The sequence below is a fragment of the Stenotrophomonas sp. 22385 genome (genome assembly GCF_052045085.1).
GTDB lineage: Bacteria > Pseudomonadota > Gammaproteobacteria > Xanthomonadales > Xanthomonadaceae > Stenotrophomonas.
In genome coordinates this window covers 115,344-173,014 of record NZ_JBQEOG010000004.1, presented here as the reverse complement: position 1 = coordinate 173,014, position 57,671 = coordinate 115,344, and the positions used below count along the sequence as shown (strand labels likewise).

Below are 57,671 nucleotides of genomic sequence, written 5' to 3'. Positions count from 1 at the left end.
GGTGTCGTGGCGCAGGCGCTCGGCCAGTGCGTCCAGCCGCCCCTTGTCGCGCGCGACCAGTACCAGATCGTGGCCGCGGCGAGCAAAACGTTCGGCATAAACGGTGCCGATGCCGCTGGAGGCGCCGGTGATGAGGACAGTAGGCAGGCTCATGGTGTGTCTCTTGAAATGTGATGGGCGAACGGGGACGCAGCGCGGCGCTGGCCGCACGGTTACTGCGGGAGCGTTTCGGTGAGGGCGGGGTAGTCGGTGTAGCCTTCCGCGCCACCGCCATACAGCGTGGCCGGGTTCAAGGCGTTCAAGGGCGCGCCGGTCTTCAAGCGTTCGACCAGATCCGGATTGCTGATGAAGGCACGGCCAAACGCGAACAGGTCGGCCTTGCCAGCGGCGAGATGCGCGTCGGCCAGTTCCAGGTCATAGCCGTTGTTGGCCAGGTAGGTGCCGCTGAAACGGCGGCGCAGGCCGTCGAAATCGAACGGGGCGACGTCGCGCGGGCCGCCCGTCGCGCCTTCGACCACATGCAGGTAGACGATGCCGAGCGCGCTGAGCTGATCGACGATGTAATCGTACTGGGGCTGCGGGTCGCTGAGGGTTGCGATGGCGTTGGCCGGAGAGACCGGCGAGATGCGCACGCCGGTGCGATCGGCGCCGATCTCAGCAGCCACCGATGCAGCCACCTCCAGCAGCAGGCGCGCACGGTTTTCGATCGAACCGCCGTAGGCGTCGGCGCGCTGGTTGGCGCCGTCCTTGATGAACTGTTCGAGCAGGTAGCCGTTTGCACCGTGGATTTCGACACCGTCGAACCCGGCGGCAATCGCATTGGCGGCAGCCTGGCGGAAATCGTGGACGATGGCGGGTAGCTCGTCGATCTCCAGGGCGCGCGGATCGGACACATCAACGAAGCCGTTGTGGACGAAGGTCTTGGTCTGCGCGCGGATCGCCGATGCGGACACGGGCGCGGCGTTGCCCGGCTGCAGGTCCACATGCGAGATGCGGCCCACGTGCCACAGCTGCACGAAGATGCGTCCGGCGCGTGCGTGCACGGCTTCGGTGACCGTGCGCCAGCCATCAATCTGATCCTGCGTGTAAAGCCCTGGGGTGTCCTGGTAGCTCTGGGCCTGCGCCGAGATCTGGGTCGCCTCGGTGATGATCAGGCCGGCAGAGGCGCGCTGTGCGTAGTAGGTGGCGGCCAGCGGGCTGGGCACCAGACCGGCACCGGCGCGGTTGCGCGTCAGTGGCGCCATCACGATACGGTTGGACAAGGTAAGCGGGCCAAGGGGATAAGGCTGGAAGAGCGGCGAAGTCGTCATGGGGGGGGGCAGGGTCGTGATCGTTGTGGGGTGACAAAGGCGGGCCAGCAGTGTCGCCGGCTGCAGGGTTTAATGATGATGACCGTAATCTTAGATGTCAATGGATTGATGATGACAATAATCTATCCGTGATAAACTCCGGATCCAGCAAGGCAGAGCATCAAGAGACAACCCGTATGAAGGTCACCAAGGCGCAGGCCCAGGCCAACCGGGCGCACATCGTCGACACCGCATCCACCCTGTTCAGGGAACGGGGCTACGACGGTATAGGCGTGGCAGACCTGATGGCGGCCGCGGGCTTTACCCATGGCGGCTTCTACAAGCACTTCGGGTCCAAGGGCGACCTGATGGCTGAGGCGGCGAGCTGCGGCTTTGCGAAATCGGCCCTTGCCGCCGCCGACATGGATGCGGCGAGCTTCATGAGCTACTACCTGTCCCGCCAGCACCGTGACACGCCAGGCCAGGGCTGCACCATGTCAGCTCTCGCTACGGACGCGGCGCGGCAATCGGATCAGGTCAAGGCAGCTTTTGCAGCCGGTATCGAGGCGCAGCTGGCCGTATCTCGATATCCAGAAGGCCAAGGAGACAGCCTCACACCCGGGCAGTTGCGTGCGCGGCGTATCGCCTTGATGGCCCAAGCGGTCGGTGCGCTGGTGTTGTCCAGGGCCTGCCCGGACGACTCACCGCTGGCGGACGAGATCCTGGATGTGTGCCGGGCAGACGTGCTGGCGCGGCTGTCGGGTGTACCCAACGGCTGACGCGTGCCGCTGTCTGCCTATCTCCCCAGCGCAATCGACCAGGTCAGAAATGCGGCCCAGGCCGGGAGGAAAAACAGCGTCCATCCCGCAAGCTGACGGAACCCGCGGCGGCCGAACACAGCGACCAGGAGCGCGAATGCCGGGCCCAGCACGCCGATCTCGATCAACAGGTTCCGCCAGAGATAGTAGTTGTCGAACGCCAGCGATCCAGCACTCGGAAGGACGCCGGTCGGAATGCTGACTCCGCCATCGAGAGGCCAGAACAGCGGAACAGGGCCCGCCCGCGTGGGCGGCTGATGGTGGCCGTGTGTGGTGGAGGTGAAGCCTCAGCCGAAGCGGGCAGGGGATCACGGCGCTCCATGGGCAGGACCAGCTGTAACAGCACCGGCACCTGAATCAGTCTCGCGGCATGTAAGCTCTACGGCCCGGAAGATATCTGCATCCTGCACGATGCGCTCGAACTGGGGATGGCCAAACCAGAAGCCCTGCATCAGGCTGATCCCAAGATCAGAAAGGCAGTGCGCCTCATCGCTGGTTTCTATCCCTTCGGCAATGACATCGATACCCAGCTGCCCGCACATGGCCATCACACCCGCCACGATCGCCCGCCGCGAGGGGCTCTGGTCGATTCCCCGAACCAAGGCCATGTCCAGCTTGACGATGTCGGGCTGGAAATCGGCGAGCAGGTTCAGGCCGGCAAAACCCGCGCCGAAATCATCGATGGCCGTCTTGAATCCAATACGCTTGTACTCGTTCAGGATCTCAGCCAGCCACTTTCCGTCGCTGATCCGCTCACCCTCCACGGTTTCGAAGATGATGCGCTCCACCGGAAATTTATGCCGAGCCGCCGCCTGGAGTGTGGAGCGTATGCAGACCTCGGGCCGGTAGATCGCGTTTGGCAGAAAATTGATCGAAAGCGCGGACTGCATCTGCAGCTGCGACGCGATCCGGATGGCCTTCTCACGGCAGGCCTGGTCGAACGAGTATCGATTCTCCGGCGTGATACGGGGCAATACTGAACCTGCGGGTTCGCCGGCCGGGCCGCGTACCAGCGCTTCGTGGGCGAATACCCTGCGGGCACGCACATCTACGATAGGCTGGAACGCGTAACTGAATTCGAACGGCAAGGGATCTGCGTTGCGGCAACGTCCACAGCCGGCGCGCAGATCGGTGGGTGTCATGCGGTTGATTCCGTGTCCGTGTTGGGGCCACGAGCATAAGGCAATGCCCATCAGGGCAATGTGGACGCCTCGCCTGGCGTGTCGGCCACGTGAACGCAGGCCTCGGCGCCATTGCCCATGCCGCAGGCCAGCTGCAGCGCCTCACGCGCCGCAGGCAACCGCCCGGCGGTGCGCAGTGCAGACGCCACCGCAGTGCAGAAGGCGGCGCTGGGCTGCTCGCGGCACAACAGGGCCACTTCGTCCAGCTGCTCATCGGGCAGGGTGGGTTCGCTGGGCATGTCCTTGGCCAGCTCGAACGCCTTGCCGACCCCCTGTATGCGCTCCGCATTGTCAGCCTGGCGGCAGGCCCCGGCATCGAACGCAGCATCGTCTTGCTGGCACACGTTCGGGCTGCTGGACGGGATGCTGTCGTCGGCCATGACCGTTGCGATTGCCCACTCGCTGCGTGCCATGAAATTGTAGTTCTCGATCAGACGCGTGCAGGCGGCCGGGATGCCCTCTCGGCACCATTGCCGGTAGCTGTCCACGCCGGCCCAGGACATTTGGCGCATGCAGCTGGCCACATCGGCACGGCAACTGTCCGGCGCGAACGTCGGCTCTGCCTGGCAGGCGGCCTCGCTGTCGAGCGTGTAGTGGTCCGTGTCGTCCTCGAGGTTGCGGCCATCGGCGCTGATCGACAGGGTCGCCATGCTGCGATCAACCAGGTTGGCTGTGAGCAACTGGTCGCCGTCGCGTTGGAGGTGATACGGCTCGGCGGCTTGGCCGGGCAGTTGGCGTTGCCCTTGCGCCGCGCTTTCCACCCGCAGTACCGCGCCACTATCCGCGTTCTTGTAGGTGCCACAGCGCAGCGACTGTGCGGCGGCGGGAAGGGACAGTGCAGCCGATGCAGCCAGCACGGCGAACAGGGCAATGCGCCTGCGGCGCAGGCGGTGTGAGGCAACAGCAGGGGGCACGGCATCATCCTTGAACGGAAATCAGAGCGCGTCGCGGGTTCGTGTCGGCACCGCACTCGCGTACGGCGCCGCAGTTACCCTTATCGGCTGCCGGCAGGATAGGGCGTCCGCGCAAAGATGCCAAGGATCAGTGAGATTCCGTGATCGGCGCCATCAGCCAGGCACTGTAGCCTCAGCCATCTTGGTGATCGCATCGTCAATGGTGAACGTGTTTGGCTTCTGGATCGGCGGGAATTCCTTGAACGTCTCCGCAAACGCGGCCGCAGCGTCCTGCGCGAGGAAGAAGAAGTAGCCGGTATGCATGTACCAGTCCCAGTAGCTGTTGGACGTGATGTCGGCGAACTCGAACGGGTCCGTGCGGAGGTTGAACAGCTTGGGCACGCGCAGCCGCGTGAACGGCTCTGCCCAAACTTCAAGCGTGCCCTTTGAGCGCTGTTCAAGGAACACGAACTTCCAGTTGTCGTAGCGCAGCGCCAGGATGTCCCCGTCATCGCTGATGTAGAAGAACAGCTTGCGCGGACCGTCAGGGTCCTTGCCGGTGATGTGCTCCAGAAGACTGCTGCCGTCGATGTGATTGCGATAGGTGCGGCCGATTGCCTGATAGCCCGCCTTGAGCTTGTCCACGATGTCAGGAGCCCCGGCCATCGCCAGGAAGGTCGGCAGCCAGTCATGGTGCTGGACGATGGCATTGGATACCGAACCGGGCTCGACCTGGCCGGGCCATCGCACCAAGAGCGGAATCCGAAAAGCGCCCTCCCAGTTGGTGTTCTTCTCGCTGCGGAACGGTGTGGTGCCGCCGTCGGGCCAGGTGTTGCGGTGCGGTCCATTGTCGGTTGAATACATCACCAGGGTGTCTTCGGCCAGACCGAGTTCATCGAGGTAATCGAGCACTTCACCCACCAGCTTGTCGTGGTCAACCATCGTGTCGTGGTAGTCCGACTGCCAGCGGCCTGCCTGGTCTTTGCTCTCCGGCTTGGGGTGGGTGATGAAGTGCATGTGGGTGGTGTTCAACCATACGAAGAAGGGCGTGTCGCTCTCATCCGCGCGCCGCATGAAATCCTTTGCCGCCTCGGCAAAATGGTCATCGATGGTTTCCATGCGCTTGCGGGTCAGCGGCCCGGTATCCTCGATCTTCTGGCGCCCCACGCGGCCCCACCGTGGCTCCTCGGTGGCGTCATCCTCAGCGGTCGCCCAGCTGTGGATCACCCCGCGCGGCAGGAAGCGGTCGCGGAAGCGTTTGTCCGTGGGGTAGTTATGGTCCTCGGGGTCTTCCTCGGCGTTGAGGTGGTAAAGATTGCCGAAGAACTCATCGAACCCATGGTTGGTGGGCAGCATGTGGTTGAGGTCGCCCAGGTGGTTCTTGCCGAACTGGCCGGTGGCGTAGCCCTGCTCCTTCAGCAGGGCGGCAATGGTGACGGCCTTGTCGGTCATGCCCACCGGTGCCCCGGGCATGCCAACCTTGGAAAGCCCCGTCCTCAGCACGCTCTGGCCGGTGATGAAGGAGGAGCGCCCCGCCGTGCAGCTCTGCTCGCCGTAGCTGTCGGTGAACAGCATGCCTTCGCGTGCGAGCCGATCAATGTTTGGGGTCTGGTATCCCATCAATCCCCGCGAGTAGCAGCTGAGGTTGGTGATCCCGATGTCGTCACCCCAGATGACGAGGATGTTGGGCTTCTTGGCGGTACTTGACATGGCTGTTCCGGGGCAGGGACTGGTGGCCAGAATGTTCGGGCGGGCCAAGTGTCGACAACCGTGTTTCTACTGGCCTGGGCTCAGTAAGTCTTCGCCCCGCCAGGTCTGAGCGGGTGGACCCAGAACGATCTCGCTAATCGCCATCGAGGGCGTAGGCCGCATGCACCAACGCCAGGTGACTCAAGCCCTGTGGTGTGTTGCCCAGCCCCTGCTCAGCCTGCGGGTCCCACATCTCCGACATCAGGCCCACGTCGTTCTGTACCCGAGCCAACAACGATTCGAACAACCGCGTAGCTTCGTCCGCTTCGCCCAGCAGGCCGTAGGCTTCCACCATCCAGAACGCGCAGCTGATGAACGTGCCCTCGCTCCCTTGCATGCCGCTGTAGCGCCAAAGCAGGTCACCGCTCTGGTCCGACAGCTCGCGACGGATCGCCTCGCGGGTGGAGACAAATCGCGCCCGGCGCACCTCGGCAAGCCCGAAGCGCGACGCCAACATCAGGCTGGCGTCCAGCCGGTCATTGCCGGCGTGCATTACGTAGCTTTGCCGGCCTTCGTCCCAGCAATGCTCGTCGATCCACTCCAGGACGCGTTCCTTCTCGCGCTTCCAGCGTGGAAGCCGGGCAGTGGTGATGTGTCCCTGCTCGGCCAGCTCGCAGGCGCGTCGCAGCGCCATCCAGCACTCCACTTTCGACATGGTGTAGTGCTGCGGGTCTTCCAGCTCCCAGAAGCCGTGGTCCTCCCGCATCCAACTGTCGGCGCACTCGTCGGCCAGCTCGAACAGCAGGCGCGCAGTGGCCGGGTCCAGAACGTGGCCGGCGGCGACCATCCGGCTTGCCATTTCCAGTACGTCGCCATAGGCACAGGTCTGCAACTGGTCAGTAGCGGTGTTGCCGATACGCACCGGTTGGCTGTTCCGATACCCGGGCACATCAATGTAGCGTTCCTCTTCGACGCGATCGCCTCGCAGCGTATAGCAGGGCGAGAGACCCGGTCGATGTCGGCCAATGGTGGTCATCAGCCAGCTGAAGCCGGCCTTGGCGTCGGGCAGGGCGCCCGCGCGAAGGAAGGTCTTGATCACGTAGGCCGCGTCGCGCACCCAGGCATAGCGATAGTCCCAGTTCTTGTCCCCGCCCATGCGTTCGGGCAGCGAGGCGCTTACCGCAGCAGCAATGGCGCCGGTGGGAGCAAACCACAGGAACTTCAACGCCAGTGCTGATCGGATCACCTCTGCATGGCGGCTTGCATGGCAGTGCAGATCGTCCACCCATTCACGCCATTCCCGGTCAGAACGGTCAATACGGGTGTCGATGTCGGCCAAAGGTGGGACGGGGAGTACTTCGTCCTGGGAGACCAGCAGTGCAATGACTTCCCGGCGCCCCGCAGCAAGCCTGAGACTGCCACGTACTTCACGGTCGTCGCAGTTATCGATCTCCACCCTCTCAGAATGGCGCAGCATTGTCATTACGGGGCCGGCATGATGCACGCGTCCATTGGGGGTGTCGCTCATCCAAGGCGTGCAGGTACCGGCACGGGTGCCAGGCTGGTAAAGCAGATCGAAGGTAACTTCCCCCTCGATGCCTTCCACCCGGCGAGCGAGCTCCGACCAAGGCAGCCGACCGGCGGGGCCGCTGTTTAGCGACTCGGTCACGCGAGCCAGGCCGGTCGCGGTGCGGACGACAGTCTCCAATACGTTACTGTTATCACGGTAGCGCCGCTGGACCTGCTGAGTGTCCCGGGCCTGCAGGACAAAGCGACCGCCGGCAGGGGCATCCAGCAGACGGTCGAGCAATGGGGGAGCGTCCATGCAGGGGGCGCACCACCAATCAATGCTGCCATCCGGCGCGATGAGCGCGCTTGAGCGCCCATCGCCGAGCGCGGCATACGCGTGGATGGGCGCATACCCGTCCGGGTCTCGCTCCACGCGCACCTTGTCGATATCTCCAGCCCCAGCGGTCACGGCAGCAGCATGCCGCTGGTGGCGCTCAGTACCCCCTCATCAATACGGGTCATTTGGTCGGCCAGGAGATCAGAGGGTGACGGCGCCGCCGGAGATGGTGAGCAGCGCTCCGGAGGTGTAGCTGGCGCTGTCGGCCGCGAGCATCACGTACGCAGAGGCCAGCTCGGCCGGCTGGCCGGGACGACCAAAGGGCGTCTGGCTGCCGAACTGCTCGACTTCTTCCGCAGCCATCCCGGCTGGAATGAAAGGCGTCCAGATCGGGCCGGGTAACACCGCGTTGACACGAATTCCTTTCTCGGCAAGAAGACCGGCCAGACCGATGGTCAGGTTGGCGAGCGCGCCCTTGGTGGCCGAATAGGGAAGGATGTTGGGCGTGGGCTTCTTGGAGTTGACCGACGCGGTATTGATCACCGAACCTCCATCCTCCAGATGTGGCACGCACAGGCGGGTGAGATTGAACACGGCATGCACGTTCGTCTCGAATGTTCTGCGCCAGTCCTCCAGGGTGATGTCGTCGAATGACTCGTAATAGCGCTGGTACGCAGCGTTGTTCACCAGGATGTCCAAGCCGCCGAGTTCGGCCGTGACCTGCTTGATGAGCGCCGCAGCCTGCGCGTCGTCGCTTATGTCGCAGGGGCACAGGACGGCTTTCTGGCCCGCCGCTTCGATCAGGGCGCCAATGCGGGCGGCATCCTTCTCCTCCCCCTCAAGGAACGCAATCGCTACGTCCGCCCCCTCGCGGGCGTAGGCGATGGCCACTGCGGCACCGATGCCACTGTCGCCGCCGGTGATCAGAGCTTTCTTTCCCCTGAGAAGGCCGTGGCCAACGTAGCTGTCCTCACCATGGTCCGGCCGAGGATCAAGCTTGTCAGTCTTCCCAGGAAAGGACTGCTGCTGGGCTTTGAAGGGCGGTTTTGGATAGTTGGGCACGGGCATGGGCTGAGCCTCCAGGGGGTTGAAGAACGGCCAGTGTGCGGTCGGGATGGTAAACGTCGCGGCCCAGCGGTGTAGATGTGATGTGCAGGCTCAGGGGCATGCTGCAGATGTGGAGCGGTCCTGTTCGCCCATTCTTCACTGGAGCATCGCTTAGCGGCAATGCCTCGATCGCTAGGGTGTCTTTCCTCCAACCGAAAGAGTAGAAACCGATGGCCGAAATCAAAGAAAACCTGATGGACTGGCTGCGTGACGCACACGCGATGGAACAGCAAGCGGAAACCATGCTCAAGGGGCAAGCGTCCCGCATCGAGCACTATCCTGTTCTGAAGGCCCGCATCGAAGAGCACATTCAGGAAACGATCGGCCAGCGCGAGCTGCTGGAAGGCTGCATCAAACGGCTGGGCGGTTCGCCCTCCACCATCAAGGACGTCATGGGCAAGATGGCTGCATTCGGCCAGGCGGTTGGTGGGATGACTGCATCTGACGAGATTGTCAAAGGGGCAATGGCCGGTTACGTGTTCGAACATTTTGAAATCGCGTCTTACACCGCCCTCATCGCTGCAGCAAAGACAGCGGGTGACGCCGAAACCGCGCGGGTTTGCGAGGAGATTCTGGTGCAGGAAGAGGCAATGGCGGAATGGCTGGCCGCTCACCTCCCGGAAATCACAGAAGAGTTCATGGTTCGCGACGCCACGCCAGGTGTCGAGGCCAAGAAGTAAGTCCTGAAATCAACCGTCCCATCGGAGCGTGCTATGCCCTCCGATGGGTCTGACGGTTCTTGTAAGTCCAGCAACGCCAGAACTCGTGGACAGCCGGCACGCCGGTCAGGAACAGGGTCGGCAGAAAGGCGAACAGCCACAGAGCCAGCGGTCTGGGGTGCAGCATGAATGGGGAGCCATAAGCCTCGCTGGGCATCGACCAGTAAATGGCCCCTGCCGCTATCCACGGGGCGATATCCAGAATGCTGTGGACGTGCTGCTCCAGAGGCTGGATGGCGCGCTTGGGATATGCAACGCGCGTATCCCAGTAGCCTGTCACTGCGTGCAGGGTCACCAGCGCAAGGAGCAAGGCGAAAACAGCCGGCGAAGCTTGAAAGCTGAGCCACAGCGTTGCCGCCAACCCGAGGATGGCGATCTGGACCAGATGCAGTCTGGACTCCCGCAGGCCTGAAGTGGATTCGATGCTGCTGGCTCAATGGAGCGAGAAATCCAAGGCTCCGGCGATTAACCAGACCAGATACAGGATATGCCAGATCAACATGTTCCATCATGATCAGGGGCGCCAGGAAACAGCACTTGAATGGGGTCTGACGTTCATGGTCAATCTGATGCCGACCGCAGGTCGATCAACTGGCAGGGTAGGCCACAGCACTGCAAGGTGGTGTGTTCGTCTTAGTGTCGAGATTTGACGGGTCATTGACGCAGTCCTGACGCGGCGTGCCCTCGCCGCGGCGGATAGTCCGCGGACGAAACCCATTCCTGACACGAGAATTCACCATGACCGATGACAAGAAGAACTCCGGTAGCCCGGACCGGGACCGCATCAACGTCAACGAAGATTACGAGCTCCGGTATTGGACCAAGGCCTTGGGCGTCAGCGCCGAAGAGCTCCGAGCGGCGGTCAAAGCCGTTGGCCCAACAGCAGCGGCCGTGCGTGACCACCTTGGCAAGTAGCACGGAGTAGGGCATGTCCCTCACCGAGTACCGCCGCAAGCGGAGCTTCGACAAGACCAAAGAGCCAGAGCCAGGGAAGACGCTGCCATCCGGGCAACGGGCGATCTTCGTGGTGCAGCTTCACCACGCCAGCCGCCGGCATTACGACTTCCGGCTTCAGGTGGGTGACGCGCTCAAGAGCTGGGCCGTTCCCAAGGGACCGAGCTATGACCCGAAGGTCAAGCGCATGGCGGTGGAGGTAGAGGACCATCCCGTGGATTACGCAGGCTTCGAAGGTGAGATTCCGAAGGGGCAATACGGCGGCGGCCATGTCGCCCAGTTTGATCACGGTGTGTGGGCCACCTCGGGTGATCCGGAAGCCCAGCTGGCCAAGGGGCATCTACGGTTCGAGTTGTTCGGCACCAAGCTCAAAGGCGGTTGGCACCTGGTCCGCTCGGGCAAGCCAGCCAGGCGGCCGCAATGGCTCCTGTTCAAAGAGGACGATGCCTTCGCGAGCGATGTGGAGGCGGATGACCTGCTGGGTGACGTCACCGCACCGCCTCCGGAAGATCTGAAGCGGGCAGGGGCCGGCAAGGCCCAAAAGAAAAAGCTCACAGCCGTCGCATTGCCAAAGATGGGCGGTCGCAAGAATTGGGCGAAGAAGGCCGCCGGGCTGACCAAGGCCAGGAAGGCCATGCCGCCAGACGGGCCCTTCGAACCGCAGCTGGCCAAGCTCGGTGAGTCCCCACCCCAAGGTGAGCACTGGGTGCATGAGATCAAGTGGGATGGCTACCGCATACTGACCACCATTGCCGACGGCCAAGTGCGCCTCTGGTCACGCAATGGGTTGGAATGGACCGAAAAGATTCCCGAAATCAGAGATGCCGTTGCAGCCCTTGGGCTGAAGTCGGGGGCGCTGGACGGGGAGCTCATCGCCGGCAACGGCACGAAAGAGGACTTCAACCTCCTCCAGGCCACTTTGTCCGGAGAACGGCAGGGCACGTTGGCGTATGCCTTGTTCGATCTGCTGCACATTGATGGAATAGACGTAGCCGATGCACCCCTTCTGGAGCGTAAGGAACTCCTCCAGGAGCTGTTGGAGGGGAACCCCGGGCACCTGGCTTACAGCTCCCACATCGAGGGCGATGGGGAATCGGCCTTCCAGCTTGCCGGCGAGCGCCACTTTGAAGGCATCATCTCAAAGCGTGCGGACCGGGCCTACCACGGCGGCCGCAGCGAGGATTGGAAGAAGACCAAGCAGCTGGCCAGCGATGAATTTGCAGTGGTGGGTTATACCGCTCCCAAGGGTAGCCGCTCGGGCTTTGGGTCGCTGCTCTTGGCCAAGCCTGACCCGAAGCACGGGTGGCTCTATGTCGGCAGGGTAGGTTCGGGCTTTTCCGACGTACTGCTTAAAGAGATAGGCCAGCTGATAGGCCGAGCCGGAGGAAAGACGCCTACCGCCTATGTTCCGACCAAGGACACCGACCTCCGCTCGGCCACGTGGTTTGAACCGAGATTCGTGGTGGAGGTTTTCTATCGCGGCATTGGCGGGCAGCAACTGCTCCGGCAATCCTCACTCAAGGCGATCCGGCGGGACAAGGACGTGGCCGACCTGGCCGACTCGGACAGGGCGGCCCCGGTCGAAAAGCCCGTCGATGCCATGGAGCCTGCAAGCGCTGGCAGGCGGCTCAAGACGGCCTTACTGCCAGGCAGTGCCCCGGCAGTGGCAGAGGGCCGCACGCCCCCCGCGCTGTCCAGTCCGACCAAGGTCATCTTTCCTGACATCAAGGCCACCAAGCAGGACGTGTGGGATTACTACACCGCCGTGATGGACCGCCTGTTGCCCGAGGTCATTGGTCGCCCCTTGTCGATCATCCGGTGCCCGAGCGGCACCGCCAAGCCGTGTTTCTTCCAGAAGCACCATACGGCAGGCCTGGAGCTGGTGGATTCGGTTCGGTTGAAAGAAGACAGCGGCATCAACGCCCACTATCTGGTGGTCCGGGATGCAGCCAGCCTGCTTGAGCTGGTTCAGTTCAATGCACTGGAGTTCCATCCATGGGGCAGTCACGCAGAAGCGCCGGACAGGGCCGACCGCGTGGTCTTTGACCTGGATCCCGGCCCGGACGTGCCGTTCTCCGACGTCAAGAAGGCGGCCTTGGATATCCGCAAGCTGCTCGAACAGCTGGAACTGGAGTCGTTCCTGCGGGTGTCGGGAGGGAAGGGGTTGCATGTGGTGGTGCCGTTGAACCCGGGTTGCGATTGGGACCTGACCAAGCGGTTCGCCAAGGGGTTTGCCGACGCGTTGGCACAGTCAGAGCCCACCCGGTTCCTGGCCACGTCGACCAAGAGCATGCGGAACAAGCGCATCTTCGTGGACTACCTGCGTAACGGCCGCGGGGCGACCGCAGTCGCGTCCTACTCCCTGCGGGGTCGGCCGGGCGCCCCGGTGGCGATGCCCATCGCCTGGAGTGAGCTGTCGAAGCTGAGCCGAGCCGATGCCTTCACCATGAAGGACGTGCCGGCGAAACTGGCGCGACGCAGGAAAGATCCTTGGGCGGACATCGACACGATCCAGCAGAACCTGGCCCGCTGGGCGCAGGACGATTGATCCTGCCTGCCCTGCAACCTATCTGGAGTGAACCGCCATGCATCGATCCATCCTGTCCGCCGCAGCCGCGCTCGCTCTGACCGCCTGTGGAGGCGGAAACACCGAGTCCAGCGTGCAAGCCCCCGGAGCCGACGAAACGGCGAAGACCAAGGCGCTGGAGACCGGCGCGGCGGTGCTGCAGGACCGGCCGCCCATCGAGGCCATCAACGCCTACCTGGACGGCTTCCATTTCTACAACGGCAAGATGGACGTGCAGATGGAAGCGCACCACTACTGCTCGATCCTCAATGAGGATGTCATCCAATGCACCATCTATGATGGGAATGTCAAAGACGCCAAACTGATGGGCGTGGAATACATCATCAGTGAAACGTTGTTTGCCGGGCTCCCTGAGCAGGAGAAGGCCCTGTGGCACAGCCACGTCCAGGAAGTGAAATCGGGCCAGCTGACGGCGCCCGGGATTCCTGAGGTTGCCGAGCATGAGCTGATGGAAAAGCTTGTCCGTACGTACGGGAAAACCTGGCATACCTGGCACACCGACCTGGACAAGGACCTTCCGCGCGGCATGCCCCAGTTGATGATGGGCTTCACGGCCGATGGCCAGGCCGACCCGGCGATGGTGGCCGCTCGCGACGCGCGGCTTGGTGTCAGCAGCGATGACAAGCGAAAGCGCCGCGCCGACATAGCGACGCCCACGATCGACCCGGGCGCAGACGCTTGGCAGAAGGGCACCGTAATTCAGATCGAAGACGCCAGCGGGGCGCAAGCCCATGACACGGAAAGCAGGGTACGTAGGCCTTCCAGGCCCGATGTGAACGCGAAATCGAATGGCTCAAGCAGCCAGTGACCACCTCACGGTCCATGCATGGCGTTTACACCAAGTTGATGAAGCAGGCCGGGCGGGGCCTCCCTGAAGAGGTCAACGCCACGCTCACGCGGCCCGCACGAGGCTGATCCTATCGTCACTGGCACCCCTTGCACTCAGGGGCCGACGAAGGAAGTGGGCGAGCGGACATGTGGAAAAAGAATGGCCTTTCGATAGTCTTGTTCCTGCTGCTGATTGGGTCTTTGCTCGGGCAGGTGTGGAGCGGGTTTCTCACGCACAACGAAGAACTGCGTGAGGCACATCGACCGCTGCTGGATCTCTGGAGTTATCTGCACAGTGGACACTTCGTCAGCGCGACGTTTGAGAATTGGGAGAGCGAGTTTCTGCAGATGGGGATGTATGTACTTCTGACCGTATCGCTCAGGCAGAAGGGATCTGCCGAGTCTCGCCCGCTGTCTGAGAGCGAGGAGCATGAGCGCGTCGAAGACGGCCCAACCCCGTGGCCTGTCCGCAAGGGCGGCGTGTGGAAAATTCTGTATGGGCATTCCCTGGCCATCGCGTTCACGCTGCTGTTCGTTGTGAGCTTCTGCCTGCACCTGGCGGGAAGCTGGCGAAGTGAGGTTGATGAAAGCGTGTCCAAAGGCCTTCCCGCGCCCACTGCATTGGAACACCTCTTCAGCAGCAGCTTCTGGTTTGAGTCCTTCCAGAACTGGCAAAGCGAGTTCCTGGCCGTACTGGCCCTGGTGGTGCTGACCATCTTCCTTCGCCAGAAAGATTCGCCGCAATCAAAGCCCATGGCAGCCCCGCACAGTCAAACGGGAGATTGAAGGCTGGACTTGTTTATGGAAAGGGAGCGGCACACGGTGCCGCTCCTTGGTTGCAGCTGACGGATCAGGCAGCCTTCACGGCCTTGGCGTTGCCCCCGGCCTTGGCGATCATCGTCAGCTTCTCGTCGGTTGCCTTCTCCTCTTCGAGGGTCTCCAGCAGCAACGGGAGGGCATCCTTGTAGCCAAGCTGCTTGGCAAGCGCGGCGATCGTGCCGTAGGACGCGATCTCGTAGTGCTCCACCTTCTGTGCGCCGCCAATCAGGGCCGCATCGCGCACAGGGCCTTCCTCGATGCTGTCGATGGCCTCCTTGCCTTCCTCGACCAGGCCCTCCATGGCGGCGCACTTGATGCGCTTGAGCCGGATGCCGAGCAATTCCACGACCTTATCGATGCGCTCGATCTGGCCCTGGGTTTCCTCCAAGTGGGTTTCGAACGCCGCCGCCAGGTCCGGATTGGTCGCGGCACGGGCCAGGCGCGGCAATGCCTTGGTGAGCTGCTTTTCGGCGCTGTAGATGTCCGACAGCTCGTGGATGAACAGGTCTTCTGCAGTCTTGATCGCCATTCTGGTTCTCCGGGTAGTGCCAAGTGGAGCACCAAACCTAGGCCCCTTGCCGTGAGTGCCGCGCGCAGGGCCGTGAAGTGTTCTACACAGTGGTCGGCGCGTCACTTTTCAGGCGACGGGCTGTCGCCCCGTTCATGCCACGACGGAAGTTCCAGCGCGTGGCCCTTGAGGATGGCTGTGATGCGCGCGTGCACGTATCTCCTCTCGTGGTCGTCGCACAGATCCAGAATCTCCGCCGCCAGCAGCTCGAACTGTGGCCAGAACTGCGCCGGATGGCGTGTGTGCGACAACCAGTGCGCCAGCATCTCATCCAGCGCGTCCAGCCGTGCCTGTATGTCGGGACGGACGATCATCCCGGCGGTGCCTCAAGGTCAAGCGCCACACGGTAGTGGTGACCATCATCGCGGAGCTGGACGGTCAGGTCCGGCTGCAGCACGTCATCCACATGCAGGGTGGGCTGTCCCCGCGCAGTTCGGGTCACCACGAACTCGTAGCGGCTGCGGCCGAACCGGTAGCTCAGTTCGAACGACGGCCAGTGATCGGGCAGGCACGGTGCGAGCGACAGCCGATCGCCCTGGCGGCGGATGCCCAGCAGGGATTCAACCAGCAGGCGATACATCCACCCGGCCGAACCGGTGTACCAGGTCCAGCCGCCTCGGCCCACGTGCGGTGATACCGCGTAGACATCGGCCGCCAGGACATAGGGCTCCACGCGGTAGGTCTGCACCGCCTCCGCGTCCAGCGCGTGGTTGAGGGGGTTGATCATGCCGGCCAACTCCCAGGCGCGCGTCGCATCGCCCTGGTGTGCAAATGCCATGGCTGCCCATACCGCCGCGTGGGTGTACTGGCCGCCATTCTCGCGCACGCCCGGTACGTAGCCCCGAATGTACCCGGGGTCCTCTGACGTCTTGTCGAAGGGCGGGTCGAGCAGCTGGACCAGCTGGGCATTCTTTCGAACCAGATGCGTGTACAGGGAGTCCAGCGCCTGCTGGGCACGCTCGGGCGCGGCAACGCCGGAAAGCACCGACCAACTCTGCGAGATCGAATCGATGCGGCATTCCTCGCTCTGTTTCGATCCCAACGGGGTGCCGTTGTCGAACCACGCGCGGCGATACCATTCGCCGTCCCAGGCATGCTGCTCCAGGTTTTGGCGCAGGGTGTCGGCCTGCTCCTGGCACCAGTGCGCGCGGTGTTCATCGCCACGCGCATTGGCCAGCGCGATGAAGCGCCGCAGCGTGTCATGCAGGAAGAAGCCCAGCCACACGCTTTCACCGCGCTGCTGGTCGCCGACGCGGTTCATCCCGTCGTTCCAGTCGCCGCTGCCCATCAATGGAATGCCGCGTTCGCCGAGCAACCGGCAACCGCGCTCGAGCGCGAGCACGCAGTGCGCATACAGCGTCCCGCGCAGCGCCGACGGGGTCGGCATGTCGTAGTAGCTTTCCTCCTCCAACGTCACCGCGCGCCCTTCGATGAAGCCGATCATTTCGTCCAGCACGGTGGCGTCGCCGGTGACCTCCAGGTAGCGGCAGGCGCCCTGAGGCAGCCAGAGATAATCGTCCGAGCAGCGGGTGCGCACACCGCGGCCCTGCGGCGGGTGCCACCAGTGCATGACATCTCCCTCGGCGAACTGGTGGGCAGCGCACAGCAGCAGGTGTTCGCGGGCCAGGTCCGGGCGGGCGTGGATGAGCGCGAGCACATCCTGCAGCTGGTCGCGGAAACCAAACGCGCCGCCGGACTGGTAGTAGCCACTGCGCGCCAGGTAACGGCTGCCCAGGGTCTGGTAGACCAGCCAGCCATTGGCCAGCGCATCCAGCGCCGGGTCGGGGGTGCGCACCTGCACGCTGGCCAGCACATGGCGCCAATGAATGCGTACAGCGTCCAGCGCATCGTTGGCTTCGTGGGCGCCCTGGCGGCCACGCACGAGCGCGAGGGTTTCGTCGCGGTCGCGACCCGCGCCAAGGCGGAACGTGGTTTCACTGCGCTCGCCCGGCGCCAGCTCCAGCGGCACCTGCAGCGCCGCGCACGGGTCCAGGCCCGCGCCGGAACGCCCACCCAGGCGTTCGCGACGCAATGCCGCCGGTGCGTGCAGGCCGCCGTTGCGGCCGATGAACTCCAGGCGGTCGCAGGTCCACCCGCTGCCTTCGGCATCGGTATCGAAGAACGCCATGCGGCCGCCGAAATCGGTGTTGTAGGTGTTGCGCGCCAGCAGCGCGCCGGTCTGCGGGTCGCGCTCGGTGACCACGTGCATGCGTGACTTCGCGCGCAGGTCACCCATCACCCATTCCACGTAACCAATGGCCGACAGCCGCCGTGGCCTGCCCGACAGGTTGTGCAGCCGAAGGACCGAGTACTTCAGCGGCGCGGCGACGTCGACGAACACCCACAGCTCGCTGACGATGCCGTCCTCGATGTGTTCGTACACCGTGTAGCCGAATCCGTGACGCGTACGGTACGCCCCGGTACCCCGACGCGGCAGCGGCATCGGCGACCAGACGCGCCCGGTGTCCTCGTCGCGCACGTAGAAGGCTTCGCCGCCGGTGTCGGACACCGGGTCATTGAGCCAGGGCGTCAAGCGGAATTCGTGCGCGTTCTCGAACCACGTGTAGCCGGGCGCACTTTCGCTGACCACCGTGCCCAGGCGGGCATTGGCGATCACGTTGGCCCAAGGCGCCGGTGTCGGGGCACCTTCGCGCAGCACCACCACGTATTCGCGGCCGTCGTCGCTGAAGCTACCGGTCCCGTTATCGAACTGACCGGCGCCACGGTAGGGCAGGAACGGCCACGGGTCGTCCACGTCTTCGTCGTGTGCGGGCGCCGGGGGCAGGCCGGGCTCAACGCTCGGGTCGGCGATGATGGGCAGCCCTGGCGTTTCCTCCATCGAGAGTTCCAGTTCTTCCTGCACCGCCTGCGGTACCAAGGCCGGAATCCGTTTCGCGGGGGAGGCTTGGCGACCCACCTGCGCAACCAGCGTGCCGTCTTCGTCGCTGATCACCGCGCGTGCCACCGCCTGCAGCAGGATGCGGTCCTCGTGGGTCATGTTCTGCACCGGCCGCACGAAGATGCCGCCGGGGCGGTCGAGCAGGCCCGTTTCCGAGCTGGCGGCCACCATCCCCAGGATCTGGTCCTGCAGCTCCTGCCGGTAGCCGGCCTTGCTGTCGTTCCAGATCACCAGGTCGGTGTTGAGGCCCTTCTGGCGCCAATAGGCATGCGCCTGCACCAGCTGCCGGACCAGCTCCACGTTCTCGGCGTCGGTGACCTTGAGCAGCACGATGGGCAGATCCCCCGAGATGGCATGGCCCCACAACCCGGATTGTCCGCGCTGGTTCTGCTGGAGGACGGTGGCGCCCGCCCGCAGCAGCGGGTTGGCATACAGCACGTGGCTGGCCAGACGCTCATAGAGCTGCGCCTCGGCCTGGGTGGCGTTGATCTGCCGGCGCACCACCTGGCTGTGGGTCCAGGCCAGGTCGAACACGCGGTCGGCCAGGCGGCGGTCACGGTATTTGTCCAGCAGCGCCTCGCAACCGGGGCGGTCGGCGCCGATGCCGTAGACCATGTCCAGCTGCACGGTCTGCTCGGGTTCCAGTACCACCCGCACGCGGATGGCCACGATCGGGTCGAGCACCGAGCCGTCGCTGCCGGAGAGGTCGGTATCGGTGGTCAATGCCTGCGGGGTGCGCGGCGTGTTGCCACGTCCCAGGAAGCGCGCCCGGTCGGTTTCGTAGGAAATCGCCGCCACCTCGGCGTCATGCACCGCCACCAGATGGAACATCCACGGTGGCACTTCGTCGTGCGACCGCGGCCGGCGCGTGCACAGCACGGCCTGCTTGGCGGCCACGATCTCGCTCTGCACGAACAGGTTGCTGAAAGCCGGATGCGCATCGTCAGCGGCCGCCGGTGCCAGCACCACTTCGGCATAGGTGGTGATTTCCACAGTACACGCGCGACGGCTGCGGTTGGTCAGGCGCAGGCGCCGGAGTTCGATGTCGTCCTCGGCGGAGATGGCCACCTGCAGGTGGCTCTCGCAGCCATGCAGGGCGCCACGGAACTCGGCCTTGGCGTCGGTGAAGATGGCCTCGTAGTTGTCCATCGGCACGCAGGTGGGCTGGTAGGCGGCCGACCAGAAGTCGCCGCTGTCCACGTCGCGCAGGTAGCAGAAGGTGCCCCAGGCATCGGTGGTGCCGTCCTCGCGCCAGCGCGTGAGCGACAGGTCGCCGTGGCGGCTGTAGCCACCGCCGGCATGGGTGAGCATGCCGTGGTAGCGGCCGTTGGACAGCAGCTGCACTTCCGGGCGCGGGCCACCGGGCTTGCGCAGCACGCGCAGGGAGGTCTCGTCCTGCGCCGTGGCGGCGTGCTCGCCCAGCGATTCGACTTCATGCGGGTGGAACACGCCGACGCGCGGAATGCGCTCCTGCAGCAGCAACAGGGTGGCCTGGAACTCGACATCGGCCACGAAGCGGCGCTGCATCGGCTGGTCGCGCAACAGGTAATCCAGCGACAGCAGGCCCATGCCCTGGTGGTGGGCCATGAACGAACGCAGCAGAACGTGGTCGTGCCCCGGCGGCACGCGGGCGGGGGTGTAGTCGATCGCTTCGTACATACCGAAGCGCCCGGCGAAGCCCAAGCCTTCCAGCGCCTGCAGATTCTGGCAGGCCGCTTCCGGCGCCACCATCAGCGCCATCATGCTGGCGTAGGGCGCGATGACCCGGTCCTGGCCCAGGCCGCGCTTGAGCCCCAACCCCGGCACGCCGAACGCGCGGTACTGGTAGTTCAGGCGCGCATCGACGGCGTTGTAGCCGGACTCGGACACGCCCCACGGCAGGTTCAGGCTGCGGCCGTAGACGATCTGAGCTTCCACCGCATGCCGCGCGGTCTGGTCGAGCAGGGTGTCCGGATAGCTGGGCATCACCAACTGCGGCATGAGGTACTCGAACATCGAGCCACTCCACGACAGCAGCGTCGGGGTGCCGTTGACCTCGGTCAGCAGGCGGCCGAGCGCGAACCAGCTCTCCTGCGTCAGCTCGCCTTGGGCGATGGCCACGAAGGCGCACAACCGCGCTTCGGAGGCGAGCAGGTCGTAGAAGCTGTTGTCGAGGCGGTGGTCGTCCACGTTGTAGCCGATGGAGAGCAGGTTGCGGGAGCGGTAGAACAGGAACCCGTATTCCATCAGCGAGAACTGCCCGGCGCGGTGTGCCAGGTCCTCCAACTGCGCGATGCGCGTGCGTGCGTCGGCACCGGCGGTACCGGGCAGGGCGGCCAGCTGGCGCAGGGTGGGTACCGGCGCATCGGCATCCGCACTGGCATCGACCGGGATATCGGCGAGTGCCGCACATGCAGCGTGACATTCGGCAGCGAAAAGGTCCGGCCAGTGCAGGTCGCCGTCCTCGGGCGAGGGCGGTGCCGGCCACTGCGCCAGTACGGCGTCGGCCAGGCTGGCCAGCTCCTGCAAACGGGCCAGCGCTTCGGCGGCACCGCGCGGCAGGTCCGCCCGCGTTGCCACCAGGCGCTGGCGAAGGTGGTTCAGCGCGTCGGCCAGCGGCGCGTCACCAGGGCGCAGGCGCAGCCGCTCCTCGTCCAGCACGCCGAGGGTATCGGCCAGGCCATCGAAGGTGTGCGGCGCCAGCACCGGCGCGTCCACCAGTGCCAGCAGCCCCTGGCGCAGCGTAAGCAGGTGGCCGGCAAGATTGCCGCTGTCCACGGTGGAGACGTAGCGCGGCGGCAGCGGCGCCAGGGTTTCGGTGTCGTACCAGTTCAGGAAGTGGCCGCGGTGGCGCGGCAGCTGGTCCAGCGTGCCGAACGCGAGCGCGGTGCGTTCCGCGACCGCACCCTGCTGCAGATAGCCGAAATCCCACGCAGACAGATTGGCCAACAGGGACAGGCCGATGTTGGTCGGCGAGGTGCGCCGCGCCACCACCAGCGCCGGATGCTCCTGGATGTTGTCCGGCGGCAGCCAATGATCCTGCTCGCGCACCCAGGCCTGGAAGAACGACCAGGTGCGCCGTGCCAGCCGGCCAAGGAACGCCCGCTGCGTGACCGACAGTTCGGCAACGATCTCGGCCGGCGGCCGGCCCAGCCACGCCATCAACCCAGGCGCGAAGGTCCACGCCAGCAGGAAGGGCAGCGCGAGCGGCAGCGCCTGCGGGCGCAGGGCAGCCACCACCGCCACCAGCGCGAGCGCCAGCAGCGACCCTGGTGCCATCACCCGCCATTCCGCGCCGCGATCGCCGCCCAGGCGGCGCTCGACTTCGCTGGAGGGGTTCCACTGCAGCAGGTGGCGGCGCGTGATGGCCATGCGCCACAACGTGCGCAGCACCGCGCCGCCGGCCAGCAGTGCTTCGTAGGGCAGGCAGGCAATCTGCGTGGCGGCGCGCAGCAACGACTGCAACGTACCGCGTCCAACCTTGATGTAATGCGCTTCCAGCGGGGTGTCGTCCGGCACGCTCAGGGCATCGCGCAGCATGCCGATCAGCGGCGGCGCGAACCACAGCGCCAGTACCCATGCAGTCCATGCAGCCGGGTTGTCGGCGTACAGCCAACCCGCCACCAGCAGGACCAGCGCCGCGATCGGCACAAGACTCCGGCGCAGGTTGTCCAGCAGCTTGCCACGCGACAGCAGGCTGAGCCGGTTGCGTTCCCAGCCTGATCCCGCGCGCGGGGTCCACGGCATCAGCCAGGGCAACAGCTGCCAGTCGCCACGGATCCAGCGCGCACGGCGCTTGGCGTCGGCGGCATAGCGTTCGGGGTAGTCCTCGTACAGGCGCACATCGCTGACCAGGCCCGCGCGGGCATAGCAGCCTTCCAGCAGGTCGTGGCTCAGGATGCGGTTCTCGGGCAGGCGGCCCTCAAGCGCATGTTCGAAGGCTTCCACGTCATAGATGCCCTTGCCCACGAACGAGCCTTCGTCGAACAGGTCCTGGTAGACGTCCGAGACCATGCGCGTGTAAGGATCGATGCCGGGTTCGCTGCCGAACATCCGGGCAAAGCGCGAGGTGCGGCGCCGGCCCAGGCTGGTGCCCACGCTGGGCTGCAGAATGCCGTAGCCCTCAACCACACGCTGCAGCGCGGGATCGAAGCGCGGCCGGTTGAGCGGGTGGGCCAAGGTGGCGACGAACGCACGCGCCGCATCGCGCGGCAGCTGCGTGTCCGAATCCAGAGTGATGACATAGCGCACACCGAGCAGGACCGCCGCGTCGCCGACGATGCGCATGAACGCGCTTCCATCGCCATGGCGGAGCAGGGCATTGAGCGCGGCCAGCTTGCCGCGCTTGCGCTCGTGACCCATCCACACGCCTTCACTGGGGTTCCACTGCCTGGGGCGATGCAGCAGGTAGAAGCGATCGCCGCGCTCGGACGCGTAGCGCTGGTTCAATCCCTCGATGCGCTGCGCGGCGTGCGCAAGCAGGGCGTCGTCGGTCGGCAACTGCGCTTCTGCGGCGTCGAGGAAGTCGGTCAGCAGCACGAAGCGCAGCTGGGGATCGCGGTTGGCCAGGAAGCGGACCTCCAGCGCTTCGACCAGGACATCGATGCCGTCGATACTCGACAGCATCGACGGTACCGCTACCACGGTGGCGCAGGCCTCAGGAATGCCTTCACTGAAATCCAGCTTGGGCAGCGGCTTGGGGGCGACCAGCACGGTCGCAGTCCAGTTGACCAGCACGATGCCCAGCTCACTGAACACCAGCAGCCCGAGCAGGGCAGCCAGCCAGGTGGGAACCTCGCCACTGCCGGTGGCCAGCAGGCCCCAGGTGGCCAGCACCGCCAGCAGGGTGATCGGCAGCAGGTACAGCGCAAGCGGCACGCGATGCGCCAGTCCCCGTGCCTTGCGGTGGCGTGGCGCGGCGTCAGCCACCGCGTCAACGGTGGTATGCAGGCCTTCGCCGACCAGCCAGTAGCCGACATGCGTGCGTGGACCGTCGGGCGGGGTAGCGGCGCGCGCCAGGTCCAGCGCAATGGTGGCAACGCGTTCCTCGGCGATGCGGCTGCCCCGGGCGATCTTCTCTACTACGTGGCGATAGGCGTCTCGGGTACCAAAGTCCATCCGCGGATAGACGGCCATCGGGTCTTCGCGCAACCGCTGCTCGACCACACTCATGTCTTCGACAAAGGTGCGCCAATCCATGGTGGAGAGAAAACGCAGGCTGCCGATGCTGTTGCTGATGGACACCTGGTCGGACGCCTGCTGCTGCCCCTCGGCGGCAACCAGCTCCTCGATGCGCTGCCCGGACGCTGCTGCCCACTGTTCCAGCCAGGCGATGGGCATGGCCCATGCGCCACCACGGCCCTGCAATGAACGGGTCAGTTCGGCGATGAATGCGCCGGTCAATGGCGGCTCGGAGCGGGCCATGTCGGCCACCACGAGCACCACATCGGTAGGCGTATCGGACGCCGCGCGATTGAGTTCATCCGCCCACTGCGAGGCAAGGCGCCGGTCCTCCCCATCGCGCATCACGCGCGCGGCCATCCGCCGCAGGTTTTCGAGCAGCGCCAGGCGCAGCATGATCGGAACCGCCCACAGTTCGCCCAGGCTCAGCGGCGCGAGCGACTGATAGGAGGCGATGAAGCGGCCCAGCGTATCGCCGTCAATACGGCCGTCGCCGTGCGCGATGGCCTGCATCGACAGTTCATATACGCGCGGCAGCCCGGCCGAGGGGCCGGTGGCAAGCGAAGGCAGCTGCCGGCTGTAGCCACGCGGCAGGTGGCGCCGCGCGGTCTGGATCTGTTCTTCGACCAGGTAGTAGTTGTCGAGCAGCCATTCACCCGCCGGGGTGACCGGGCGCTGTTCGCGCACCACGGTGCTGAGCAGGGTGTTGGCGTCCTGCAGGACGCGTTCGTTGGCCTGCAGGCGCTCGAGCAGGCGTTCCGGGCTGGGCCGCATGCGCACGCGGTGCTGGCGCGCAAGCGCGCGGCCGTAGACCTCCATCTGTTCAACGCTGTACAGCGCAGCCCGCAGCGGGCCCTCGGTGGCCTCGATGGCCGGGGCCGAGGCCTGCCGCTCACGCCAGCGCCAACGAACGAGCCGCCGCAGGCGAAGCCAACGGCCGAATAGACGACGAAGGTGGGGCATAGGGTACCGGGGGGGAGGCTGGTTGCGCCTTGCATCCTTGCATTTGGGGGGCCGAGGACGCTGTGAAGGTCAGATATACCTCCTCGAATCCGTCATCTGCCACTCCCGCACTGTCCAATCATTCCCCTGTGTGTAGATTCCCGTGATCTCTCAGGTCCCCTGCGGGCACCAGGGAGGGGCGTAGAGTACCCCCGTGAAGAAGACACGTACTCTCGGACGAGGAAGGTGCTGGATGAAACGCGATTTCCCATCGGCCGAAGCATACGCTTCCGAAAGGGCGCACTTTGACGCACTGGGCGTTGTGGACATCCAGGCGCTGCAACGCGAGGTGACGGCGCCCTACCGCAACCAGGTCCTGCTGGATTTCAATGGAAACTGCATGAGGATGGCCGTTTTCGAGGGTGAGTACCGGTGGCACATGCATCCGTCGAGTGACGAGATCTTTGTGGTGGTGGAAGGTGAGCTGCATATTGAATTCGAGGCTGCGGCTGAGCGCGTGCTGCGTCCTTGGCAGGCCATCACCGTGCCCGCTGGAACCGTACATCGCACGCGTGCGGTGGGGCGGACAGTCAACCTCACATTTGAGCAACAGGGAGCGGAGACCGTATTTGTCGAGCCACCTGCTGGCCTCTGAGCGGAACTACTGCTGTTCCGCGCGAATCCATTGGCAGAACACTTCGACATCAGGACGCTTGCCCGGCCATGGCCGGCAGATCATCCAGAAGGCATGGGAGTTGGGCACTTCTTTCTTGAACGGCTTGAACAAGCGGCCCTGCCGAAGGTCCTCCGCTACGTCAATGGCGCCCGTTTCGGCTGGCGCGAACCGGTCATCGGGCAGCCGGGCGTGCTCACGCCCGAGCAGGCGGTGGCCGCTGCGGTTATCCTCGGCGCTCGGGTGCTGGTGCCGATTCACTACGGCATCAGCGGAATGGATAAGTATGTCGAAGTGGATGATCCGCTGGGCAGGGCTCGCCGGGCCGCACGTGAGCGGGATGTCCCTTTGCAGATCATGGAACCGGGCACGTGGCTGCAGTGGCCGGAAGGGAGCCTATGAAAACGCTGGACTGCATCATCTTGGCCGTATCGTCCCTCGCCCTGCATGCACACGCGGCGGAGCAGGCCAGCCCCAAGCGCCCCTCCGTCGAGCAGCTGCAGAAGGTCATCGTCAGCAGGGCGCCACAGACCCGTGTGGAAGCACCGGACAGCGAGCGCATCACCGCACGCCGCATCGACATCGTCGACGAGAACGGCGTGATCCGCATGACCCTTTCGGGCCAGACACCGGCGCCGATCATCGATGGCATCCAGTACAAGCGCGCCTTCAATGTGGCTGGCATGGTGCTGTACGACGACAAGGGCAGTGAGCGCGGCGGCTTCGGTACCGCGGACGTGGATGGCGGCATGGCCGTGCTCGCACTGGACCACCCTGCCATGGATGCCATCGGCTGGCGCGTCTCGCCGGATGGCGATGTGCGGTTTTCGATCAACCAGGCGCCGCCGTTGATTCGCGAGCCCCGCCTGGACAATCGGTTGATTCCCGGCGTGCAGACGCCCACGCGGATCCAGATGGCGGTGGGTGCCGACGGCACGCCGGCCATCGCACTGAACGACAAGCAGGACCGTGCCAGGCTGCGCTTGACCATCACCCCGGAGGGCTACGGCGCCATCGAGTTCCTGGATGCGCAGGGCAGGGTGATCCACACGCTGGCACCGGAAGCGACGCAGTAGTGATGCCATCCATCTTCATGAAGCATGCGCCACTCGATGCATTTCCGCTGCAGTCCCGGCCGGGTCGACTGGACCGGCGGCATCGCATTCAGCTACCTGTTTCGGACATTCAGCTTCTTCACAATCCATGTACGTAGTTCAGCGCAATTATTGGTCCGGCAGAGGGGGCGCTATTTAACCAAGACCCAAGAAGGAGTGCTGGAATGATCATGAACAAGAAGAGTGTGGTGTTGACGCGTACGCTGGGCGTGGCGCTCGTCGCCGCTTTGGGCCTTGGCGGTTGCGCCACCTATAAGGATGAGTTCGCGACGATCAACTCGCGCCTCGATTCGCTCGATACCAAGGTGAACAGCGCAGCGCAGAGCGCTGAATCGGCCAACCAGTCCGCGCAGCAGGCAAATCAGCGCCTGGATCAGATTGAAAGCCGTGTGCAGCGCCTGGAAACGGTCCCGCCGAAGCGTCAGCCGCGCGGCTGATCGCTCCGCCGCAGATGCAGTATCGAAGTTTGTAATCCAGGAGCCGGTGGCCTTAGATGGCCACCGGTTTCTTTGCTTTGCTCCATCGTAGCTCCAAGGAATCCCCCACCACCATGTATATGCACCCCGCTATCCGAGCCACGTGTGGCGCACTGGCGCTGACGCTGGCGTTCGCCGGCCCCGCTTTGGCTCGTGCACAGGACCCGGCCGAGCAGCAGTCCGCTGGACAGCCGGCAACGTCCAATGATCTGTTGCCGCCGGACCAGCCGGTATCCGACACGGTGCTTCAGCTTGCCGGGTGGGTCAAGGCAAGCAGGGACGCAGAAGGCTATCCGTTTGCGGTGATGGACAAGGCAGCGGCGCAGATCCTCGTGTTCGACGGTAGTGGCAAACTCATCGGCGCAGCGCCGGGCCTGTTTGGCTCTGCGGTGGGTGATCATTCCGCCCCGGGCATCGCGGGTCTCGCGCTCAAGGAAATACCGGGACGCGACCGCACCACGCCGGCTGGCCGCTTCATCGGCGGTTACGGCGAATCGCTCGACGCCGGGCGCGTGCTCTGGGTGGACTACGACACCGCGATTTCCATCCACCCCACCGCAACAGGCGTACCTGCCGAACGGCGCGTCGAGCGCCTGGCGTCGCCGTCACCGGACGACAATCGTGTGACCCACGGCTGCATCAACGTCAACCCGGATTTCTACGCGAAGATCATCAAGCCGACGTTCGAGAAAGGCGGCTTGTTCTACATCCTCCCGGACCAGCAGTCGCTTGCTGAGACGTTCCCTGACTTTGCGCGGAGCCAGGAGGCCACGGCGCAGAACGGCGAGGGTGGTGGCAAGGGCGCCGCCAGATAAGGGTTCAGGGGAAGTGTCAGAACACCCCGGCTGACGCTTGACGCAAACTGGTTTGCACTGCAAACTCACTCCAAGGCCACCGCTTGGAGTGCGTCATGCAATTCCCGACTGCCAGTGATTCCTACCGCCGTTTCCAGGAAATGACCCGCGAGTACTCACGGTTCTCGCGAAGCGCGGGCGGCATGTCCGCGATCGCCGGCGGCGTTGCCTGCCTGGCGTCCTTCCTTGCAGGCGCCCTGTTGCCCGCCACGATGGAGCTGCGTGCAGCGCTCATCGCCGTTCCCGTGCTGTGGCTCACAGGCAAGCAATGGCTGGTCCACCGCTACTACCAGCGTTTCGGACAGGTCGAGGAACAGGTCACCCCGGCCGAGCGCAACTTCCAGCGCGCTTTCATCGCGTTCACCGCCCTGATCAGCGCGCTGATCGTTGGCTTCGTGCTCACGCGGTTGCAGCCAGTCGGCAGCCTGCCGTGGGACCTGCGCGCGATTGGCTATCTGATGGTAGTCGCGGTGCTGCCGCTCATTGTCTGGCGGTGGTTGCGCACGCCGCTGGAGTTCATCGTCGGCGTGTTCCTGCTGTGTCAGGCCGCCGTGGCATTCACCGGCCAAACCTACGCGTTCGGCCCCACCACCGTGATGTTTCCGCTGGCTGCCATCGCGTTGGTGGTGGTCGGGTGGCGCGACCACCTGCGGTTCCTGCGCCTGCAGACGGAAATGCGCGCGTTCGTGGCCACGCGCAAGCCGATCCCATGACCCAGCTTCCCGACCCCCGCAGCCTGTTGCAGCTGGATCGCCTGATCCACGAACCGGCGCGCCTGCTCATTCTGTCGATCCTGGCAGGCGCCGAATCGGCCGAATTCGCCTTCGTCGAACATCTCAGTGGCCTGAGCAAGGGCAACCTGTCCAGCCATCTGAGCAAGCTTGAAGCGGCCGGCCTGGTGGCCATCGATAAATCGTTCCGCGGCAAGCGCCCGTTGACCACCCTGCAGCTGACGCCTGCAGGCCGCCAAGGGCTGGCCGAGTACCGCACGCAGCTTGCGGCCGTCGTCGCAGGCATTCCTGATCCACACGGCACGGACTCCTGACATGACAGTGTTCGCGAAACTGATCGCAATCCTGGTGCTTTCGCTGATGGTATCGAACGGCATTGCCGCCACCCAGGACCCGCGCCAACAGGGCGCCCGTCTGACCACGCATTTCTATCAAGGCCACGCCGATGCGCTATGGGCGCGCATGACGCCGCTGATGCAGGCCGCATTCGGATCAAAACAGAGCCTGCTCACGGCAAAGGAGCAGGTACTCGCTGCGTGGGGCGAGGAAACCGAGGTGATCAGCGAAACGGTCAGTGCCAGTGGCGGGAATGACATCTACCTGCGGCAGGCTCGATTCAAGAACAGCCCCGACATCATCGACGTCACCTGGACATTCGACGCACAGGGCAAGGTAGTGGGGTTCACGATCCGCCCACACCAGGTCGCGCCGCAGCCTGCGGCCAGCGAGCGTCTTGACTACAAGAACCGCACGCCGCTGCAGTTGCCATTCTCCGACGAGTTCTACGTGGTCTGGGGTGGTCGCAGCGTCGAGCAGAACTACCATGCAGCGCACGCAACCCAGCGTTTCGCCATGGACCTGCTGGTCATTCGCGAGGGCAGATCGCACCATGGCGAAGGCAAGCGCAATGAGGATTACTTCTGCTTCGGAAGACCCATCCTCGCGCCCGCAGACGGCACCGTGGTGGAGGTGATCGAAGGCGTGGCCGACAACGTGCCCGGTGAGATGAACCCGTCCCAGCCCACCGGCAACCGCGTCATCCTCGATCATGGCAACGACGAATACTCGGTCCTGGCCCACCTGCGCCAGGGCAGCGTACGGGTCACGAAAGGGCAGGTCGTGCGCACCGGCGCGCAGCTGGCAGACTGCGGCAACAGCGGAAATTCGTCCGAAGCCCACCTGCATTATCAGTTGCAGGCCGGGCCCGAGTTCGCCAACGCCACCGCATTGCCGGCGCAGTTCGCCAACTACCTGGCCGACGACAAGCCAGTGTCGCTGGGTGAGCCGGTGAAAGGCCAGCGCATCCGCCAGGCCGCTGCCGCCGCTGCAGCCGGGCAGTAAAGCGTGAGGCTAGGTAGCCTGCACCGGCCCTGATACGGAATCACGCGTGATCAGCTGATGTGCAAGCACCTGATTGACGATGGCGCGCGCCGAAGCGGGCGCGCGCCGGATCTCACGCAGCAGGATGTCGATGGCGGTGTCGGCCATGTCCGCTACCGGCTGGTGGATGGTGGTCAGTTCTGGCCACACCATCGTCGACGCTGACGTATCGTCGAAGCCCACCACCGAAAGATCACGCGGCACGTCCAGCCCGCGCCGATGTGCCACTGAAACCACCGCAGACGCCATGTCATCGTTGCTGGCGAAGATCGCACTCGGCGGCTGGGGCAGGGCCAGCAGATGCTCGGCCGCCTCCAGTCCGGATCGATACGTAAAGAGCCCAGGCTGAACCAGCACCTCGTCGTACTCGATGCCGGCGTCTGCCAATGCATCCCGATACCCCTGCCAGCGTTGCGCGCTGGCGGTCTGGTTCGGATCACCGGTGATGTAGCCGATGCGCGTATGTCCGTGGGCGATCAGATGCGCGACCATTTGCTGGCTGGCATGGCGGTCGTCGATACGCACGCAGGACACCCGGTCGCTGAACTGGCTGGATGCAATCGAGACGACTGGAACCCCGGCATTGACGAATATGTCGACGATCGCCTTCGATTCGCACAGGGGCGGCGGAAGAATCACCCCGGCCACGCTGTCGCACAGTTGTCGTGCGGCCTCCCGCCGTGCATTGGCGCTCAGCCCATCCCAGGTGGAGATCGCCAACTGCGCCGCAGACCGGGTGGACCCGCGCAGCGCGCCCACCAGCAGCTCACGCAGGTAGCTGGAGCTGGGATTGGTGTAGATCAGCGCGATGCAGGTGTGCTGCGCGGCCGCCAGGGCGCTGGCGGCCAGGTTGGGGCGGTAGTCCAGTTCAATCACGCTGCGCATGACCCGTTCGCGGTTTTCCTCACGCACGCTGGAATGGCCATTGATTACGCGCGAAACCGTCATCGCCGATACGCCGGCATGCGCGGCGACCTCATCGATGGTGATGGCACTGCCTTTGCGACGCACCACTTTCTGGCTGTTTTTCAAGGAAGCGTTTCCTTTGCTGCGCTGCATGATGACAACCGTGTGACCGGGTGATTAGTCTGCGCCCTGACGCGATGGTAGCGCTACCACTCAGCCAGGGTAAGGCTCAGCGGTTACCCCCCCATATACCAAACGCGTGTTCTGGCAAGCCTGAAAGCGAGTTTGAATCGCAGTGCAGCAACAAGGCACTGCGATGTTCGGTGTGGAAGACGGGCATCGCCCGTGCGTGCCCCTTGGAGGGGCGGTACATCCATTCGATCGTATGTCAGAGGGGAGAGTCATGAGCGCTTTTGCTTTCCGTCGTACCCCAGACCTGAGGGCTCACGCATGAGCCGGAAGCTGGCGAAACTTACATCCCGGGCCATGTTCACCTTCGTGGGCGGCGTCCTGGTCATCAATCCCGCATTCGCGCAGGACGCTGCAACGCCGGCGCCTGCCCCGCAGTCGCAGTCCACCCCGACCCAGCTCGACACCGTGCAGGTCACGGGTATCCGCAACAGCCTCAGCCAGGCGATGGATATCAAGCGCGACTCGGCCGGCGTGGTGGACGCGATCAGTGCCGAGGACATCGGCAAGTTCCCCGACACCAACCTGGCCGAATCCCTGCAGCGCATCACCGGTATCTCCATCGAGCGCCGTGATGGTGAAGGTGCGCAGGTCACCGCGCGTGGCTTTGGCCCGCAGTTCAACATGGTGACCCTCAACGGCCGGCAGATGCCCGGTGCCGACGCGTTCGGCGCGTCGGGGCAGGTCGCCATCGGCGGCGTGGACGGCGGTACCCGCGCGTTCAACTTCGCGCAGCTGGCGGCCGAAGCGGTCAATGGCATCGAGGTCTTCAAGACCAGCCAGGCCAACGTGCCCAGCGGCGGCATCGGCGCCACCATCAACATCCTCACCGGGCGTCCGTTCGACCATGAGGGCACCGTTGCCAGCGCCGGGGCCAAGATCGTCTCCGACCAGAGCCAGCCGTTCGACAACGACCTGACCCCTGAGCTTTCCGGCATCTTCAGCTACACCAACCCGGACAAGACCTGGGGCGTGGGTGTCAGCGCGAGCTACCAGAAGCGCAAGGGCGGTTCGGTGCAGGCCACCAACAATTACTGGAACATCCAGCCGTGGACCGGGACCCTGCCCGGCAACCCGACGGTGACCAATGCACCGGCAATCGGCGCGCTGTACGGGCGCCCGAACGATCTGCGCTATGCCTTCGCCGACTTTGAACGCGAGCGCATCAATGGCCAGGCGGTGCTGCAGTTCGCCCCGACCGATGCAGTAACCCTGACCCTGGACTACACCTATTCGACCAACGAGATCGAAGAGAATCGTGGCGAGCAGGGCATGTGGCTGCAGAACAGCAACTACACCGATGTGGTGTTCGATACCAGCGGTGCGGTGGCCACGCCGATCTACATCCGCGAAATCGCCGGCACCAAGGACTTCGGGCTTGAACAGCAGCGCAGCATGCAGAAGTACAAGCTGGGGTCGCTGGGCTTCAATGCCACCTGGAACATCACCGACCGCTTCAAGCTGAGCTTCGACGGCCACGATTCCAAGAACGAGAGCCGGCCGAACGATCCGCTTACGGGCGGCGGCTCCATCTTCTCCAGTATCGCCGGCACCAACAACTGCACCACCGGGCCGCAGTGTGGGGGCACGTACGTACAGGAAATGGTCTGGAACAACGGCCTGCCGGTGGGCACCCAGGTCTGGTACCCGACCGCTGCCGATGCCATCGCCAAGACCAATGGCGTGGTCAATGGCGGGTTCGTCCCGGGAGAGATCGGCTCGCAGGTGCTGCGCATCAATTCGCAGACCCAGATCAGCGAGATCAAGCAGGGTCGCGTCGACGGTGAGTGGGCCTTCGACGCAGGCCGCTTCCAGTTCGGCGTGGACACCAGCAAGCAGACCACCCACCGCATCCAGGCCGCGGAAAACTACAACACCCTGGGCGACTGGGGCGTGGCCAACGTGAACGGCGATGTGGCCAACGGCCTGATGGACCTGCTGCAGCCGGTGAACATCGTCGGCATGTTCGACGATTTCAACGTCAACAGCTTCAGCGCCTGGCGCGGCGACGCAGGCCGGCTGGCCCAGTGGGCAGGGCAGTACTATGGCGCCAACCTGGGGGTCAGCCCGCAGAACGCGGCCGACAACCGGGTGGAAGAGAAGACCAATTCGGCCTACATGCAGATCGAGCTGGACGGCGACCTGGGCGGCCACCGCACCAATACCCGCTTGGGCGTCCGTTACGAGACCACGGACGTGGTGTCGACCTCGATCATCGCCACGCCGGAGTCCATCCAGTGGCAGGCCAACAATGACTTCCGCGTGTTGTTGTCCGATGACAAGCAGCCCTTCACCGAGAAGACCAGTTACAGCTACATCCTGCCCAACCTGGACTTCAGCATCGACCTGTTGGACGACCTGAAGGGGCGAATTTCGTTCGGCAAGAGCATCGCCCGCGCGCCGATCGGCAACCTGTATGCCGGCCCGACCGCACAGCAGCCGTTCGGCTCGGTGCTGATCGATCCGTCTTCGCGGGCCAGCGGCACTGCGCAGAACCCGGCCCTGAAGCCCTTGGAATCGGACAACCTGGACCTGGCGCTGGAATGGTACTTCGCCGATGCCAGCTACGTGTCGGTCACCTACTGGAACAAGCAGGTCGCCAACTTCATCGGCAACACCATCGTGCAGGAAAACCTGTACGGCCTGCGCGACCCGACCTCCGGGCCGGACGCACAGACCGCGCTGGGCTTCCTGACCAGTGGCGCCTGCCTTGCCCAGGTGGGACCGGCCAATGCGGCGGCGTGCTCGGCCAATGACACCTCGCTGTTCACCGCGTTGGCGCTGCTGCGCAACAATCCGGCCGGGCTGGGTGCCTACAACGGCACCGATGCACAGGTACTGGCCACCGAAGCGGCGTACGACCTGTATGGCACCGCGGCCGACCCGCTGTACCAGTTCAACGTCAACCGCCCCATCAACCAGAACGAGTCCAAGCTGCATGGCTGGGAACTGGGCGGGCAGTACTTCTTCGGCGACACCGGCTTCGGCGTGCTGGCCAACTACACCATCGTCAACGGTGACGTGGGCTACAACGACGCGGGCGACCCGAATGTCGACCAGTTCTCGCTCACCGGCCTGAGCGACACCGCCAACGCCATGCTGATGTACGAAAAGTACGGCTGGTCGGTGCGCCTGGCCTGGAACTGGCGCGACCAGTACCTGATCCTGGCCAACCAGGGTGCCAGCCGAAACCCGTACTATGTGGAAGAGTACGACCAGTGGGATCTCAGCGTGGGTTACACGTTGAATGACAACTGGTCGTTCAGCCTCGAGGCCATCAACCTCACTGGCGAGGATGTGCGTTGGCGTTCGCGCACCTCGCAGATGATGGTGAAACTGGCTGACCAGGATCCGCGTTACATGCTTGGCGTTCGTTACAGGTTCTGAACAGGCCATGGGTGCCGCTGCTTCGGCAGCGGCACCCGTGCAGGCTCCTGAGGGATTGGACTACACATGCCGCGTTACGAAATGCTCAACAACATCGCCCACCGGGAGCTCCGTGTAGCGACCGGATTCGGCCCCGAATTCGGCGACGCGGTCGGCATGGTGCCCGCCTACCCGAGCGAGTACGCCGAGCTGCAGCGTGAATACCCGATTTTCCTGCGCAGAGACGCCGCTACCGGGGAGTGGCAATCGGTCGTACTGCTGGGATTCGAGCAGCACGAAAACCTGTACCTGGACGACGGCCGTTGGAATGCCTCCTACCTGCCGGGGGCTGCGGCCAAGGGGCCGTTCCTGATCGGCTTCCAGGAGCACCGCATCGACGGTGAGCTTACGCAGGAGCCGGTGCTGCACGTAGACCTGGACCACCCGCGCGTGAGCAGCGGCGCCGGAGAGCCGGTGTTCCTGCCACAGGGGGGCAATACGCCGTATCTGGACCACATTGCCAACGTGCTGCGTGGCATCCACGACGGCCATGCCTTTGGCGCCGAAATGTTTGCCATGCTCGACAGCAAAGGCCTGATTCAACCGATTACCCTCGACGTGCAGATCGACCCGCACAACCGGGTGGGCGTCAACGGCCTGCACGCGATCGACCGTGACCGCCTGGCCGAGCTGGACGGCGCCACGCTGGCCGAACTCAATCGCGCCGGCTACCTTGAGGGCGCATACCTGATGCTGGCCTCGCTGCATAACATGCGGCGGCTGATTGCTGAAAAGCAGCGTCGCCTGCGTTCGCAGGATGCCGCCGCCGCGACGGGCAGGAACTGAGCGATGCTCGACGGTGTGGCCATGCGCACCCTGGAAGGCCTGCAGCCCGGTGCGCTCCCGCTGGAGGCACTGGTGGCCGCCGGCGAGCCGGTGGTGCTGCGTGGCATTGCGCGCGACTGGGCGCTGGCACAGGCCGGGTTGCGTTCCACCGGGGAGGCGCTGACGTACCTGCGCGGGTTCGATGCCGGTCTGCCGGTGCAGTACTCCTACGGCGGTCCCGAGATCGAAGGACGCCCGTTCTACAACGATGATTTCACCCAGTTGAATTTCGAGGTCCGGCGTGGACTGCTGACGCAGGTGCTGGAGGAGATCGCCGACACCTTTGATGTTCCGAAGCCGCCCACCTATTACGTGGCCTCGCTGCTGATCGAGCGGGCGCTGCCCGGGTTCGCGCAGGCCAACGACGCCGGCCTGGCCGGGCAGGGCATTGATGCCTCGGCCAGCATCTGGATCGGCAACCGCGTTACCGCGTCCTGCCATTACGACACCCCGGACAACCTGGCCTGCTGCGCCGTGGGCCGGCGCCGGTTCACCCTGTTTCCGCCGGAACAGATCGACAACCTCTATCCCGGCCCGCTGGAACCCACTCCCGGCGGGCAGGTGGTCAGCGTGGTGGATTTCGACCGCCCGGATTTCGACCGCCATCCCCGGTTCCGTGACGCACTGGCCAGCGCGCAGACTGCCGTGCTGGAACCGGGCGATGCCATCTTCATTCCCAGCATGTGGTGGCACCACGTGCGCAGCCTCGAACCGTTCAACGTGCTGGTGAACTACTGGTGGCGCAGCGTGCCCAGCTTCCTGTCCTCACCGCTGCCGGCACTGCAGCACGCGATGTGGGCGCTGCGCGATCTGCCGGAGCGTGAAAAGAAAGCCTGGGCAACGATCTTCGAGTACTACGTATTCGGTCCCGGTGAGCGCGCAGGGCAGCACCTGCCCGACGCCGCCCGGGGTGAGCTTGCACCGTTCGATGAGATGCAGGCGCGCCGCACGCGCGCGCAGCTGCTCAGTCGACTCAACCGCTGATGGGGGCATCGCTTTGAACGCTGCGAACACCACAGAAGGGCGCATCCGCAAGGTGGTCATCGCCGGCGGTGGCACCGCAGGCTGGCTGGCCGGCTGCGCGCTGTCCCACCAGTTCCGCGAGCAGCTGGACATCACCCTGGTCGAGTCCGAGCAGATCGGCACCGTAGGCGTCGGCGAATCGACCGTGCCGCCGATCCGCACCTTCCACCGCTACCTGCAGATCGATGAGCAGGAGTTCCTGCAGGCGGTGGCCGGCACCTTCAAGCTTTCGATCTCGTTCGAGAACTGGCGCCGCCCGGGTGAGCGCTTCATCCACCCGTTCGGCACCATCGGCCAAAGCACCTGGGCCACCCCGTTCCATCATTTCTGGCTGGACAGCCTGCGCCGTGGCATGCCCTCGGACCTGGGCGACTTCTGCCTGGAAAGCGTGGCTTCGCGCGGCGACCAGTTCTCGCTGCAGACCCAGCCGCAGGTGAACTACGCCTATCACTTCGATGCCGGGCTGTACGCGAAATTCCTGCGCCGCCGCGCTGAAGCGCAGGGCCTGCGCCGGGTGGAAGGCAAGATCCGCGAAGTGCGGCAGCACGCCCACGACGGTTCCGTTGCAGCGCTCGTGCTGGAAGACGGGCAGGTGATCGAAGGTGACCTGTTCATCGACTGCACCGGCTTCCGCGGCCTGTTGACCGAGCAGACCCTGCACAGCGGCTATGAGGACTGGAACCAGTGGTTGCCCAGCGATCGCGCCGTTGCGGTGCAGACCGAGTCGGTCAAGCCGCCGGTGCCGTACACCCGTGCCATCGCGCACGAGGCCGGCTGGCGCTGGCACATCGCGCTGCAGCACCGGGTGGGTTGTGGACTGGTGTTCTCCAGCCGCCATATGTCCGATGACGAGGCGCAGGCCAAGCTGCTGCGTGACGTCGAGGGCCAGCCGCTGCGCGATCCCTGGCTGGTACCGTTCCGCAGTGGGCGCCGGCTGAAGGCGTGGAACAGGAACGTGGTGGCGCTGGGCCTGGCCAGCGGCTTCATCGAGCCGCTGGAATCGACCAGCATCCACCTGACCATCAGCGCGGTGGTGCGGCTGATCCAGCTGTTCCCGTTCGATGGCATCACCCCGACGCTGACCGCGCTGTACAACGATGTCAGCCGCCAGGAAATGGAGCACGTGCGTGACTTCATCATCCTGCATTACCACGCCACCCAGCGCGACGAGCCGATGTGGAAGGCCTGCCGCGAGATGGAGCTGCCCGAATCGTTGGCCGTGCGGTTGCGCGCCTGGCGCGAGCGCGCACACGCGTGGCAGGACCCCGGCGAACTGTTCCGGGTGGATTCCTGGACCAGTGTGCTGATGGGGCAGGGCATCCAACCAGGGCCGCCGCACCCGTTGGCACGCGCGATCAGCGATGCGGACCTGCGCACGCTGTTGGCGCGGATCCGGCAGCCGGTGCAACAGGCGGTGGCGACCATGCCCTCGCAGGCAGACTTCATTGAACGCTACTGCAAGGCGCCGGACGGGGTCTGGCCAAGGCGCCTGGCCACCGCCTGACGGGGCCACCTTTCGCCGCACAAAATTGGTAGCGCTACCTTTCTTGAACACACGGGGTACTTTGGATGGATCTGGTTGCTGGAATCGATGCGGGTACGCAGAGCCTGAAAGTACTGGTGTACGACCCGGCCAAGCGCAGCGTGGTGGCCAGCGCCAGCGCGCCGCTTGAGCTGGACAGCGCCGCCGATGGCACCCGTGAACAGCGACCGGCTGACTGGGTGGCTGCACTGCACACCTGCTTCGCTGCCATCACGCCGTCGGTGCGCGCGCGCATTTCCGCGTTGGCGGTATCCGGTCAGCAGCACGGTTTCGTGCCGCTTGATGCAGCAGGGGAGGTGCTGGCACCCGCCAAGCTGTGGTGCGACACCAGTACCTCGGCCGAATGCACCCAGATCATGGAAGCTGCAGGCGGCACGGCGCAGACCATTGCGCTGGCCGGCAACCCGATCCTGACCGGCTACACCGCCTCCAAGCTGCCGTGGACGAAGACGCACCGGCCGGACGCGTACGCACGGCTGGCCACCATCCTGCTGCCGCACGACTACCTCAACTTCGTGCTGACCGGCGAGCGGTTCTGCGAATACGGCGATGCCTCGGGCACCGGTTGGCTGGACGTGCGCACCCGCACCTGGTCGCCCGAACTGCTGCGCGCGACCGACCCGGACCGCGACCTGACCGAGTGCCTGCCGCCCATCGCGCCACCGGAAGCGTTGTTCGACATTTCGCCCGCAGCAGCGAAATCGTTCGGCCTGCCTGCCACGGTAAAAGTAGCGGTCGGCGGCGGCGACAACATGATGGCCGCCATCGGCACCGGCTGCGTCGTCCCCGGTCGTCTTGCGATGAGCCTGGGTACCTCGGGTACGCTGTTTGCCTATTCCGACACACCCGTGGTCGATCCCGATGGAGCGTGGGCCGCGTTCTGCTCGTCCACCGGCGGCTGGCTGCCGTTGATCTGCACCATGAACTGTACCGTGGTGACCGAGCAGGTAGCCGACGCGTTCGACTTCAGCACCCGCTTCGGCGATGGGCACCTGCGGGCGACCTCGCCCGGGGCGGATGGGCTGGTGATGCTGCCGTTCCTCAATGGCGAGCGCACGCCCGACCTGCCACACGGCAAAGGGGTGCTGGCGGGCCTGGACACCACCAACATGACCCCGGCCCACCTGTACCGCGCGGCCATGGAAGGGGCCACCTACAGCCTGAAATACGGGTACGACGCCTTCGTCCGCGCCGGCATGCAGTTCGACCGCATCGTGCTCACCGGCGGCGGCAGCAACAGCGCCGCATGGCGGCAGCTGGTGGCCGATGTGTTCGGCCTGCCGGTGGACGTGCCTACCCAGTCCGAAGGCGCAGCGTTCGGTGCGGCGTTGCAGGCGCTGTGGGCGCTGGGCCATGCGCGCGGCGATGTCGCCAGCATTGCCGATATCGCCGAGCGCCACGTAGCGCTCGACCCGCAGCTGTCGGCGCGTCCGGAGCCGACGCGTACGCCTGCCTATGCCACCGCCTATGCGCGCTTCCTGCGCTATCTCGACGCCATCACGCCGCTGCAGCGCGGCTGATCTCTCTACGCGACACCTCGCACAACGAAAGGAACTGCACCATGAGCACCCAGCCCTACATTGGCGCCAAGGAATACTTCCCCGGCATTGGCCGCATCCCCTTCGAAGGCCGCGGGTCGGACAACCCGCTGGCGTTCAAGGTCTATGACGCCAACAAGGTGGTCGGCGGCAAGACCATGCAGGAGCACCTGCGTTTCGCGGTCTGTTACTGGCACACCTTCTGCAACGCCGGACACGATCCATTCGGCCCGGGCACCCGCCATTTCCCGTGGGATGCCGGCTCGCCGATGGCCGCCGCCGAGGCGAAGGTGGATGCCGCATTCGAGTTCTTCACCAAGCTGGGCGTCCCGTACTGGTGTTTCCACGATATCGACCTGTCGCCGGACGCCGACGATGTGGGCGAGTACGAGAAGAACCTCAAGCACATGGTCGGCCTGGCCAAGGCGCGCCAGGAAGCGACCGGCATGAAGCTGCTGTGGGGCACGGCCAACCTGTTCTCGCACCCACGCTACATGAATGGCGCGTCGACCAATCCGGATTTCGCCGTGGTAGCGCGTGCCGCCGTGCAGGTGAAGGCGGCGCTGGAAGCCACCGTTGAACTGGGCGGCGAACATTACGTGTTCTGGGGCGGCCGCGAAGGCTATGCCTCGCTGGTCAACACCCAGATGAAGCGCGAGGTGGACCACTTCGCGCGCTTCCTTACCATGGCGCGCGACTACGGCCGCAGCATCGGCCTGAAGGGCAACTTCCTGATCGAGCCCAAGCCGATGGAGCCGATGAAGCACCAGTACGACTTCGACAGCGCCACCGTGGCCGGCTTCCTCAAGGAACACGGCCTGGAGAAGGACTTCAAGCTCAACATCGAAGCCAACCACGCCACGCTGTCCGGCCACACCTTCGAACACGACCTGCAGGTCGCCTCCGACCACGGCCTGCTGGGCAGCATCGACGCCAACCGCGGCAATGCCCAGAACGGCTGGGATACCGACCAGTTCCCGACCGATCTGTACGACACCGTGGGCGCCATGCTGGTGGTGCTGCGCCAGGGCGGCCTGGAAGGCGGCCTGAACTTCGACGCCAAGGTGCGCCGCGAATCCACCGACCTGGACGATCTGTTCATCGCCCACATCGGCGGCATGGACGCGTTTGCCCGCGGGCTGGAAGTGGCTCATGGGCTGCTGAACGATTCGCCGTGGGAACAGTGGCGCAAGGAGCGTTACGCCAGCTTCGACAGCGGCGCCGGCAAGGACTTCGAGCGCGGCGCGCTCAGCCTCGTTGAACTCGCAGCGCTGGGAGCGAAGGGCGGCGAGCCGAAGCAGACCAGCGGCAAGCAGGAGCGTTACGAAAACCTGATCAACCAGTACCTGCTGCGTTGAGCCCACCGGCAAGGATGAGCACCATGACCCACCACACCGCTATCCGCCGCACCGGCTTGCTGCTGGCCGCGCTGCTGCTTTCACTCGCTGCCTGCAAGGGAGACGACAAGCCGGCTGCACCAGCCCAGGCGGAGGCCAAGACCGACGCCAACCCCTGGCCCCAGGTGACCTGGCCGCTGCCCGACGACCCCGCGATGGAAAAGCGGATCACCGAGCTGATGGCCGGCATGACGGTCGAGGAAAAAGTCGGGCAGCTGGTGCAGGGCGACATTGCCAGCATCACGCCGGATGACGTGCGCAAGTATCGATTGGGCTCCATCCTTGCCGGCGGCAACTCCGACCCGGGCGGCCGCTACGACGCCAAGCCGGCCGAATGGCTGGCCCTGGCCGATGCCTTCTACGCGGCGTCCATGGACACCTCAACCGGCGGCAAGGCCATTCCCGTGCTGTTCGGCATCGACGCCGTGCATGGCCAGAGCAACATCGTCGGCGCCACCCTGTTCCCGCACAACATCGGGTTGGGTGCAGCGCGCAACCCGGAGCTGGTGCGCCGGATCGGCGAGATCACCGCACTGGAGACGCGCGCCACCGGCATGGAGTGGGCGTTTGCACCCACCGTGGCGGTCCCGCAGGACGACCGCTGGGGACGCACCTACGAAGGCTATTCCGAATCCCCTGAAGTCGTGGCCAGCTACGCCGGCGCCGTGGTTGAGGGCCTGCAGGGCAAGGTGGGCTCGCCCGACTTCCTGGATGGCCGCCACGTGATCGCCTCGGTCAAGCACTTCCTTGGCGATGGCGGCACCACCGATGGCAAGGACCAGGGCGATACCAGAATCAGCGAAGCCGAGCTGGTCCGCATCCACGCCGCGGGCTATCCGACCGCGATCGCGGCGGGCGCACAGACCGTCATGGCATCGTTCAACAGCGTCAATGGCGAGAAGATGCACGGCCACAAGCCGTACCTGACCGATGCGCTGAAGGGGCGCATGAACTTCGGCGGCTTCGTGGTGGGTGACTGGAACGGCCACGGCCAGGTCAAGGGCTGCACCACCACTGATTGCCCGGCCACCATCAACGCCGGCCTGGACATGGCCATGGCCTCGGACAGCTGGAAGGGCTTCTACGAGACCACGCTGGCGGCGGCGAAGGCCGGCACCATCACCCAGGACCGCCTGGACGATGCGGTGCGCCGGATCCTGCGGGTGAAGTTGCGGCTCGGCTTGTTCGAGGCCGGCAAGCCGTCGTCGCGCACGGTCGGTGGCCAGTTCGCATTGATCGGCGCACCGGAACATCGCGCGGTGGCACGCCAGGCGGTGCGCGAATCGCTGGTGCTGTTGAAGAACCAGGGCGGCGTGCTGCCGTTGGCGCCCAAGCAGCGCATCCTCGTGGCCGGTTATGGGGCAAACGATGTCGGCAAGCAGGCCGGCGGCTGGACGTTGAACTGGCAGGGCACCGGCACCACCCGCAAGGACTTCCCGAACGCGGACACCATCTTCGAAGGCATCGCCCAGCAGGCCAAGGCCGCGGGTGGCGAAGCCATGTTCGCCGTAGATGGGAAATACACGGCAAAGCCCGACGTGGCCGTGGTGGTGTTCGGCGAGAACCCCTATGCCGAATTCCAGGGCGACCTGGCGACACTGGCCTACAAACCGGGCGACGACGCGGACCTTCAGTTGATTAAAAAGCTGAAGGCCGATGGCATCCCGGTGGTGGCGGTGTTCCTGAGCGGCCGGCCCCTGTGGGTGAACCGCGAGATCAACGCCTCCGATGCGTTCGTGGCGGCGTGGCTGCCAGGGTCGGAAGGCGGCGGCATTGCCGATGTGCTGCTGCGCAAGGCCGATGGCAGCGTGCAGCACGACTTCAAGGGCAAGCTGAGCTTCAGCTGGCCGCGCACGGCGATCCAGTACGCCAACAATGTTGGCCAGAAGGACTACGACCCGCAGTTCGCGTTCGGCTTCGGACTGACCTACGCCGACAAGGGCGATCTGGCGCCACTGCCGGAAGTGTCGGGCGTGACTGGCAACGAAGGCGCGGCCGGTGTGTTCTTCGCACGCGGTGATGCAGGTTCCGGCATGGCGCTGCGGCTTGAAGGCAGCACGGGCCAGAGCGTGACCGTTACCAAGGTGCCCGAATCGCTTGATGGTGACCTGCTGAAAGTCACTGGCGTGGACCACCTTGTGCAGGAAGACGGCCGCCGACTGGCGTGGTCGGGCAAGGGCGAGGCAACCGTCGCCGTGCAGTCGCACGTCCCGTTGGACCTGCAGCGCGAGAGCAATGGCGACCTGATGCTGATCACTACGCTGCGGGTTGATGCTGCGCCCAAGGGCGACGCCTGGCTGTCGGTCGGTTGCGGCGCCGGGTGTACCGCGCGCGTTCCGCTTGCGCCTTCGCTGGCCAAGCTGCCGGTGGGCGACTGGAAGCGCGTGGGGGTGCCGTTGAAGTGTCTCTCGGCCGCCGGTGCAGACGTGGGCAAGCTGGATCGGCCCTGGTCGATCGGCACCGCCGGCGCCATGACCCTTTCGGTGTCACGCGTCGCGCTGGGTGCCCTGAATGAAGCGGACGCCACCGTCGCATGCCCGGGCGCGTAACCATGCGCGCAATGCCATCACCGCTTGGGCGGGGGCGCGACCGAATCGCGCATCACCAGGCGGTGTGGCAGCACGTGGTCGGTCAGCACGCGGCTGTCGTCGGTGCGGTGGCGGATGGTGCGCAGCAGGATGTCGATGGCCGCATCGGCCATCGCGGCGATGGGTTGATGCAGGGTGGTGAGCTCGGGCCATACCGTGGTGGCTGCGGAGGTGTCATCGAAGCCCACCACCGACAGGTCACGCGGCACCTCGAGCCCCTGCCGGTGCGCCACGGAAATCGCGGCAGCTGCCATGTCGTCGTTGCTGGCGAAGACCGCCGTGGGAGGATGGGGCTGGGACAGCAGCTTCTCGGCGGCATCCAGGCCCGAGCGATAGGTGTAGTCCCCCTGCTGGACCAGGCTGGCCTCGACCTCCAGCCCGGCCTCGTGCAGGGCAGTGGCGAAGCCGTCGTAGCGTCGCGCGCTCGCGCTGAGGTCGTTACGGCCTCGGATGAAGCCGATCCGGGTATGTCCCTGCTGGATAAGGTGTTCCGCCATCTCCTTGCCCGCGTGGAAGTCATCGATGCGCACGCAGGAAACATCGTCACGCAGGTGCCCCGACGCGATGGCGACCACCGGAATGCCGGCCTTGACCAGCTCGGTCACGGCCACCGACGATTCGCACAGCGGGGGCGGCAGGATCACGCCGTCGACGCGGCCGGCCAGGGCGCGCGCGGCCTTGCGCTCGGCAACGGGGTCCAGGTTGTCCCAGTAGTGGATGACCAGCTGGATGGCGGCATTGGACGCGCCCCGCAGCAGCCCCACCAGCAGTTCGCGCAGGTAGGCGCCGCTGGGATTGGTGTAGATCAGCGCAATGCGCGTGTGCTGCGCCGCGGCCAGCGTACTGGCGGCCAGGTTGGGCGTGTAGCCCAATGCCTGCACCGCGCGCATCACGCGTTCGCGGGTGTCATCGCGCACCTTGCCCTGGTTGATCGCCCGCGACACCGTCATCGGCGACACCCCGGCCAGCGCCGCCACCTCGTCGATCGTCACGCCACTGGCTTTGCGGCGGACCGATTTCTTCGGTTTGTCCAATACGCCCTCCCGTTCTTCTTTGTGACGCTGTGGCGTCCAACGCACCGCCTGAGCTTACAAGGTTTGCTGCCGACGCTGCGGGGGCAGTCGCGTGTCGTGCGGTGTCATTGGATGCTGGGTGTTGCCGTGGCATTGATGGCCTGCAGCGCGGGTGCGCGCGCGGAGGATGGCTACGACCTCTGGTTGCGGTACGCCCCGCTGGAGCCGGCGGTTGCTGCGGACTATCGCGCACAGCTGGGCGAGGTTGTCGCTCCAGATCAGACGCCCACGCAGCGTGCAGCCCGTGACGAGCTGGTCCGTGGCCTGACGGGACTCTTGGGAAGCGCACTTCGAGCCCAAAGCGCAAGCTCCGGTAGTGAGGTACTTGCGCTTGGCACGCCCCGGTCGTCGGCATTGATCGCGTCGTTCCGCGATGAGGTCGCGTCGCTTGGGGAAGAGGGGTACCTGCTCAAGCGCACGCGGGTCGATGGGCGCGACGTACTGCTGGTGGCCGCGCGCAGCGATATCGGCGTGCTGTACGGCACGTTCCATCTGCTTCGGTTGCTGCAGACGGGCACGTCGTTGAATGACTTGGAAGTCAGAGAATCACCCAAGGTGCGCCTTCGTGTACTTGACCATTGGGACAACCTCGAAGGTCATGTCGAACGCGGCTACGCCGGCCGCTCCCTGTGGGACTGGCAGACGCTGCCGGAATGGCGCGACCCGCGCTACACCGATTACGCACGGGCCAATGCCTCGCTGGGCATCAACGGCTCAGTGCTGAACAACGTCAACGCCAACGCACAGAGCCTTGCGCCGCATTACCTGGCCAAGGCCGCCGCTCTGGCCGACGTATTCCGGCCCTACGGCATCCGCGTTTACCTGAGCGCGCGCTTCAGCGCTCCCATCGAACTGGGCGGGCTCAAGACAGCCGATCCGCTCAACCCGGCGGTGCAGCGTTGGTGGCACGACAAGGTCGACGAGATCTACCAGCACATTCCGGATTTCGGCGGCTTCCTGGTCAAGGCCAACTCCGAAGGGCAGCCAGGCCCACAGGACTACGGCCGCAGCCATGCCGATGGCGCCAACCTGCTGGCCGATGCCTTGGCACCGCACGGCGGCGTGGTGATGTGGCGCGCCTTCGTCTATGCACACGAGGCGCCTGCCGACCGTGCCACCCAGGCCTACACCGAGTTCGCCGGCCTGGACGGTGCGTTCCGCCCGAACGTGGTGCTGCAGGTGAAGAACGGCCCCATCGACTTCCAACCGCGCGAACCGTTCCACCCGCTGTTCGGGGCCATGCCGCGCACGCCGCTGATGATGGAGTTCCAGATCACCAAGGAATACCTCGGCTTCGCCACGCACCTGGTGTACCTGGGGCCGCTGTTTGAAGAAGTGCTGCACGCCGACACCCGCGCAAACGGCAAAGCCTTCACCGTGGCGCAGTCACTGAGCGGTATCGCCGGCGTCGCCAACATCGGCACCGATCGCACGTGGAGTGGTTCGCACTTCGATCAGGCCAACTGGTATGCCTTCGGGCGCCTTGCCTGGAATCCGGATCAATCGTCCCGTGACATCGCGGCAGACTGGGCGGCGATGACATTCTCGCCGGACCCCGCGGTGGTGCAGCCGATCGTCGGGATGATGATGGCTTCACGCGAGGCCGCGGTGAACTACATGACCCCGCTGGGCCTGCACCATCTGATGGCGCGCGGCCACCATCATGGCCCCGGCCCCTGGGTTGACGGCGGCCCGCGCGCGGACTGGACGTCGGTGTACTACCACCGCGCCGACCGCAACGGCATTGGCTTTGACCGCACTGCGACGGGCAGCAACGCCGTAGCCCAGTACGCCCCGGAAGTAGCCGCGAAATATGCCGACCTGGAGGGGGTGCCGGAGTCGCTGCTGTTGTGGTTCCACCACGTGCGGTGGGAGCACCGCATGGCCTCCGGGCGGCCGCTATGGGACGAGCTGGTGGGGCGGTATTCGCTTGGCGTACGCCAGGTCCGGGCCATGCAGACCACGTGGGCAAGCCTGCAGGGAAGGGTCGATCCACACCGTTACGAACACGTCGCCGCCTTCCTCAAGATCCAGCTGCGCGAAGCGCAATGGTGGCGCGATGCCAGCGTCGCATACTTCCAGTCGATCAGCGGCAGGCCATTGCCAGCAGGCGAAGCCGCACCCCCACACCCGCTGGCGTACTACGAGACGCTGCAGTTTCCGTCTGCACCGGGAGATGGCCGATGAGCTGTAAACCGAGGATGGGGTGGCTGTTGGCCAGTGCTCTGGCGCTATTCGCCGCACCGGCCATGGCGCAGGAATCCGTGGCGCCGCTGCTGCACCCGCTGTTCCAGGACCATTCCGTCCTGCAGCGCGACCAGCCGATTCCGGTCTGGGGCCATGCCGCGCCGGACACCACCGTATCGGTGAGGTTCGCACGCCAGACTGCCACTGCACAGGCGGATGCAGAGGGTCGCTGGCGCGTCACCTTGAAGCCCATCGCCGCCGGCGGCCCTTACGAAATGAGCGTACGGGCAGGGCAGCTCGCCCAGACCGTGCGCGACGTGCAGATGGGCGACGTCTGGTTGTGTTCCGGCCAATCGAACATGGAACTGCCAGTGCGGCGTGCGCTCGACGCCGACAGCGAAATCGCCTCCGCCACGCAGCCGGACATTCGCCTTTTCACCGTGCCCAAGGCCGCGGCCGTGACGCCTCAGGAGCGGTTCGCCGGCCCGGTGTCATGGCAACCCGCATCCCCTGAAAGCGTGCGCGATTTTTCCGCCGCCTGCTACTTCTTCGCGCGTGAACTTCGGAAGACCGTCAACGTGCCGATGGGTCTCATCCAGTCGGCGTGGGGCGGTTCGCGGATAGAGGCCTGGACCAGCGCCGCTGCGCTGCGCGCGCAAGGTGGCATGGAGGAAGCGCTGGATGTGTTCGCGCTGTATGCCAGCGACCCGGTGGCAGCAAACGCAGCATGGGGCAAGCACTGGCAGCAGTGGTGGGAGCAGCGCGAAGGCGCCACACCCGGCGATGCCCCGTGGCAGCCCGACGCTGACCGCAGCGGATGGCGCCCGGCTCCGGCCCAGCTCGGCGCCTGGGAGCGCTGGGGCATTCCCGCGCTGTCGACGTACAACGGCATGGTCTGGTACCGCACCGAGCTGAAGCTCAGCGCCGCACAGGCAGCGCAGGGCGCACGCCTTGAGCTGGCGGCTGCCGATGAAACAGACGTGACCTGGGTCAATGGCGTGGTGGTGGGGAGCCAGAACGCCCCCGGGGACGCGCGATCCTATCCGCTGCCGCCCGGCCTGCTGAAGGCCGGCACCAACAGCGTGGTCGTCAACGTGCTGGACACCTGGGGCGCCGGCGGGCTGGCCGGTCCCGCGCAGGCCCATGCCCTGCATCTCGACGATGGCACCCGGATCGTTCTTGATGCGCCCTGGCAGTACCGTGTAGCGTCCGGCGACCAGGCACCCCCACTGGCCCCCTGGCATGCCGCCAGCGGTCTTTCCACGCTGTACAACGGCATGATCGCGCCGCTGGGCAGCTATGGCCTGCGCGGCATGCTCTGGTACCAGGGCGAATCCAACACCGGCGAGGGCGCTGCCTACGCGGACAGGCTGCGCACGCTGCGCGCTGACTGGCGAGGGCAGTTCGGCGCGGACATGCCTTTACTGGTGGTGCAGCTGGCCGGCTATGGCCAACCGCCCGTGGCCCCGGCTGAAAGTGGCTGGGCGCAGGTGCGCGAGGCGCAGCGGCGCGTTGCCGCCGAGGACCCGCATACCGGCCTGGCGCTTGCCATCGACATCGGGGATGCCTACGACATCCATCCGCCGAACAAACAGGAACTGGGCCGGCGTCTGGCGCGGGTGGCGCGCCATGTGGTGTACGGCGAGCGGTCAGCAGCCCCCTCCGGCCCCACCGCAGGCAAGGTATCCCGCACGCGGGTGGAGGTGCGCATCGGGTTTGACGATGTCGCCGGAACGCTGGTCGCAACCGGTGCCGACGGCCCCATCGGCTTCGAGCTGTGCGACGCCGGGTCGACGCGCTGCGCCTACGCAGACGCCACGCTGGATGGCAACGCGGTAGTGCTGAACAGCCTGCGGGCCGGAACGGCGGCCAGCGTCCGCTACTGCTGGGCAGACGGCCCCATCTGCACGCTGCGCGACAGCAGTGGCGCACCTGCCGGACCGTTCGAGCTGTCCCTTATCCCAGCGGAGGAACCCTGATGCGCCTGCTGCTTGCCACGCTCCTGCTGCTGTCTGCTGCGCTGCCGGCGCAGGCGGCCACACCCGCGCCCCCGGTCTACTTCGACTGGTTCGAGTACGCCGGCAACGACGCCGCGTTTGAACCCCCGCTGCCTGCCGGGCACTACCGCAACCCGATCCTGGCGGGCTTTCACGCGGACCCGAGCATCACCCGTGCCAACGGGAAGTTCTACCTGGTCAATTCAAGCTTCACCTACTTCCCGGGCATCCCGGTGTTCGAAAGCGTGGACCTGGTGCACTGGAAACAGATTGGCAACGTCATCGACCGCCCATCCCAGCTGGATTTCGATGGGCTCAGCGTGTCACGGGGAATCTTCGCGCCGGCCATCTCCTTCCACGACGGCGTGTTCTACGTGGTTACCACCGCCGTCGACAGCGGCGGCAATTTCATCGCCACCGCCCGCGATCCGGCCGGCCCCTGGTCCGACCCGCACTGGCTGCCGGGCATCGCGGGCATCGACCCGTCACTGTTCTTCGACGAGGACGGCAAGGTCTACCTGCTCAACAACGATGTACCACCCGGCCCGCCGCGTTATGAAGGCCACCGTGCCATCTGGATGCAGCAGCTGGATCTGGCGTCGTTTACGCCGGTAGGCTCCCGCAAGGTGCTCATCGACGGCGGCGTGGAGCCGGCCAAGAACCCGATCTGGATCGAGGGGCCACACATCTACAAACGTGATGGCTGGTACTACCTCTCCGACGCGGAAGGCGGCACCGGGCCGCAACATTCGCAGGTGGTCCTGCGCAGCCGCGAGGCGTGGGGGCCCTACGTGCCGTATGCGGGCAACCCGATTCTCACCCAGCGCGACCTGCCCAGCGACCGGCCGCTGCCGATCACCAACGCCGGCCATGCCGATCTGGTGGAAGGCCCGGACGGTTCCTGGTGGGCGGTGTTTCTTGCCAGCCGCAACTATGACATCCGCCACTACAACACCGGGCGCGAAACCTACCTGCTGCCGGTGGAATGGCGTGACGGCTGGCCGGTGATCCTGCCGGCGGGGCAGACCATTCCGTACGCGGCCAAGGCGCCATCGTGGATGCAGGGCGAAGCAAAGCAGGCACCGTCAACCGGCAACTTCATAGAACGCAACGAGTTCGACACCGCCACGCTCGGCAACGACTGGCTCCGCATACGCGTCCCCAAACAGGACTGGGCCGACCTGCGCGAACGCCCGGGTTCCCTGGCGTTGCACCCGCTGCCGGAAGACCTCGACACGCTACGCAACCCCGCGTTCCTGGGCCGCCGCCAGCAGCACCTGCGCTTCGAGGCCAGCACCGAGATGACACGGCCCGCTGCAGGCGTGGCCGCAGGGTTGGCCGCGTTCCAGAGCGAGGCCTACTGGTACTTCCTCGGCGTCCGCAGCCTGGGTAATGATCGCGTGGCGATCTTCCTTGAGGCGCGCGATGGCGGCGGCGCAACGAAGACGCTGGCATCGCGCGAGCTTGAGTTGGCCGCCTCGCTGCGCCTCCAGATCAAAGGAGACGAAGTGCGTTATGCCTTCGCCTTCGACACAGGCGACGGGCATGGCTGGCAGACCCTCGCCGATGACGTGGACGGAACGGTATTGAGTACGGATCGTGCAGGCGGCTTCGTCGGCGCCCTGCTGGGACCATTCGCGCGCGACGAGCGCGCCCTGAGGAGCAAATGATGACGCGCAGGCCCTTGTTCCGCACGCTGGCGCTCTGCGCCGCCATCACCCTGGCCACCGTCGGCCACGCCGCCGCACCGCCGCCGTGGCTCGACACCTCGGCCAGCTTCGAGACCCGCGCCGCCGCGCTGGTCGCGCAGATGACCCTGGAAGAAAAGGCAGCCCAGATGCAGAACGCCGCGCCCGCCATCGATCGGCTGGGCGTTCCCGCGTACGACTGGTGGAACGAAGGCCTGCACGGCGTCGCACGGGCAGGCCAGGCCACCGTGTTCCCGCAGGCCATCGGACTGGCCGCCACCTTCGACGTGCCGTTGATGGGGCAGGTGGCCACCACCATCAGCGACGAAGCCCGCGCCAAGCACCACCAGTTCATCCGCGAAGGCGCGCATGGCCGTTATCAAGGGCTGACCTTCTGGTCGCCCAACATCAACATCTTCCGCGACCCGCGCTGGGGCCGCGGCCAGGAAACCTACGGCGAGGACCCGTACCTCACCGCGCGCATGGGCGTAGCCTTCGTGCACGGCCTGCAGGGCGACGACCCGGTGTACCGCAAGCTGGACGCCACCGCCAAGCACCTGGCCGTGCACAGCGGTCCCGAGGCCGACCGCCACCACTTCGACGCCCGGCCCAGCAGGCGCGATCTGTACGACACCTACCTGCCGGCGTTCGAAGCGCTGGTAAAGGACGGCCAGGTGGACGCCGTGATGGGCGCCTACAACCGGGTCTACGGCGAATCGGCCAGTGCCAGCCACTTCCTGCTGCGCGACGTGCTGCGCCGCGATTGGGGTTTCAAGGGCTACGTGGTCTCGGACTGCTGGGCCATCGTGGATATCTGGAAGCATCACAAAATCGTCCCCACCCGCGAAGCCGCTGCCGCGCTGGCGGTGAAGAACGGGACCGAGCTGGAGTGCGGCCAGGAATACGCGACACTGCCGGCAGCGGTGAAGCAGGGCCTGATCAGCGAGGCGGAAATCGACGATGCCGTGACCCGGCTGTTCACCGCGCGGATGCGGCTGGGCATGTTCGATCCGCCAGAACGCGTGAAATGGGCACAGATCCCGGCCTCGGTGAACCAGGCCCCCACACACGACGCGCTGGCGCTGAAAGCGGCACAGGAATCGCTGGTGCTGTTGAAGAACGATGGCGTGCTGCCGCTGTCACGCAACCTCAAGCGTATCGCCGTGGTCGGCCCCACTGCAGATGACACCATGGCGCTGCTCGGCAACTACTTCGGCACCCCGGCCGCACCGGTGACGATCCTGCAGGGCATCCGCGATGCGGCCAAGGGTGTGGAGGTGCGCTACGCACGCGGCGTGGACCTGGTGGAAGGGCGCGACGATCCCAGCGCTACCCCGCTGATCGAAGCGGCGTACCTGCGTCCGTCCGCCGATTCCCCGGAACGCGGCCTGCGCGGCGAGTACTTCCGCACCGCCGATCTTTCCGGCACACCGGCGCTGGTCCGTACCGATGCCCAGATCGGCTTCGGCTGGGACCGCGGCTCGCCCACCGACAACCTGCTGGCCCGTGGTGAAGCGGCGCCGGGGCAGGGCATTCCCAATGACAACTTCAGCATCCGCTGGAGCGGCCAGCTGCTGCCGCCAGTATCCGGCCGTTACCGCATCGAGGCCGCCGCCGATGACGGCTTCCGCCTCTACGTGGACGGCAAGCGCGTGCTGGACCACTGGGGCACCAGCGACCGCCTGCACGGCGACGGCGTGGACCTGGACCTGCAGGCAGGCCGCGCCTACGACCTCAAGCTTGAGTACTTTGATGCCGAGCGCGACGCCGGCGTTCGGCTGGGCTGGCGCATGCCCGGTGCCAAACCGCCGTTCGAGGAGGCCCTGGATGCCGCCCGCAATGCCGATGTAGTGGTGTTCGTCGGCGGCCTGACCGGCGATGTCGAAGGCGAGGAAATGAAGGTCAACTACCCGGGCTTTGCCGGCGGTGACCGTACCGACCTGCGCCTGCCCGCGCCGCAGCGTGCCCTGCTCGAAGCGCTGCACGCCACCGGCAAGCCCGTGGTGATGGTGCTCACCGGCGGTTCCGCACTGGCCGTGGACTGGGCCCAGGCAAATCTGCCTGCCATCCTGATGAGCTGGTACCCCGGGCAACGCGGCGGCACCGCCGTGGGCCAGGCGCTGTTCGGCGAAACCAACCCTGGCGGGCGGCTGCCGGTGACGTTCTACAAGGCAGGCCAGGCGATGCCGGCCTTCGACGACTACACCATGGAAGGCCGCACCTACCGCTACTTCCGGGGCACACCGCTGTACCCGTTCGGGCACGGCCTGTCGTACACCACATTCGACTACGGCAAACTCCGCCTGGATGCACCCCGCATCGCCGCGGACGGGCAGCTCAAGGTGCAGGTGGACGTGGCCAACACCGGCAAGCGCGCAGGCGATGAAGTGGTGCAGCTGTATGTGCGGCGGGTGGATGCAGCGCGGGGTGATGCGCAGCAGGCGCTGCGCGGCTTCCAGCGTGTCCAGCTGGCGCCGGGTGAACGGCGCACCGTGGCCTTCGATCTGGATGCGAAGCAGGCCCTGCGACAGTACAACGAAGCCCGCGCGGCGTATGTCGTACCGCCGGGTGCGTACGAGGTCAGGGTAGGCAGCTCCAGCGCCGATGCGCGCGTGCAGGCCCGCTTCACCGTGGAGGCTGCCCGTGACTGAGCACGTCCTGTCGGTACGGGAAAAGCTGGGCTACAGCCTGGGCGACCTCGCGGCGAACCTGATCTTCCAGACGCTCATCACCTACCTGGCGTTCTTCTACACCGATGTGTACCGACTGCCGCCGGCCACGGCGGCGACGATCATCTTCGTGATCGGCCTGCTTGGCGCCTTCGTGTTCACCCCGCTTATCGGCATCGTTGCCGATCGCACGGCAACGCGATGGGGCAAGTTCCGGCCTTGGATCCTGTGGACGGCGGTGCCGTTCGGCGTGCTCTCGCTGCTGGCCTTCAGCACCCCGCAGCTGGGCGCGCAGGGCAAGATCATCTACGCCCTGGGCACCTACGGCCTGCTGATGCTGGTGTACGCAGCCAACAACCTGCCGTACTCCGCGCTCAGCGGCGTGCTCACCGGCAGCATGGCCCAGCGCAACAGCCTCTCGGCCTACCGCTTCGTGGCGGTGATGATCGCGCAGTTCATCATCCAGGTGCTGCTGTTGCCGCTGGTGCTGATCCTTGGCGACGGCGACCGTGTGCTGGGCTTCGAGCGGGTGATGACCGTGTTCGCCGTGGTGGGCACCGTGTTCTTCCTGATCACCTTTGCCACCACGCGCGAACGCATCGTGCCGAACAAGGAGCAGACCGGCGGGGTACTGCAGGACCTGTCCGACCTGGTGCGCAACCGGCCGTGGCAGGTGATGCTGGCCCTGACCATCCTGGTCTTCATCAACCTGGCCCTGAAGGGCGGTACCTACGTCTACTACTTCCAGTACTACATGAGCGGGCCGGCTCTCGCCGACTTTCTCGACAACACCGGCTTCAACCGCTTCATCGGCGGATTGAACGCCACGCTCAACGGCATGGGGCTGTCCGGCTTCGCCTGGCCGGAGGACCCGGCGACCTCGGCGTTCAGTCTGTTCAACGCCTGCGGCATCATCTGCATGATCCTGGGCATCGGGGTCTCCCGCCGGCTGGCCGACCGCCTCGGCAAGCGCGACGTGTTCGGCGGCGCGCTGCTGGTCTCCACCGTCTTCCTGCTGGTGTTCTACTTCTTCCCGCCCACCGCCGTGGCCGTGGCGTTCGTGTCGTTCATGCTGCACGGGTTCTTCTACGGCATCACCATTCCGTTGCTGTGGGCGATGATCGCCGACGTCGCCGACTACTCCGAATGGAAGAACAACCGCCGCGCCACCGCCATCATCTTCTCCGCGATGCTGTGCGGCCTGAAGATCGGCCTCAGTATCGGTGGCGCACTGGTCGCCGGCATCCTGGCGTACTACGGCTACCAGGCCGGCGCAGACCAGCAGCCGGAGGGCGTGGTCAACGGCATCCGGCTGACGGTGAGCGTGTACTGCTCGCTTCCGTTCCTGATCGCCGTGGCGATGCTGTTCCTCTACAGGATCGACAAGCGCATGGAAACCCGCATAGAGCAGGACCTGCAGCAGCGTCGCGAGGGCAACGACCTGGGCCACCTGGCGGCACATGCCATCTCCCAGCCGCTGGTGACCCATATCTACACCGCCGACCCGTCGGCGCATGTATTCGAAGGGCGGCTGTACATTTATCCGTCGCACGACATCGACGCCGGCACGCCATTCGATGATGACGGTGGGCACTTCGGCATGGAGGACTACCACGTCCTGCGCATGGACAGCCCCACCGGCGAGGCCACCGATTGCGGCATGGCGCTGCACGTCCGCGACGTGCCATGGGCCGCAAAGCAGATGTGGGCCCCGGACGCTGCGCACCGCGACGGCCGCTACTACCTCTATTTCCCGGCCAAGGACGGGGAGGGCAGGTTCCGCATCGGCGTCGCCGTGGCCAACCGCCCCGAGGGCCCGTTCACCGCCGAACCGGAGCCGATGGCCGGCACGTACTCCATCGACCCGGCCGTATACGAAGACGACGATGGCGCGCATTACCTTTACTTCGGTGGCATCTGGGGCGGCCAGCTGCAGAAGTACCGGGACAACCGCTACGACGTGGCACACGAAGAACCCACCGGCGATGCGCCTGCGCTGGGCCCGCGTGTCGGCCGACTGGACGCGGGCATGAACCAGCTGGCCGAGCCCACGCAGGAAGTAGTCATCCTGGACGAGCAAGGCCACCCCTTGCGCGCCGATGACCACGAGCGCCGGTTCTTCGAAGGGCCGTGGCTGCACAAGTACCAAGGCAGGTATTACCTGTCGTACTCCACCGGCAACACCCATCTGCTCTGCTACGCCATCGGCGACAGCCCGTACGGTCCGTTCACCTATGGCGGCGTGATCCTCAAGCCCGTAGTGGGCTGGACCACGCACCACTCCATCTGCGAAGTCGAAGGACAGTGGTACCTGTTCTATCACGACGCCCTGTTATCGGGCGGAGTGACCCACCTGCGCTCGGTCAAGTGCACCCCGCTGCACTTGGAAGCGGACGGCAGCATCCGGACCATTGATCCCTATGGCAACTGAGCGCCGGTTGCCCATCGACGATGCGCAGGCGCCACTGCCTGCCGGCCACCTGCACTGGTTGCGCGCGGGCAAGCTGGAGGTGGCGCTGGCCCCTGAGGCCGGCGGGCGCGTTGCTCGTATCCGCTACGACGGCGTGGAGTGGCTGGTCGACGAACAGGAAAGCGGGGCAGCCACCATCGCTTGGGGCTGCTACCCGATGGTGCCGTGGGCCGGCCGTATCCGGCATGGTCGGTTCAATTTCGACGGCACGATGTACGCATTGCCAACGAACTTCGGCGAACATGCCATCCACGGCGTGGGGTTCGCGTTGCCGTGGCAGATCGACAGCATCGCGGCGGACAGCGCGACGCTGTCACTCGAGCTTCCCGAGGACGACTACTGGCCCTTTGGCGGCAGAGCAACGCAGGCCATACACCTGACACCGCGCAGCCTGGAACTGCGCCTCGCCGTGCAGGCCGGCACGCAGCCAATGCCGGCGGTACTCGGCTGGCACCCGTGGTTTCGCAAGCCGGATCACTTGCAGTTCGAGCCCGACGCCATGTACCCGCGAGACGGGGAGGGCATAGCCAGGCTGCCACTGGAAAGCGCATCCCCCGGCCCATGGGACGACTGCTTCATCAACCAGGCCGATATAACGCTGGTGTACGCCGGCCAGCGCCTGAGGCTGCGAGCCAACACCCACCACTGGGTGGTCTACGACGCCGCCCCCCACGCCACCTGCGTAGAACCCCAAACCGGCCCACCAGACGGCTTCACCCTAGCCCCAAACCGCCTCAACCCGGGCGAACAACGAGAGCTGACCTTCAATCTCGCCTGGAACCCGGACCGGTAGGGTCGGTTCCCAAACGACCGCCGATAACGGTGATCGGCACGGCAACGCATGACCAGTAATCGAAAAGGCGCCAGCGACGTTCGAGGTCATTCCCGGCATGCCTCAGCCTGAAACCCGCACGTCATTGCCCGGCGTTGCTTGGCGCCACGCGGCCACGTAACGGAGGTACTTGCCGATGAAGATCCCGGTGAAACCGCCCGACAGCAGCAGATAGGCAGCGCGGAAACCAACATCCCCCGCGAGCGTCGGCGACATCGCCAGCGCGGATTCAAACCCGTACTTCACCGCGAATGTCACCAGCAGCAGCGGCAGCAGGCTGTAATCCGCACTGCGCCACAGCTTCCCGGTTGCCCGGTTCACGGTCAGCGTCGCACGGCGCAGCATCATCCAGCCGATGCCCGCCCCCGCGCCGATCCCGGCCAGCCACAGCCCCCATGCCTGCCAGGAGGTGCCATAGCGGGCACTGATCGACCACAGGCCCCACGCGGTGAACAGCGCAGGCACCACCGCCAGCCTCACCAGCGTGATCTCACCCGGCTTCATCGCCGCGATGCCGCGCGTGATCAGGAAGATCAGAAGCGCCCACACCCAGAGCGGGGTGTGCGAAGCGAATTGCTGCAGCATGTTCATGGAGGTTCCTTGGCTTGGGGTGGGGGCCGGCCGTGCAGCGCCGTGACGGAATGGAGTAATTCTCTCTTTGGGCCAAAACGGAACAAGTGACAGCTGTCAGCCATCGGGAAGTACAGGTTGGCGGCTACCATAGGCGCCCTCCAGTACGCTCAAGATAGCCGGATGACCAAGCACGACACGGACGCCACGCAACGATTCGACGCCCCGGGCATCAGCCCTGGCAGGCGTATCCAGCGCATTGCCCAGTCGGGCCTACTGGCACTCGCTCTGGGCATCGCGCCGGCAGGGGCGGAAGAACCCCAGACATTCGTCCTGCAGGCCAGCGGGTTCGACAGCGGCCTGGTCGCCAACGATCAGGGCCGGTTGATCCAGGAGTGGCCGGGGCGGCCGCAGCAGGTTGCTCCGCATCGCTGGCTCGTCGTGGATTTCGAGAGGAGCGGCAGCGTGTGGTTCGATGACGCTGGCCGCGTGTCATTGAAGGGCCCGTATGTAGAGCTCCGATCCGATGCGCCATTCGAACGTCACCCGGACGATCCAGACAAAGCCCCATTGTTCAGCACGTGGTCCAGGGCAGGGACCGCCCTGTTACGTGCCGATGGAAGCACTTTCATCGACTGGCAGCCGGGCAGCGGCGAATGGGCCATCACGGCGCACCCGCGACGCTACAGCTGGCGCTCGCGGGAAGCGGGCGAACGCATTTTCGATGCGCGCGGGCAGCTGCGCATGCAGCTCGCCCAAGGCGAACTCCGGGCAGCCGGTCCGTTCCCGGAACGCACGCAATACCTGGTCTGCGACCTAAACCCAGGCACGCCATGCGCGCTGCGCGATGAGGCAGGCAAGACCCTGTGGACCGAGCGCATCGACAGCCTGATTCCGCTCAGCAACGGTGGCTGGCTTGGGCTGCAGGGCAGGGCGTGGCGCCGGCTGGACGCAGACGGCCAACTGACCGGAGATCGCACGCGCATCTACGTTGTGGGCTACTCATCGGCGCGCGCGCGCAGCCTCGCCTCTGAAGATCCGGGCAGCTGGCCGCGCTGGGCCATCGAATACCACGTCATCCGCGAAGACGCAGAAGGCATTTTCGCGAATGAAGCCGACGCCGTGCACGGCCTCATGTACCCGGATGGGCGCTTCCAGGCAATCGCCGGTGCGACTTCCGGCGAGGAGATCTGCCCGGGTATATGGCGCACGCGCATGGGCG

General features: G+C 65.5%; 43 protein-coding genes and 1 pseudogene (2 of these 44 cut by a window edge). 29 read left to right on the top strand and 15 right to left on the bottom strand.

The features are described from left to right. Together ACTJI4_RS09260 and ACTJI4_RS09255 are read right to left on the bottom strand one after the other, a co-directional pair. On the bottom strand, positions 1 to 153 hold the beginning of the coding sequence (locus ACTJI4_RS09260; RefSeq protein WP_440869142.1) for an SDR family NAD(P)-dependent oxidoreductase. It extends 633 nt beyond the left edge of the window; 153 of the gene's 786 nt are visible here — the first part of the coding sequence; it begins with the start codon at positions 151 to 153; the stop codon falls past the left edge of the window. A 59-nt stretch (positions 154 to 212) separates the two neighbouring features. Then, on the bottom strand, positions 213 to 1,310 hold the full coding sequence (locus ACTJI4_RS09255; protein ID WP_440869141.1) for an alkene reductase: 1,098 nt from the start codon (positions 1,308 to 1,310) through the stop codon (positions 213 to 215). Between the two features lie 176 nt (positions 1,311 to 1,486). Here ACTJI4_RS09255 and ACTJI4_RS09250 point away from each other — a divergent pair, with 176 nt between their 5' ends. Then, positions 1,487 to 2,068 carry a TetR/AcrR family transcriptional regulator gene (locus ACTJI4_RS09250; RefSeq protein WP_392923841.1) on the top strand — a complete coding sequence of 194 codons (582 nt, stop codon included), beginning with the start codon at positions 1,487 to 1,489 and terminating at the stop codon, positions 2,066 to 2,068. A gap of 17 nt (positions 2,069 to 2,085) precedes the next feature. On the opposite strand, the gene ACTJI4_RS09245 is transcribed toward ACTJI4_RS09250, so the two are convergent. From ACTJI4_RS09245 to ACTJI4_RS09220, 6 genes are all read right to left on the bottom strand, one after another. Further along, complete coding sequence (locus ACTJI4_RS09245) at positions 2,086 to 2,235, bottom strand: hypothetical protein (RefSeq protein ID WP_392923839.1); 150 nt, start codon at positions 2,233 to 2,235, stop codon at positions 2,086 to 2,088. 180 nt (positions 2,236 to 2,415) lie between these two features. Then, on the bottom strand, positions 2,416 to 3,249 hold the full coding sequence (locus ACTJI4_RS09240; RefSeq protein ID WP_440869140.1) for an EAL domain-containing protein: 834 nt from the start codon (positions 3,247 to 3,249) through the stop codon (positions 2,416 to 2,418). 50 nt (positions 3,250 to 3,299) lie between these two features. After that, entirely contained in the window at positions 3,300 to 4,202 is a 903-nt protein-coding gene (locus ACTJI4_RS09235) for a hypothetical protein (RefSeq protein ID WP_440869139.1), read from the bottom strand. Positions 4,203 to 4,355: 153 nt separating this feature from the next. Then, entirely contained in the window at positions 4,356 to 5,891 is a 1,536-nt protein-coding gene (locus ACTJI4_RS09230) for an arylsulfatase (protein WP_392923834.1), read from the bottom strand. A 133-nt stretch (positions 5,892 to 6,024) separates the two neighbouring features. Then, entirely contained in the window at positions 6,025 to 7,827 is a 1,803-nt protein-coding gene (locus ACTJI4_RS09225; protein ID WP_440869265.1) for a glycoside hydrolase family 15 protein, read from the bottom strand. A 90-nt stretch (positions 7,828 to 7,917) separates the two neighbouring features. Next, the gene (locus tag ACTJI4_RS09220; protein ID WP_440869138.1) at positions 7,918 to 8,784 is read right to left on the bottom strand and encodes an SDR family oxidoreductase; all 867 of its coding nucleotides are present in this window, start codon (positions 8,782 to 8,784) and stop codon (positions 7,918 to 7,920) included. A gap of 209 nt (positions 8,785 to 8,993) precedes the next feature. Here ACTJI4_RS09220 and ACTJI4_RS09215 point away from each other — a divergent pair, with 209 nt between their 5' ends. Then, positions 8,994 to 9,503, top strand: a complete 510-nt coding sequence (locus tag ACTJI4_RS09215; protein WP_392923826.1) for a ferritin-like domain-containing protein — start codon at positions 8,994 to 8,996, stop codon at positions 9,501 to 9,503. A gap of 31 nt (positions 9,504 to 9,534) precedes the next feature. Here the strand turns inward: ACTJI4_RS09215 and ACTJI4_RS09210 are convergent, their stop codons facing one another. Then, entirely contained in the window at positions 9,535 to 9,852 is a 318-nt protein-coding gene (locus ACTJI4_RS09210; RefSeq protein WP_440869137.1) for a hypothetical protein, read from the bottom strand. A gap of 428 nt (positions 9,853 to 10,280) precedes the next feature. On the opposite strand from ACTJI4_RS09210, the gene ACTJI4_RS09205 reads away from it, so the two are divergent. The 4 genes from ACTJI4_RS09205 (at position 10,281) to ACTJI4_RS09190 (ending at position 14,697) form a co-directional block, all read left to right on the top strand. Then, positions 10,281 to 10,457 (top strand): DUF3606 domain-containing protein, encoded by a 177-nt coding sequence (locus tag ACTJI4_RS09205; protein ID WP_392923821.1) that lies wholly within the window; start codon positions 10,281 to 10,283, stop codon positions 10,455 to 10,457. Positions 10,458 to 10,470: 13 nt separating this feature from the next. Further along, positions 10,471 to 13,044, top strand: a complete 2,574-nt coding sequence (gene ligD / locus ACTJI4_RS09200; RefSeq protein WP_440869136.1) for a DNA ligase D — start codon at positions 10,471 to 10,473, stop codon at positions 13,042 to 13,044. A gap of 37 nt (positions 13,045 to 13,081) precedes the next feature. Then, a complete protein-coding gene (locus ACTJI4_RS09195; RefSeq protein ID WP_440869135.1) occupies positions 13,082 to 13,891 on the top strand; it encodes an OBAP family protein in 810 nt (269 codons plus the stop codon). Positions 13,892 to 14,058: 167 nt separating this feature from the next. Further along, positions 14,059 to 14,697: a DUF6766 family protein gene (locus ACTJI4_RS09190; RefSeq protein ID WP_440869134.1), complete on the top strand. Its 639-nt coding sequence runs from the start codon at positions 14,059 to 14,061 to the stop codon at positions 14,695 to 14,697. A gap of 64 nt (positions 14,698 to 14,761) precedes the next feature. Here ACTJI4_RS09190 and ACTJI4_RS09185 read toward each other — a convergent pair whose 3' ends face one another. From ACTJI4_RS09185 to ACTJI4_RS09175, 3 genes are all read right to left on the bottom strand, one after another. After that, on the bottom strand, positions 14,762 to 15,259 hold the full coding sequence (locus ACTJI4_RS09185; protein ID WP_392923810.1) for a YciE/YciF ferroxidase family protein: 498 nt from the start codon (positions 15,257 to 15,259) through the stop codon (positions 14,762 to 14,764). Positions 15,260 to 15,360: 101 nt separating this feature from the next. Further along, positions 15,361 to 15,612: a hypothetical protein gene (locus ACTJI4_RS09180; protein ID WP_440869133.1), complete on the bottom strand. Its 252-nt coding sequence runs from the start codon at positions 15,610 to 15,612 to the stop codon at positions 15,361 to 15,363. After that, a complete protein-coding gene (locus ACTJI4_RS09175; protein ID WP_440869132.1) occupies positions 15,609 to 24,320 on the bottom strand; it encodes a GH36-type glycosyl hydrolase domain-containing protein in 8,712 nt (2,903 codons plus the stop codon). Before ACTJI4_RS09175 ends, ACTJI4_RS09180 begins: the two co-directional genes overlap by 4 nt. A 232-nt stretch (positions 24,321 to 24,552) precedes the next feature. Between ACTJI4_RS09175 and ACTJI4_RS09170 the strand changes: the two genes are divergently transcribed. The 8 genes from ACTJI4_RS09170 to ACTJI4_RS09135 all read left to right on the top strand — a co-directional run bounded on the left by ACTJI4_RS09170 (position 24,553) and on the right by ACTJI4_RS09135 (position 29,489). Beyond that, the gene (locus ACTJI4_RS09170) at positions 24,553 to 24,954 is read left to right on the top strand and encodes a cupin domain-containing protein (RefSeq protein WP_440869131.1); all 402 of its coding nucleotides are present in this window, start codon (positions 24,553 to 24,555) and stop codon (positions 24,952 to 24,954) included. 30 nt (positions 24,955 to 24,984) lie between these two features. Further along, positions 24,985 to 25,374, top strand: a complete 390-nt coding sequence (locus tag ACTJI4_RS09165; protein ID WP_440869130.1) for a hypothetical protein — start codon at positions 24,985 to 24,987, stop codon at positions 25,372 to 25,374. Then, positions 25,371 to 26,048: a hypothetical protein gene (locus ACTJI4_RS09160; RefSeq protein WP_440869129.1), complete on the top strand. Its 678-nt coding sequence runs from the start codon at positions 25,371 to 25,373 to the stop codon at positions 26,046 to 26,048. The genes ACTJI4_RS09165 and ACTJI4_RS09160 overlap by 4 nt, the downstream gene beginning before the upstream one ends. 203 nt (positions 26,049 to 26,251) lie before the next feature. Continuing rightward, the gene (locus ACTJI4_RS09155; protein ID WP_210132571.1) at positions 26,252 to 26,524 is read left to right on the top strand and encodes a hypothetical protein; all 273 of its coding nucleotides are present in this window, start codon (positions 26,252 to 26,254) and stop codon (positions 26,522 to 26,524) included. A gap of 152 nt (positions 26,525 to 26,676) precedes the next feature. Then, positions 26,677 to 27,378 carry a hypothetical protein gene (locus ACTJI4_RS09150; protein WP_440869264.1) on the top strand — a complete coding sequence of 234 codons (702 nt, stop codon included), beginning with the start codon at positions 26,677 to 26,679 and terminating at the stop codon, positions 27,376 to 27,378. A 95-nt stretch (positions 27,379 to 27,473) separates the two neighbouring features. Further along, the gene (locus tag ACTJI4_RS09145) at positions 27,474 to 28,130 is read left to right on the top strand and encodes a hypothetical protein (protein ID WP_440869128.1); all 657 of its coding nucleotides are present in this window, start codon (positions 27,474 to 27,476) and stop codon (positions 28,128 to 28,130) included. After that, the gene (locus tag ACTJI4_RS09140; protein ID WP_392923789.1) at positions 28,127 to 28,462 is read left to right on the top strand and encodes a transcriptional regulator; all 336 of its coding nucleotides are present in this window, start codon (positions 28,127 to 28,129) and stop codon (positions 28,460 to 28,462) included. Before ACTJI4_RS09145 ends, ACTJI4_RS09140 begins: the two co-directional genes overlap by 4 nt. A gap of 1 nt (position 28,463) precedes the next feature. Then, positions 28,464 to 29,489 (top strand): peptidoglycan DD-metalloendopeptidase family protein, encoded by a 1,026-nt coding sequence (locus ACTJI4_RS09135; RefSeq protein ID WP_440869127.1) that lies wholly within the window; start codon positions 28,464 to 28,466, stop codon positions 29,487 to 29,489. 9 nt (positions 29,490 to 29,498) lie between these two features. On the opposite strand, the gene ACTJI4_RS09130 is transcribed toward ACTJI4_RS09135, so the two are convergent. Continuing rightward, on the bottom strand, positions 29,499 to 30,560 hold the full coding sequence (locus ACTJI4_RS09130; protein WP_440869126.1) for a LacI family DNA-binding transcriptional regulator: 1,062 nt from the start codon (positions 30,558 to 30,560) through the stop codon (positions 29,499 to 29,501). Between the two features lie 324 nt (positions 30,561 to 30,884). Here ACTJI4_RS09130 and ACTJI4_RS09125 point away from each other — a divergent pair, with 324 nt between their 5' ends. From ACTJI4_RS09125 to ACTJI4_RS09095, 7 genes are all read left to right on the top strand, one after another. Further along, the gene (locus ACTJI4_RS09125; protein ID WP_440869125.1) at positions 30,885 to 34,010 is read left to right on the top strand and encodes a TonB-dependent receptor; all 3,126 of its coding nucleotides are present in this window, start codon (positions 30,885 to 30,887) and stop codon (positions 34,008 to 34,010) included. Between the two features lie 66 nt (positions 34,011 to 34,076). After that, positions 34,077 to 34,835 (top strand): SapC family protein, encoded by a 759-nt coding sequence (locus ACTJI4_RS09120; protein ID WP_440869124.1) that lies wholly within the window; start codon positions 34,077 to 34,079, stop codon positions 34,833 to 34,835. A 3-nt stretch (positions 34,836 to 34,838) separates the two neighbouring features. Next, positions 34,839 to 35,858 (top strand): cupin-like domain-containing protein, encoded by a 1,020-nt coding sequence (locus tag ACTJI4_RS09115; protein WP_440869123.1) that lies wholly within the window; start codon positions 34,839 to 34,841, stop codon positions 35,856 to 35,858. A 13-nt stretch (positions 35,859 to 35,871) separates the two neighbouring features. Continuing rightward, a complete protein-coding gene (locus ACTJI4_RS09110; protein ID WP_440869122.1) occupies positions 35,872 to 37,401 on the top strand; it encodes a tryptophan halogenase family protein in 1,530 nt (509 codons plus the stop codon). 65 nt (positions 37,402 to 37,466) lie between these two features. Continuing rightward, positions 37,467 to 38,960, top strand: a complete 1,494-nt coding sequence (gene xylB / locus ACTJI4_RS09105) for a xylulokinase (RefSeq protein ID WP_440869121.1) — start codon at positions 37,467 to 37,469, stop codon at positions 38,958 to 38,960. Positions 38,961 to 39,001: 41 nt separating this feature from the next. Continuing rightward, positions 39,002 to 40,336, top strand: coding sequence for a xylose isomerase (gene xylA, locus ACTJI4_RS09100; protein ID WP_440869120.1), 1,335 nt, complete (start codon positions 39,002 to 39,004; stop codon positions 40,334 to 40,336). A 14-nt stretch (positions 40,337 to 40,350) separates the two neighbouring features. Further along, positions 40,351 to 42,924 carry a glycoside hydrolase family 3 protein gene (locus ACTJI4_RS09095; RefSeq protein WP_440869119.1) on the top strand — a complete coding sequence of 858 codons (2,574 nt, stop codon included), beginning with the start codon at positions 40,351 to 40,353 and terminating at the stop codon, positions 42,922 to 42,924. A gap of 17 nt (positions 42,925 to 42,941) precedes the next feature. On the opposite strand, the gene ACTJI4_RS09090 is transcribed toward ACTJI4_RS09095, so the two are convergent. Then, a complete protein-coding gene (locus ACTJI4_RS09090; protein ID WP_440869118.1) occupies positions 42,942 to 43,997 on the bottom strand; it encodes a LacI family DNA-binding transcriptional regulator in 1,056 nt (351 codons plus the stop codon). A gap of 111 nt (positions 43,998 to 44,108) precedes the next feature. On the opposite strand from ACTJI4_RS09090, the gene ACTJI4_RS09085 reads away from it, so the two are divergent. From ACTJI4_RS09085 to ACTJI4_RS09055, 7 genes and pseudogenes are all read left to right on the top strand, one after another. Further along, entirely contained in the window at positions 44,109 to 46,223 is a 2,115-nt protein-coding gene (locus ACTJI4_RS09085; RefSeq protein ID WP_440869117.1) for an alpha-glucuronidase family glycosyl hydrolase, read from the top strand. Next, a complete protein-coding gene (locus ACTJI4_RS09080) occupies positions 46,220 to 48,202 on the top strand; it encodes a sialate O-acetylesterase (protein ID WP_440869116.1) in 1,983 nt (660 codons plus the stop codon). The genes ACTJI4_RS09085 and ACTJI4_RS09080 overlap by 4 nt, the downstream gene beginning before the upstream one ends. Further along, positions 48,202 to 49,890, top strand: a complete 1,689-nt coding sequence (locus tag ACTJI4_RS09075) for a glycoside hydrolase family 43 protein (protein ID WP_440869115.1) — start codon at positions 48,202 to 48,204, stop codon at positions 49,888 to 49,890. Before ACTJI4_RS09080 ends, ACTJI4_RS09075 begins: the two co-directional genes overlap by 1 nt. Further along, positions 49,887 to 52,559, top strand: a complete 2,673-nt coding sequence (locus ACTJI4_RS09070; RefSeq protein ID WP_440869114.1) for a glycoside hydrolase family 3 C-terminal domain-containing protein — start codon at positions 49,887 to 49,889, stop codon at positions 52,557 to 52,559. The genes ACTJI4_RS09075 and ACTJI4_RS09070 overlap by 4 nt, the downstream gene beginning before the upstream one ends. Continuing rightward, positions 52,513 to 54,018, top strand: a pseudogene (locus tag ACTJI4_RS09065) (MFS transporter); the annotation flags it as partial. The gene ACTJI4_RS09070 and the pseudogene ACTJI4_RS09065, both read left to right, overlap by 47 nt. Next, the gene (locus ACTJI4_RS09060) at positions 53,992 to 55,008 is read left to right on the top strand and encodes a glycoside hydrolase family 43 protein (RefSeq protein ID WP_440869263.1); all 1,017 of its coding nucleotides are present in this window, start codon (positions 53,992 to 53,994) and stop codon (positions 55,006 to 55,008) included. The pseudogene ACTJI4_RS09065 and the gene ACTJI4_RS09060, both read left to right, overlap by 27 nt. Continuing rightward, positions 54,998 to 55,840: an aldose epimerase family protein gene (locus tag ACTJI4_RS09055; protein ID WP_440869113.1), complete on the top strand. Its 843-nt coding sequence runs from the start codon at positions 54,998 to 55,000 to the stop codon at positions 55,838 to 55,840. Before ACTJI4_RS09060 ends, ACTJI4_RS09055 begins: the two co-directional genes overlap by 11 nt. Before the next feature lie 102 nt (positions 55,841 to 55,942). Here ACTJI4_RS09055 and ACTJI4_RS09050 read toward each other — a convergent pair whose 3' ends face one another. After that, entirely contained in the window at positions 55,943 to 56,470 is a 528-nt protein-coding gene (locus ACTJI4_RS09050) for a DUF6622 family protein (protein ID WP_440869112.1), read from the bottom strand. A 162-nt stretch (positions 56,471 to 56,632) separates the two neighbouring features. Here ACTJI4_RS09050 and ACTJI4_RS09045 point away from each other — a divergent pair, with 162 nt between their 5' ends. Then, a protein-coding gene (locus ACTJI4_RS09045; RefSeq protein ID WP_440869111.1) for a hypothetical protein crosses the window boundary here: on the top strand, positions 56,633 to 57,671 show its 5' portion. 899 nt of this gene lie beyond the right edge of the window; 1,039 of the gene's 1,938 nt are visible here — the first part of the coding sequence; its start codon is at positions 56,633 to 56,635; the stop codon falls past the right edge of the window.

Bases quoted from the DNA above. Each gene is read 5' to 3' on its own strand.
- ACTJI4_RS09140 (WP_392923789.1), top strand. From the start codon at position 28,127: ATGACCCAGCTTCCCGACCCCCGCAGCCTGTTGCAGCTGGATCGCCTG.
- ACTJI4_RS09255 (WP_440869141.1), bottom strand. From the start codon at position 1,310: ATGACGACTTCGCCGCTCTTCCAGCCTTATCCCCTTGGCCCGCTTACC.
- ligD (WP_440869136.1), top strand. From the start codon at position 10,471: ATGTCCCTCACCGAGTACCGCCGCAAGCGGAGCTTCGACAAGACCAAA.
- ACTJI4_RS09115 (WP_440869123.1), top strand. From the start codon at position 34,839: ATGCTCGACGGTGTGGCCATGCGCACCCTGGAAGGCCTGCAGCCCGGT.
- ACTJI4_RS09085 (WP_440869117.1), top strand. From the start codon at position 44,109: ATGCTGGGTGTTGCCGTGGCATTGATGGCCTGCAGCGCGGGTGCGCGC.
- ACTJI4_RS09095 (WP_440869119.1), top strand. From the start codon at position 40,351: ATGAGCACCATGACCCACCACACCGCTATCCGCCGCACCGGCTTGCTG.
- xylB (WP_440869121.1), top strand. From the start codon at position 37,467: ATGGATCTGGTTGCTGGAATCGATGCGGGTACGCAGAGCCTGAAAGTA.
- ACTJI4_RS09120 (WP_440869124.1), top strand. From the start codon at position 34,077: ATGCCGCGTTACGAAATGCTCAACAACATCGCCCACCGGGAGCTCCGT.
- ACTJI4_RS09055 (WP_440869113.1), top strand. From the start codon at position 54,998: ATGGCAACTGAGCGCCGGTTGCCCATCGACGATGCGCAGGCGCCACTG.
- xylA (WP_440869120.1), top strand. From the start codon at position 39,002: ATGAGCACCCAGCCCTACATTGGCGCCAAGGAATACTTCCCCGGCATT.
- ACTJI4_RS09175 (WP_440869132.1), bottom strand. From the start codon at position 24,320: ATGCCCCACCTTCGTCGTCTATTCGGCCGTTGGCTTCGCCTGCGGCGG.
- ACTJI4_RS09125 (WP_440869125.1), top strand. From the start codon at position 30,885: ATGAGCCGGAAGCTGGCGAAACTTACATCCCGGGCCATGTTCACCTTC.
- ACTJI4_RS09240 (WP_440869140.1), bottom strand. From the start codon at position 3,249: ATGACACCCACCGATCTGCGCGCCGGCTGTGGACGTTGCCGCAACGCA.
- ACTJI4_RS09205 (WP_392923821.1), top strand. From the start codon at position 10,281: ATGACCGATGACAAGAAGAACTCCGGTAGCCCGGACCGGGACCGCATC.
- ACTJI4_RS09180 (WP_440869133.1), bottom strand. From the start codon at position 15,612: ATGATCGTCCGTCCCGACATACAGGCACGGCTGGACGCGCTGGATGAG.
- ACTJI4_RS09160 (WP_440869129.1), top strand. From the start codon at position 25,371: ATGAAAACGCTGGACTGCATCATCTTGGCCGTATCGTCCCTCGCCCTG.
- ACTJI4_RS09170 (WP_440869131.1), top strand. From the start codon at position 24,553: ATGAAACGCGATTTCCCATCGGCCGAAGCATACGCTTCCGAAAGGGCG.
- ACTJI4_RS09190 (WP_440869134.1), top strand. From the start codon at position 14,059: ATGTGGAAAAAGAATGGCCTTTCGATAGTCTTGTTCCTGCTGCTGATT.
- ACTJI4_RS09195 (WP_440869135.1), top strand. From the start codon at position 13,082: ATGCATCGATCCATCCTGTCCGCCGCAGCCGCGCTCGCTCTGACCGCC.
- ACTJI4_RS09215 (WP_392923826.1), top strand. From the start codon at position 8,994: ATGGCCGAAATCAAAGAAAACCTGATGGACTGGCTGCGTGACGCACAC.
- ACTJI4_RS09070 (WP_440869114.1), top strand. From the start codon at position 49,887: ATGATGACGCGCAGGCCCTTGTTCCGCACGCTGGCGCTCTGCGCCGCC.
- ACTJI4_RS09050 (WP_440869112.1), bottom strand. From the start codon at position 56,470: ATGAACATGCTGCAGCAATTCGCTTCGCACACCCCGCTCTGGGTGTGG.
- ACTJI4_RS09075 (WP_440869115.1), top strand. From the start codon at position 48,202: ATGCGCCTGCTGCTTGCCACGCTCCTGCTGCTGTCTGCTGCGCTGCCG.
- ACTJI4_RS09145 (WP_440869128.1), top strand. From the start codon at position 27,474: ATGCAATTCCCGACTGCCAGTGATTCCTACCGCCGTTTCCAGGAAATG.
- ACTJI4_RS09230 (WP_392923834.1), bottom strand. From the start codon at position 5,891: ATGTCAAGTACCGCCAAGAAGCCCAACATCCTCGTCATCTGGGGTGAC.
- ACTJI4_RS09220 (WP_440869138.1), bottom strand. From the start codon at position 8,784: ATGCCCGTGCCCAACTATCCAAAACCGCCCTTCAAAGCCCAGCAGCAG.
- ACTJI4_RS09250 (WP_392923841.1), top strand. From the start codon at position 1,487: ATGAAGGTCACCAAGGCGCAGGCCCAGGCCAACCGGGCGCACATCGTC.
- ACTJI4_RS09135 (WP_440869127.1), top strand. From the start codon at position 28,464: ATGACAGTGTTCGCGAAACTGATCGCAATCCTGGTGCTTTCGCTGATG.
- ACTJI4_RS09080 (WP_440869116.1), top strand. From the start codon at position 46,220: ATGAGCTGTAAACCGAGGATGGGGTGGCTGTTGGCCAGTGCTCTGGCG.
- ACTJI4_RS09155 (WP_210132571.1), top strand. From the start codon at position 26,252: ATGATCATGAACAAGAAGAGTGTGGTGTTGACGCGTACGCTGGGCGTG.
- ACTJI4_RS09185 (WP_392923810.1), bottom strand. From the start codon at position 15,259: ATGGCGATCAAGACTGCAGAAGACCTGTTCATCCACGAGCTGTCGGAC.